Source organism: Chryseobacterium polytrichastri, from assembly GCF_900142445.1.
Lineage (GTDB): Bacteria > Bacteroidota > Bacteroidia > Flavobacteriales > Weeksellaceae > Chryseobacterium > Chryseobacterium polytrichastri.
Genome location: NZ_FRAV01000017.1, coordinates 1 through 57,671, shown reverse-complemented (window position 1 = coordinate 57,671; position 57,671 = coordinate 1). Strand labels below are relative to the sequence as shown.

Genomic DNA, 57,671 nt, shown 5'->3' with positions numbered 1-57,671 from the left:
CACAGGATCAAAATGATTTTTCATCTTCTTACTGGGACGGAATAAAACCCACCAGAAGTAATTATCTGATTGGTGTAGGAGTTTCCTGGAATTTCACCCAAACATTCAGGTTATCTAAAGAAATCAGCGCCCAAGATTATACGACGCAAGGTCTCCAACATGAATATGATCTGGCCGAACAGCAAATTAAGGCACAGTTGGATCTTTCAGAAAACAAATGGAACAATGCATTTTCAGTCTATGAGCAAGTTCCTATTCAGTTAAAGTCAGCTAATGATGCTTATATACAAAGATCTGTATTGTACAAAAACGGACTTACAGATTTGGTTGATCTTTCTCAGACGATTTATGCTTTGGTAAGAGCAGAAACCGACAGAGATATTGCCATCAGCAATGTTTGGAATGCCTTGTTACTAAAAGCTGCAGCGCTAGGTGATTTTACTGTTTTCGAAAAAGAACTGTAAGAATTAAAATAACTCATATCAATCCTATATAAATGAACTTAATAAGATTTGCATTAAGAAAACCCATTACGATTTTAGTATTGGTTGCAGGGCTTTTTTTCTTTGGAATACGCTCCGCCAGCTCCATTAAAGTCGATATTTTCCCAAAACTAGATTTACCGGTCATCTATGTTTCCCACCCGTTTAGTGGATATACTCCGCAACAGATGGAAGCATTTTTCGCCAAACAATACATCAATATTTTCCTTTTTGTGAACGGGATTAAAAGTATTGAAACCAAAAATATTCAGGGATTAACTTTGATGAAAATCAATTTCTATCCGGGTACCAATATGGCACAGGCTGCGGCTGAGCTTAATTCATTCTCTACCAGAATTCAGGCCGCTTTTCCGCCAGGATCCAATCCGCCTTTTATCATCCGTTTCGATGCATCTACTCTTCCCGTGGGACAACTTGTTTTAAGCAGTGATAAAAGAAATAATAATGAATTGCTGGATTTAGCAAACGTGTATGTCCGCTCTACCTTCACCTCTATTCCGGGGATTGTTTCTTCACCTCCTTTTGGAGGAAACATCCGTACCGTAGTTGTTAATGCCAATCCGGATTTACTCCGTCAACATAATTTAACGCCTGATCAGTTGGTGGAATCTTTACGTCTGAACAATCAGACCGCACCTTCAGGAAACGTACGTATTGGTGATAAATATTATATCACACCTACCAATACGATGATTAAAAACGTAAAAGATTTTGGCAACATTCCTTTGTATAAAGGAGGTGTACAGAATCTTTATTTAAAAGATGTCGCCACAGTAACAGATGGAGCCGACGTTACTTCGGGTTATGCTTTGGTTAATGGCCGTCGTTCTGTTTATTTAAGTATTGCTAAAAGTGCTGATGCTTCCACTTGGGACGTCGTTCAGAATCTTAAGAAACAACTTCCTCAGATACAAGCCAATCTTCCTGATGATGTAAAAGTCAGCTTTGAATTTGACCAATCTACGTATGTAATCAACTCCGTTAAAAGCTTGCTGAGTGAAGGAACCATAGGTGCTTTACTCACAGGATTAATGGTAATTCTCTTCCTCGGTGATATTCGGGGAGCTCTTATTGTGATTTTTACCATTCCGATTTGTATTATTTCATCCGTACTATTTTTAAATCTTTTTGGACAGACAATTAATATCATGACCCTGAGTGGACTCGCCTTGGCCATTGGAATTCTCGTCGATGAAAGTACAGTCACCATAGAAAACATCCATCAGCATTTTGATATGGGCAAACCAAAAGCATTGGCCATCTGGGATGCGTGTAAAGAAATAGCGTTTCCAAAACTATTAATTCTATTTTGTATTCTTGCTGTGTTTGCTCCGGCATTTACAATGGAGGGAATTCCAGGATCATTATTCTTACCGTTGGCTCTTGCGATAGGATTCAGTATGATTATTTCCTACTTCCTTTCTCAGACATTTGTTCCCGTGATGGCGAACTGGATCATGAAAATAAAACATCACAAAGCAAAAGACGGCCACATCATGACCGATGCTGAAGAATTAAAAGCAGCAGGCCTAAGTGATGAAAATGATACCTGGAGTCAGAAAGAAATACTGCTTCAACAGGAAGACAGTAACCGAGATGGAAAAGTAAGTCTTTTCGAAAAAGTACGATTCCGTTATCTGAAATTCTTAGACCGAATTATGCCTTTCCGAAAGATCGTGGTTTCCGTATATATTTTGCTTACACTCGCTTTGGTTGCTTTAGTTTTAAACAGCATTGGCCGCGATGTACTTCCGCAAGTTAACGGCTCACAGTTTCAGGTAAGAATGAGAATTCCTGATGGAACCAGAATTGAACAAACTGAACTTCAAACCTTAAAACTATTAGATGGTATCAAAAGTATTGTTGGAAAAGATAATATTTCTATCACCTCTGCCTATGTAGGAAATCATCCGAATCTATTTTCTGTAAGTCCTATTTATTTATGGATGGCAGGATCTCATGAAACTGTTTTACAGGTAGGATTAAAAGAAGGATTCCACACGAATCTGGATGATCTGAAAGATAAGATTAGAGAAAAAGCAAAAAGCATTAACCCACAAATGAAGCTCTCATTTGAACCTATCGAGTTAACTGAAAAAATCCTTAGCCAGGGATCTCCTACTCCTATCGAAGTAAGATTATCCGGAAGAAGCAAAGAAGCTAACGAAGCGTACGCAAAAAAGGTTGAAACTGAACTGAAGAAAATCCCTTATTTAAGAGATGTACAAATAGGACAATCTATTAAATATCCATCTATCGATATCACAGTAGATCGTATTCGGGCTGCACAATTGGGAATTGACATGACCGATATTTCACGTTCATTGGTAGCTTCTACTTCATCATCAAGGTACACAGAAAAAAATATCTGGACCGATGAGAAAGCAGGATACAGCTACAATGTACAGGTACAGGTTCCTGAAAATAAAATGAACAGCAAAGCTGAAATTGCAGGAATCCCTTTGTTGAAAAACTCTAACAGACCTAATCTAGGAGATGTAGCAACCTTAAAAGATAGTTTCACTTATGGTGAAACCGATAACTTAGGAGCCATGCCGATGCTGACCGTAACTGCTAATTTAAATCACACCGATTTAGGAAAAGCATCAAGAGATGTACAAAAAGTAATTGACAACTTGGGAGAACTTCCAAGAGGATTGAATGTAGGATTAATAGGAATGAGTCAAACATTAAATGATACCTTAACCAGTCTTCAAAGCAGTTTGGTGATTGCGATTATGGTAATCTTCCTGATGCTTGCTGCCAACTTCCAATCTTTTAAAGTTTCCGGTGTTGTATTGGTAACAGTTCCTGCCGTTTTATTTGGCGCGTTGGCTTTATTAATTGTAAGTGGATCTACATTGAATCTTCAATCTTATATGGGAATCATTATGTCTGTCGGAGTATCTATCTCCAATGCCGTATTATTAATTACCAATGCTGAACAACTGAGAAAACATAACGGAAATGCCTTATTATCTGCCAGAGAAGCTGCTGCATTACGACTAAGACCTATTGTAATGACTGCTTTAGCAATGGTTGTAGGAATGGTTCCTATGGCATTGGGATTGGGAGAAGCAGGAGATCAGGTGTCTCCTTTAGGAAGAGCCGTAATCGGAGGATTAATTGCCTCTACCTTTGCCGCTCTGTTCATTCTTCCACTTGCATTCGCTTGGGGACAAGGTAAAACAAGCACTCAAAGTGTTTCTCTGGATCCTGAAGATGAAGAAAGCATTCACTTTATTCCTGAACTTTTAAAATAAAACAAAGCTATTAATACCATCAATATGAATCGATTATATCATTATATCATCCCGACCCTTATCACCGTTTTCAGTTTACAAAGCTGTGAACAGAACAAAGCCGAAGTAAAAAAAGCTGCACCTCCAGCGGCTCCAGACATAGAGGCTATTAACCCCAAGCAAGGAGACTTTGCTTCTTCTACAACAATCCCTGGGGAACTACAACCTTTCCAAAAAGTAGATGTATATGCTAAAGTAAGCAGTTTCGTTAAAAAGCTTTATGTGGATGTAGGAAATGAAGTGGTCGCAGGACAACTCTTGGCTACTTTAGAAGCTCCTGAAATGAATGCCCGGCAAAGTGCTGCCGCTTCCACATTAAAATCAAAAGAAGCTATTTATATCGCCAGTAAAGCAAAATATGACCGTTTAAAAGAAACGAGTAAAACCCCGGGAACTATTTCAGCTCTTGATTTAGAACAGGCTCTTGCTTCCCAAAGATCAGATATGGCCCAATTAGAATCAGCCAAAGCATCTTATAGAGAAGTTATTGATGTTAAAAATTATCTTCAGATCAGAGCGCCATTCAGCGGAAATATTTCCACAAGAAATGTAAGTGCAGGAGCCTACGTGGGTCCATCAGGAAAAGGATCTGAGCTTCCGATGTTTAGTTTAGTACAACAGAGCAAGCTGCGTTTAATCGTTAATGTTCCCGAATCATATACCGGAAGCCTGAATAAAGACGGACAAATAAAATTCTCCGTACAATCTATTCCCGGAGAAACCTTTACTGCGAAAGTATCAAGATTTTCAGGAGCTTTGGATAATCGTTTGAGATCACAATCTGTAGAAATGGATGTTTATAATAAAGACAAAAGATTATTACCCGGGATGGTAGCCAATGTGATCCTTCCTTTAAATGATCATAATAAAGCGTTGTCTGTTCCTACATCTGCTGTGTTAAATTCTACCTTAGGGGTATTTGTAATTCGCGTAGAAAAAGATAAAGCACATTGGGTTCCCGTTACCTCTGGTATTTCTAATGGTGACACTACCACAATTATTGGAGATATAAATCCAGATGATATTATTGTAAAGGCTGCTACAGAAGAAATTCGTGATGGGCAGAGCATCAAAGTGAAGCTTTCAAAATAGAATATTATTAACAAAATATAAGAAATGAGATAATTTTTTTTCTTCACTTAAATTTTAAAAAACTCTTTAAACAAAGAAAACAGAAACACTTTGTTAATAAATCTTAATAAAAAAAACCGCAGCCCTATGAAAAAAAGGACGTTGCGGTTTGTTTTTCCTTAACATACGTATATTATATGTTAAAATATGTTAAATGCAGAACCTGATAATAATCATATCATGCCCCTTTTAATTGGAATCTCTACTTTTGTAAGGCTTTTGAAATAAATATCCCTTTAACACGGTAATAAATATGTATATGAAGAAAAGAGTTTTGTCTTATTTAGTAGCTTTAGTTTCTATCGTTTCACTACAATCTTGCGTTACAAATTATGTAGTTTCAAAACCAGCAACTTACTCTAAAGAATACAAAACAGATGCCAAACTAGCTTCAATTGATGCAAACAAAATGGAGCAGGATAAGCAAAGATTGATCAATTCATTTCTTGCAGAAAAGGCGGCATCTATAGCCAATGCAAAAAATTCTATTAAGAATGCTGGCATTGCAAAAGTTATTAAGTACAATAAAACAATAGACAATATCCTAACGGAAGCTGAAACATACCTAGGAACTCCTTACAGATACGGAGGAATGACAAGAAACGGTATAGATTGTTCAGCTTTTGTGCTTTCTGTATTTGGAGCGGCAGCAGGACTTAGCTTACCAAGAGTAGCATCCTCTCAGTCTCAGGAAGGAGAAAGAATAGAAAAAGAGAATCTTCAGAAAGGTGATTTGATTTTCTTTTCTCACGGAAGAAGAATTTCTCACGTAGGTATTGTAGAAAGTGTTTCTGAAGACGGTGAAGTAAAATTCATCCATGCAGCCACTTCTAAAGGAGTGATGATATCTTCTCTTAATGATTCTTATTGGGGACCTAAATTTAGATTTGCCAAAAGAGTAATCAATGAAAATGGAGAAGCTTATAACAACCTAGCTGCAGTAACAGCGACAACAGCAACAAGTTTTTAATTTTAAATAATTGATTTAAATAATGAAGCCATCAACATTTTGATGGCTTTTTTATTGTGTATTATTTTGATGTGCAAACTAGCTATTTCTCTCTATTTGAATATCCAGCTTATACAATAGACCATGCACTTCAGAAAGGGAGAATTTAGCCTTTTTAAGCTTGTTTGTATTAGGATCTATGGAATAATTAATAGAAGTTCTAAAATCTGTTTTTTCAAGATTTGTATTAATGAAAACAGCACCTGCTAAATCACAATTGGTAAAGAGGGCACCGGAAAGATCACATTCTTCAAAATCAACCTCAATTAGCTTTGAATTTTTAAATAAGGTCTTTTTAATTGTTGTTTTATAAAAGGTAGAATTATTCAGAGTACATTCATTAAATGTAAATGATAATCCAAACTCATTACAATCACTAAAGTGAAGCCCAAACATCTTAGACTCTTTAAAAATAACATCACGGAAAGCTGTATTGGAAAGCTTTGCCATGCTTACATTACACTCGATGAATTCACAGTCGGTAAATTTAAATTCCGAGAGATTTGCATATTCAAAATTACAGTTACGGAAATTACAGCTTTCATACTCCCCTTTTTCCAATGGAGATTTTCCCAAATCTATATTATCGAAGTTTTGGTCCAGAACGTATGCTTCTTTCATAAAGCTTTATGATTTTATTTAAGTGAATATTTAGAACAAAGAAATTTCGTGGAATATTTGTAAGTCTTTCAACATCCAAATTCCTTAAACCAAGCTGTTTTTATCAGCATAATTTAATTTAAAGAAAATAAAGGTCATAATAGAAAAGGCCAATAGTGAGCTTCCTCCATAACTAAAGTATGGCAACGGAATCCCAACAGTCGGGAAAAGCCCCATAACCATGCCTAAATTGATCGTAAAGTGCATTAATAGAATGGATGCAAAGCAATACCCAAAAACACGATTAAATGTAGATTTTTGCTTTTCTGCGAGGTAATAAATCCTTCCAATAAAAACCATATAGGCAAGAACCAAACCGGCACTTCCCACGAAGCCCCATTCTTCTCCTACAGCACAGAAAATATAATCGGTTTGTTGCTCAGGAACAAATTTTCCTTGTGTTACGGAACCTTCACGGTATCCTTTTCCTAAAATACCTCCAGAACCTATCGCTGTTTTAGAATACAATAAATTATACCCTGAAGTATCTCTAAAGGCTTTTTCTCCTTTGTAAAGAACTTCCACCCTGTCTTGCTGATGCTGAGGCAGCTTCTCGAAAACCATAGGTGAAACTATTGAAAGCAGCGCTAGCACAACTATAATTCCAATAGAAGGTAAAAGTGTATAGATGTTTTTATGTAAAAAAGCCACATTAAATAAAACCCATATTGCTCCTATCACAACAATAAACCCTGTAAAATACCATAGGCTTATTTTCAAAGGATCATTAAGGTAATTAGCAATAAGAAAAACTGCTCCAAAAAGTGCCCCAACCACAAACAGTTTTCCATCAAGACCTTCTCTATACAAAGCAATAAAAAATGCAATAAAAACCAACATGGAACCTACATCCGGAATGGCTAAAACAACCACTGCAGGAATACCAACAATCGCTAAAACAGTTACGAGGGATTTTATATTTTTTAAATTAAATTCGGGTCCCGAAACATAATTTGCCAACATAAGAGAGGTACTAATTTTAGCAAACTCTACAGGCTGCATGGTAAGACTTCCGAATTTATACCAATTTTTCTGTCCCATAATCTCCTTCCCAAAAGGAAAAAGACCAATAAGGAGCAAAACCCCGCCGATATAGAAAATACCAGACATATTTTCAAAAAACTTACTTCTACTAAAAAATATAATAAGACCAATAAACAAAGAAACACCGAAAAACATTAGTTGCTTTTCGCCTAACTTTTGGTCAACACTATAAATATTTGCAATGGCAAAAATGCAAAGCAAGAAGTATAAACCAAGACCTAACTTATCTATTCCCTCTGTCCATTTCATTACTTAGCGGTTTTGATGTTTTTAGTTTCTTCGTCTATCTTTTTTTGCAACTTTGCTTTTTGTTCCTTGATGAAATTAAGACTGTCCTGCTTTCTCTTTAATTTAACAGAATCAGGTTTTGGATCTACATATAACCCTTTACGTTTCAAATCTGCAACCCACTGTCTTTTATATTCAGGCATAAAACTGGAAGTCACCATCTTCTTATAAAGATTTTCTCTTTTTACATCTCCAGTAATATATTTCTCCGCTATTACGGTACAAGCCGGACCTGCCCAAGTGGCACCAAAACCAGCATGTTCCATTACCGCAACAACAACTATTTTAGGCTTATCGGCAGGAGCAATCAACACAAAAATTGAATTATCCTTTCCTTGAGGAACCTGTGCGGTACCTGTTTTTGCTAACTGAGTAAAATCATTTGATTTTAATCCTCTCGCTGTACCTCTTAATACCACAGCTTCCATTCCTTTTAAAACAGGTTCAAAGTGTTTTGGATCAACAAGAGTTTTATGTTTCGTTTTAAATCTTTTATCGGGGTTTGGTTTTCCATCAATCGATTTTACAATGTGTGGCGTGTAGTACCAACCTTTATTCGCAATAGCTCCAACATAGTTAGCCAGCTGTAAAGGAGTTACCAAAACGTCACCTTGTCCCATTCCGTTAAATACAGCTCCTGTAGCCAAAGCATCCCAGTTTTTAGGATCTTTCTTGGCTCCACTTGCTTTATAAATAGACTGCATTCTTTTTTCATAAAATTCCCCGGAAGGAATTCTACCTTTTGCCCCAACAGCCAAGTCATTATTTAAAAATTCTCCTACACCAAAGCTATTCAAAATCTTTTTCCATTCATCCACTCCTTTGGAAGGGTTTCCCGGATATTTATTCATGATAGCCAAGTACGCATATGAAAAATAACAGTTACTTGAAATCTGTATTGCCGGTACCAAAGGATCTGCACCACCATGCCCTTTAATTCTTAAACCTCTATAATTAAAACCTCCTCCGCATGGGAAAACAGTATTTTCATCCATCACGCCCATCTGCATTGCTGAAAGAGCTGTCAACAATTTGAATGTTGAACCTGGTGGATAGGCCGCTTGAAGCGATCTGTCAAAAGTTGGTTTGTTTTCGTAGAGCGTATCTTTTGATAATGCGTATAAATTCCTAGACTTATTAGGTCCTGTAAATAAATTCGGATCAATATCCGGTCCGGTTGCTAAGGTTAAAATCTCTCCATTATTAGGGTCAATTGCAACAATAGCTCCATGCTTATTCACAAGCATCTCTTCGGCCATTCTTTGGAGATCATAATCAATGGTAAGCGTAATATCCTTACCTGTAATTACGTCTTTATCTAATGAACCCCCTTTATAAGAGCCTATATTTCTAAGTCTGATATCTTTCTGGATATATTTAATTCCCTTTATCCCACGAAGCTCTTTTTCATATGATTTTTCAACTCCTGATTTTCCTACAAAATCTCCTGGCAGATAATAGGTAGAATCTTTCTTAATATCTCTTTCGTTTACCTCACTTGTATATCCTAAAAGGTTACCGGAAGTAGAAACTTCGTATTGTCTTTGAGGTCTGGAAACAATATTAAATGCAGGATATTTAAATATAATCTCCTGTACTCTGGCAATATCTTCTCTGCTGAGGTCCTTTATAAAAGTCATCGGAGTCAGCTTAGAGTAATACTTTTCCTGTTTAATACTATTAATTTTCTTAATAAAATCATTTTTATTGATACTCATCAGGTTGCAAAAAGCAACGGTATCAAAATCTGGTTTCATTAAAGCTTCCGTGAAAGAAATTTCATAGGCAGGTTGGTTACCCACCATGATCTTACCATTTCTATCAAAAATAACTCCTCTTTGAGGAATAACATATTCTGTTTTAATGGAAGTATTGGCCGCATTTAGTGCATAGCGGTCGGTAAACAACTGCAAATAGGCAAGTCTCGCTACAAAAATAAGAGCGATAACAGTAAGCACGGAAAAGATTTTTAAATAACGTGTGTTCAAACTTTTTGTTTGATTTTAAAGATTAATGCGTAAATAACGATAAATATAAAGGAAATTATGCTTGTTACCAACACATTAAATAAAATTTCAAAAAATCTGCTAAACTTAAAGAATTCAATATACTGTACTAAAAGTTGGTGCAAAAATATACTTGAAAACAAAAACAGTAAAAACTGCGCCCATTGAAGGGACTGAAAAGAAAAGAAATCTGTAGACGTATCTGTAGATGTCCTGAAAATCAAGGTTCTGAAATAAGCAATTAAAGTTGTTGCAAATGCATTAATTCCCCAAGAATATAAAAATGCATCAATAGAAAGGCCTATTAAAAAACTTAATGCCAAAAATTGATACTTATTTCTAAAAAAAGGATAAAACATAACGAACACAGGATATAACACCGGAGTGTACTTTCCGAAAATAGTAATCCTGTTCAATACAAAAACCTGTAATGCAACAAGAAATATCATGATTAATATGTCCGTAAATAAAGTCCTGCTAATCATTTTCCTTTTTTATTACAGCTTGCATTGTATCTTGAATCTTTTGTACCTCGGCTTTCTTAAGATTTTTAACCACGAATACTTTGTTTAAAGCACCCATTTTTTCACTCAACTCAACTGAAATATCCCAAAAACCTGTTTTATTATCTACGGAGTATCCCGCAATAGTACCAATCATAACTCCTTTAGGGAAAATTGCCGACTTACCGTCTGTTACCACCGTATCACCAATCTTCAAGGCTACATATTTAGGAACATCTGCTAAATGCATTACTCTAGAATTATCTCCGTTCCATGTTAAGGTTCCAAAATATCCTGAGCTTTTAAGCGAAGCATTAATTCTAATATTATTGACACTTAAAACCGACTGAACGAGCGCATAACTATCTGTAACATTGATAACAATCCCCGCAACTCCTTTAGGAGCCATAACTCCCATTTGCGGAAATACACCATCTCTCTTACCACGGTTAATGGTAAAATAGTTATTTCTTCTGTTAATACTATTGAAAACTATCTCTCCGTCTACAAATGTGTAAATCTGACCTCCTCCTAAAGTATCATGAACTCTTCTGAATACAGGATTCTTGGCGCCCTCTTTTCCATAGAGTTCTACCATCAAAGCCTTATTTTGAGCAACAAGATCTTCATTGATCTGTTTAAGCTTAAGATAAGTAACCCCTTCATCAATATATCCGGAAACCCTAGAGTTCAACGCGGCTGATTGGCCGGCGATCCAAGATTTCTGCATGGCATTTTTAGAGAATATCAGAACCAGAGCAACAATTTGCAAGAAAATAAAGAAGACAAAAAGAGAGTTCTTCGAAAATAATCTGAGCAAAAATCCCATTCAGATAAAGTGTCGTAAAAGTTAAAATTATTTAATTAAGAAATTGAATTTATCCATATTCTTAAGTGCAATACCTGTTCCGCGAACTACAGCTCTTAACGGATCTTCTGCTACGAAAACAGGAAGACCAGTCTTTTTGTGCAGTCTGTCTGCCAGACCTCTTAACAATGCACCACCACCAGCAAGATAAATACCTGTTTTATAGATATCAGCTGCCAATTCCGGAGGTGTTAAAGAAAGAGTTTCCATTACAGAATCTTCAATTCTGATAATAGATTTATCTAGCGCACGAGCAATTTCTTTATAGCCAACCATAATTTCTTTTGGCTTACCAGTGATAAGGTCTCTACCTTGTACCGGAATATCTTCAATATCAACATCAAGATCTTCAACAGCAGAACCTACTTCAATTTTCACTCTTTCAGCTGTTCTTTCTCCGATGTAAAGATTATGGTGCGTTCTTAGGAAATAAGCAATATCGTTTGTAAATACATCCCCTGCAATTTTCACAGATTTATCACAAACAATACCTCCTAGAGCTACTACAGCAATTTCTGTAGTACCGCCACCTATGTCGATAATCATATTACCTTCAGGTTTCTGAACATCAATACCAACTCCTATTGCAGCTGCCATTGGCTCATAAATCAACCTTACTTCTTTTGCATTTACTTTTTGTGCAGAATCTCTTACCGCTCTTTTCTCTACCTCTGTAATTCCAGAAGGAATACAGATAACGATTCTTAGAGCAGGCTGAATGAATCTACCTTTGATCCCAGGAATTTTTTTAATAAATTCCTTAATCATGTGTTCAGAAGCATGAAAATCTGCAATAACCCCGTCTTTCAAAGGACGAATAGTCTTGATATCTTCATGAGTTTTCCCCTGCATATGCTTCGCCTGTTCCCCTACAGCAATTGGTTTACCCGTAGAACGTTCAATTGCAACAATTGAAGGCTGATCTATAACAATTTTGTTATTATGGATGATAAGCGTGTTGGCAGTTCCTAGGTCTATCGCAATTTCTTGCGTAAACATATCGAATAAACTCATATTTTTCTTCTGATTTTAAGAATACAAAGATATAAATTTAAGGCTACTAAAGAAACTTCATAAGCATATAATTTGGTTAAAATTTGGTTAAAATTCTAAATTATTTGCTAAGTATTGAAATAATATTCTTAGAAGACAGAAAGCAAAGCCCTACATAGTGGCGATTTATAGTTTTTCACGATAATTATCATATACATTATCAGAAAATAATTAATAAAAAAAGCCTTAAATTTGCAACGCTTATGCTACAATATTCCAATATACATAAAACTTCAAATTTTGCTGTACTTTCTATAAGCTATGAAAAAGCTGATGGAGAAACGCGAGGGAAATTTGCATTTTTTGATGAAAATATTAAAAATTTTGTTGCTCGAATTCACGACGAAAATTTAGGAGATGCCTTTGTAGTTTCCACCTGTAACAGAACCGAAATCTACACTACTACTCCGAATTACCTTTTGGTTGCCGAAGAGTACTGTAAAACAATCGGGGTAAACATCACAGACTTCCTTCAGTTTGCCAATATCCTCACCAAAGAAGAAGCTTTAACCCATTTATTCAGAGTGGCTGCAGGATTGGAAAGTCAGATTATTGGTGATTTCGAGATCATTGGACAGATTAAAAAAGCATACAGCCGTTTTAAAAAAGAGAGGCAAAATTCTAATCCTTATCTGGAAAGAGCCATCAACTCTGCCATTCAGATTTCAAAAAGAATTAAAAACGAAACGGGAATCTCCAACGGAGCCGCTTCCGTTTCTTATGCTGCCGTTCACTATATTTTAAACAACCAAAAAAGAATTACAGAGAAAAACATTCTTCTTTTAGGCGTTGGTGAAATTGGACAAAACACAGTGGAAAATCTAGTAAAGCACGTTTTTCAACCCAAAATAAAAATTGCAAACAGAACTCAGGAGAAAGCTGAAAAGATATCTGAAAAATATAACATTCCTCATGTTGACTATTCTGATTTTGACAATGAGTTAAAAAATACAGATATCCTTATCGTTGCTACCGGAGCCAAAAAACCTATTATCAATGCTTCTCACTTCCCGAACGGAAAAGAAACATTAATCATTGACCTTTCTATCCCTCACAATGTAGATAAAGATGTTACGACCAACGAAAACGTAACCTTAATTGATGTTGATGAGCTTTCAAAGCAAATTCAGGAAACCATTCAGCAGAGAGAAAAAGAAATTCCACAAGCCGAATCTATAATTAAAGAAATGGCAAAAGAGTTTCTTGAGTGGGAAAAAAAGAGAAAACTAGCACCAAATATTCACCATTTCAAAGCCGTTCTTAAAAACATGGAACGCAACGAGATGCATAATTTTTACAGAAAAAATAAATATATTAACATTACAGATATGGAGCTTTCTGAGAAAATGATTCAGAAAATCACCAATCGTTTTGCGAAATATATCATCGATAATCCTTGGAAAGCCGAAGAAATCAGTAAATTAATGCACGAAATATTAGTTGAACAACCAAACAACGAATTCAATGAAAAGCATTAGAATCGGAACCAGAAATTCCGCACTTGCACTTTGGCAGGCAAGAGAGGTTGCAAGGCACCTACAAAACAATAATTATCTAACAGAGATCGTACCTATCGTTTCTTCAGGTGATAAAAACCTTAACCTTCCCCTTTATTCCATGGGAATTACAGGCGTCTTCACAAGAGACCTTGATGTTGCATTATTAAATGATGAGATAGACATTGCTGTTCACTCTTTAAAAGATGTACCTACCCTTTTACCGGAAAATATTGAGATTGTTTCTTATCTGGAAAGAGATTTCCCTCAGGATGTATTGATAAGAAAAGAAGAATCTAAAAACAAAGAGTTTCACGAACTGAAATTGGCAACAAGCAGTTTGAGAAGAAGAGCTTTTTGGTCAAGAAATTATCCGCATGCTGAGTTTTCAGATATTCGTGGAAATATTCAGACGCGTCTTCAAAAATTACAGGATCAGGATTTTGATGCTACTATTTTATCTTTAGCAGGAATCAAAAGAATGCAAATGGATATTGATTATGAAATGCTTCCGTTAATGATCCCCGCTCCTTCGCAAGGTGTTATTGCTGTGGCAGGACATTCTGACAAGAAAGAGATCAATGAAATCCTAAACACAATAACCAATCATAAACCTACTCAGATCTGTGTAGAAATTGAAAGAAACTTCTTAAGCACATTAGAAGGAGGTTGTACTGCGCCTATCGGAGCATTTGCTGAATTTTTTGGAGATCAAATTCGTTTTAAAGCAGCCCTTTGTTCATTAGACGGGAAAAACTGTATCGCTACAGACGAAAACTTCGAATACAATGAGGTTGAAAATTTTGGAGAAAAATTCGCAAAAATAGTTCTTGAAAACGGAGGAAAAGAATTGATGGCTGAAATTAAAGGTTCTTATTAAGAACTTTTGAGCATATTTGTACCTTTATATTTTAACGTACAAAATAATGAAAAAGGCCCTGTTTTTATTGCTCCTCACATTCTGTGTGTTTACTGCAAATGCACAGAATAAATTTGCACTTCAATTATCTGATGCCGCTTTGGGGATCATAGACAAGACAATCACCTACGACCCTACTTATTTTATCCTCACCTATCCCAATGGAGATGTTCCTTCAGACAAGGGCGTTTGTACAGATGTTGTTATCAGAGCCTACAGAAAAGTTGGTATTGATCTGCAAAAAGAAGTACACGAGGATATGGCGAAAAACTTCTCAAAATATCCAAAGACTTGGAAGTTAAAAAAGCCTGACACCAATATTGACCACAGAAGGGTTCCTAATCTTGCCGTCTTCTTTTCTAAATTCGGAAAAGTAAAATCTATTGAAACCAATCCTGCACTTTATATTCCCGGTGACATTGTTACTTGGAGCTTACCCGGCAACCTAACCCATATTGGGATTGTTGTGAATAAAAAATCAGCTGACGGAAAAAGATTTTTGATTGTACATAATATAGGAAGCGGACAAGTTTTGGAAGACGTACTCTTTAAATATACGATTACAGGACATTATCAATACCCTAAATAAGCTACTTTTTATGAAAAACCTTTTTTATGCTTTATTCGTATTGATAACATGCTTTACGAATGCCCAAACCAGCGAATTTAAAATCATTAATAAGCCCATTGATTATTCTGCTGAAAGAACACGCCTAAGTTTCGAGTACCTTAAGGATCATTATCAAATTGTTCAAAAGTCTCCAACTATTTCACCTAAAATAATTGTTTTGCATTATACCGCAGGCGGAACCGTTGAAACGAATTATAAGTATTTCAATAAAACCCATTTGGAATCTGCCCGAAATGTTTTGAAAAAACAAAGCACGCTCAATGTTTCTTCCCAGTTTATTGTAGACAGAGATGGCACCATCTATCAACTTATGGAGCCCAATATGTTTGCGAGACATACGATTGGTCTTAATTATTGCGCAATAGGTATTGAAAACATAGGAAGTAAACAACAACCGCTTACCGAAAAACAAATTGCCTCGAATGCTCAGTTAATTAGATTTTTAACTAAAAAATACAACATAGAATATTTAATAGGACATTCAGAATATGGTATCTTTAGAAATTCTAAACTTTGGAAAGAAACAGACCCTAATTATTTTACAACAAAAGAAGACCCGGGAAAAGATTTCATGACAAAAGTAAGACTGTTAGTTACCGATTTACATTTAAAAGATAGACCTTAATGAAAATTTTATTTACCAAAAACATAGATCAATCAATTTTAACCCAACAATTAGGAGAGGATATTTTGGTGGATTGTGTTGAGGTTATTAAGACCAACCCTATTCAGATTAATTCTTTTGATTTAAAAAACGAGTCTCTTATTTTCACCAGTGTGAACGGTGTAATTTCTTTTTTCAATAATCAATTTAAGCCCAACGAAGATTTCACTGCGAAAAACTACAATAAAATATATTGCGTGGGCGAAAAAACAAAAAGAGAACTGAGAAAAAATGGTTTTGGAACTTTTAAAGTATTGAAAAATGCTGAAACGCTTTCAAAATTTATTATTAGCCATTGCCAACATGAAAGGTTTCTCCATTTCTGTGGAAACTTAGCCATTGACGTTCTCGACAAAGAGCTTCCATTACAAAATATCAAATACAATAAGGTCACTGTTTATAATACCGAAGAAATCAATCCGTTGGTACCTGAAAAATATCATGCGATAGTTTTTTTTAGTCCAAGCGGAGTTCGTAGTTTTGCAAAGCAAAATTCATTAGAAAATATGACCCTGTTTTCGATTGGAGAAACCACTTCTGGTGAGTTGAAAAAACATACCCAACAGAAGATCTATACCTCCGAAGGAAATAATCTTGCATCTATCTTTGAATTAATACAAAGAGTAGTAAAAAAATAATCTTTGAAATATCTATTGCCTAAAGTGCATACTGCCGGCAATATTAGTCTAATACATTATGATTAAAAACGACCTATATTTAAAAGCACTTCGCGGAGAAACCGTAGAAAGACCGCCAGTTTGGATGATGAGACAAGCTGGAAGATATTTGCCGGAATTCATTGCGCTTCGTGATAAATATGATTTCTTCACGAGATGTCAGACTCCTGAGCTTGCCGCTGAAATCACCGTACAGCCTATCCGTAGATTTCCTTTGGATGCTGCCATTTTATTCTCTGATATTTTGGTAGTGCCTCAAGCAATGGGAATTGATTTTAAGATGAAGGAAAACGTTGGTCCTTGGTTAGACGATCCTATCAGAACAATGGAACAAGTACAAAATGTTATTGTTCCGGATGTAAATGATACGTTAGGATATGTATTTGACGCCATTGAATTAACATTGATAAAACTAGACAATGACATTCCATTAATCGGTTTTGCAGGTTCTCCATGGACTCTTCTTTGCTATTGCGTAGAAGGAAAAGGAAGTAAAGCGTTTGATATTGCAAAGTCGTTCTGTTTCCAACAGCCGGAAGCTGCTCATTTATTGCTTCAAAAGATCACAGATACTACTATTGCTTATCTAAAAAGAAAAGTAGAAAAAGGAGTTTCTGCAGTACAGATTTTTGATTCTTGGGGTGGAATGCTTTCTCCAGCAGATTATCAGGAATTCTCTTGGCAATATATTAATCAGATCGTTGAGGCTTTAAGTCCGCTTTCTCATGTTGTCGTATTTGGAAAAGGATGTTGGTTTGCTTTGGAAGATATGACGATGTCTCCGGTTTCGGCTTTAGGTGTTGACTGGACGATCAAACCTGAGTTGGCAAGAACGTTAACGAATCACACCATGACCCTTCAAGGAAACTTTGATCCTGCAAGATTACATTCTACACCTGAAACGATTAAGAAAATGGTGAATGAAATGATCAACCGTTTTGGAAAAGACAGATACATCGCGAATCTTGGTCACGGAATTTTACCTAATATTCCTGTAGAAAATGCAGAAGCTTTTATTAGAGCTGTTGTAGATTGGAAACCGAATAATTAAACTTTACATTATTGAAACCTTCAAGGTTTTAAAAACCTTGAAGGTCTAATTCCCATAAAACAAAATCCCTTTCAGCTTTCTGAAAGGGATTTTTCTGTATATGGTATATAGCAATTATTTAATTTCTGTAATAAAATCTTCTTTAGACTTTCTTACTTTAGCCAAGTTCACCAACCAATCGTTGGATTCTTCTCTGTAACCAATTGGCAACAATAAAACACTTTTTAAACCTTTCTCTTTTAAGTTTAAGATCTCATCAACAGCTTCAGGAGAAAAACCCTCCATTGGCGTTGAATCTACTTCTTCAAAGGCTGCTGCAATAATTGCTGCTCCGAAAGAAATATAAGCCTGTTTTGCTGCGTGTGTAAAGTTTTCTTCAGCTGATCTTTGAGGATATGTACTCAACAACATCTGTCTGTAGTTTTCCCAACCTTCATTTTTGAAACCTCTGATTTCATTCGTAAGATCAAACATATTATTGATTCTTTCTTCCGTGTAATTATCCCAAGCTGCAAAAACCAAAAGATGAGAACAGTCTGTAACCTGTGGCTGATTCCATGCATGTGGCTTAATCTGCTCTTTTACCTCCTGATTGGTAATAACAAAGATTTCGAACGGCTGCAAACCGCTTGAAGTAGGTGCTAATCTTGCTGCCTCTAGTATTTTGTCCACTTTTTCCTGTGGCACTTTTTCACCGTTCATTGCTTTGGTTGCAAATCTCCAGTTTAATTTATTTATTAATTCCATTCGTTAAATTTTACACGGCAAAATTAATTCATACGAGAAGAATTTCAAATATAGAATTTTAAATTTATTATATTGCTGACATCTATTATCATTAAAAACAATAACTAAAACAATATGACAGAGAATACTGATTTTGATGAATTTGCAGAATATAAAAGACAATCTGCAGAGCAAAGACAAAAAATAAACAACGAGGTTTATGATAAGATACTAGAAAGTGCAAAGTTTTTTCTAAAGAAAAGACAAACCAATCTGGTAAGTGATGAAATAATCACCGCTTTAGATAGAATGGAGGACGCTTCAAAAACCCCTAATCTTAATGACATTACAGATATTTATCTTTTTGAATCGGAATTCGGATTAAACCCCAGAGATCTCACAGAAGAATTCCTTTACATTACATTAATAATGATAAGCAACCATTATGAAGATAAACAAATGCAATATATTGAGAATATTATTCTTAGTGACAGTAAATTCAGAGGCTCAAATGCGCTTCAATTTTACCTAAAAATAGGAACTTCCCATAAAGAGAAAAGAGAGTATATTTTAAGCTTTATTGAGAATAATATTGATCAATTCCCTGACGGTCATAAAAACATGGTTGCAATGTTTATTAAAACATTTCTTCAAGGTGACAAACGGGCTAAAGTAATTTTTGATAAATTAAATATTTCCAATCCGGAATTTCATTTCAAAAACAAACCTACGACTACACATAATAAGCCCAAACCTCTTAAAACATATCCTAAATGGTGGGAGTTTTGGAAATAATTAATAAAAAAACCTCTGAATTCAGAGGTTTTTTTATTATGACAACATTCGTTGTGCTTTTTTCACTCCTTCTACGAGAAGATCAATTTCTTCAAAAGTATTGTAAATCGCAAAACTTGCTCTTACGGTTCCTGCAATATTAAAGAAATCCATGATAGGCTGTGTACAATGATGTCCTGTTCTCACAGCAATACCCATTTTATCAAGAATCATCCCTACATCAGAAGAAATCCCTGTTCCTTCTAAATTAAAGGAAACAACCCCTGTTCTGTTTGCCTTTTCTCCATAGACCTTAAGGTTTTTTATTTCCAGCAATTGTTTTTGTGCATATTCTAATAACGCATTTTCATGATTCTGAATCGTAGAATGCCCTATTTTTTCAATAAAATCTACCGCTGCTCCAAGAGCAATATTTCCTCCAACATTCGGCGTTCCGGCTTCGTACTTAAAAGGTAAACCTGCGTAAGTAGTTCCATCAAAAGAGCACGTAGCGATCATCTCTCCTCCTCCATGAAAAGGAGGCAAATCTTCCAAGATCTCTTGCTTTCCGTACAAAATACCCGTTCCCATGGGAGCATACATTTTGTGACCTGAAAATACGAAGAAATCACAATCCATTTTCTGAACATCAATTGTAAAGTGTGGAGCAGATTGAGCCCCATCAATTACAATATAAGCATCAGAATTTTTTCTTGTCTTAGCAATAATCTCTTCAATAGGATTTACAACTCCTAAAGCATTAGAAACCTGGTTTACAGAAACTACTTTTGTTTTTTCGCTTAAATATTGATCAAGATAATCTAACTGAAGAATCCCATTCTCATCAATTGGAATAACACGAAGCTTCGCCCCAGTTCTTTCACAAAGCATTTGCCAAGGAACAATATTGGAGTGGTGCTCTAGGTAAGAAATGATAATTTCATCATCTTTTTTAAGCTTCTGCGTTAAAATATAGGCGATAAGGTTTAATCCTTCTGTTGTTCCTTTCGTAAAAATTACTTCAAAATCATGTTTAGCATTGATGAATTTTTGAATCTTTCTTCTTGAAAGCTCCATTTCTTCTGTTGCTAACTGACTTAATGTATGAATTCCTCTATGCACATTGGCATTAATCTCTGTGTAATATTGATTCCAAACTTCTAAAACTGAGTTCGGTTTTTGAGACGTTGCTGCATTATCTAAGTAAACTAACGGTTTACCGTTCACCTGCTGGTTTAATATAGTAAACTGACTTCTTATTTCGTGAATGTCAAACATTTATTAAAATTTTAAATTAAAACGCTCTTATTTAGAACACTTCAAATTTACGGCTTTTTTTCCGAAAGAAAATTGCATGAACATGATTATAGATTTAATCTAAAAATAAAAAACCTGCCAAAATACATTGGCAGGTCTTATATTGTGATTAAGAAATTTCTTATTCAGCAGCAGCTTCTTCTGTTGCAGGAGCATCTCCTCCTTCAGCTACAACTTCTTCTTCATCGTCATCATCAGCCGTTGCACCACCTTTAGCAGCATTTCTAGACATTTTAACAGCTACAACAACTGCATTGTCTGGGTGTACGAAAGAATATCCTTCAGTTTTGATAGTTCCAACATAAAGTTTGTTACCAATCTTAAGAGAAGTAATATCTACAACGATCTCGTCTGGCAAGTTTGCAGGAATAGCTTTTACTTTCAATTTTCTGAAAGACTGACGTAAAACACCACCAGCTACAACACCTTTAGAACGACCAGTAATTCTTACAGGAACTTCCATAACAACTGGCTTATCGTCAGATAATCTGTAGAAGTCTGCGTGAATAATTTTGTCTGTAATTGGGTGAAACTGAATATCTTGAAGAACAGCAGGAATTACCTGTCCGTCAACTTCAATAGATACCGTGTGTGCTTCAGGAGTATATACTAAACCTTTGAACGCTTTCTCTGTAGCAGAGAAGTTCAATGGCTCACCACCTCCGTAAACAACACAAGGAACTAATTCAGCATCACGTAAAGCTTTTGTCGACTTTTTGCCCACGCTTTCTCTTTTTGTACCTTGAATTGTAATTGATTTCATTTATAAAAATTTAAAAATTTGTTTAAAGTTTAATTCGCAAACAGTTAATTATCAATTAAATAACAAACTTACTACTAATTGATTGATGCTCATGAACCATCTTCATAACGTCCGCAAATAGAGGGGCGCAAGATAGCACTTTTATTTTGTTTGTCAAATTATTTTTTACAGGAATTGAGTCAGTTACAATAACTTCCAATAATTTCGAGTTCTCAATATTATCGTAAGCTTTTCCTGAAAGCACTCCGTGAGTAGCCATTGCTCTTACAGATTTTGCTCCTTTTTCCATTAAAATGTCTGCAGCTTTACAAAGTGTCCCTGCTGTATCAATCATATCATCAATAAGAATAACATTCTTTCCTACAACATCTCCGATAAGGAACATTTCTTCTACAACATTTGCTTTTTTTCTTTCTTTGTAAGCAATTACTACATCAGCGCCAAGGTGACCTGCGTAGTTTTTCGCTCTTTTTGCACCTCCCATATCCGGAGAAGCAATCGTAAGATTATCTAAGTTTAGATTTCTTATGTAATCTACGAAAATGCTAGAAGCATACAAATGATCTACAGGAATTTCAAAGAACCCTTGAATTTGGTCTGCATGCAGATCCATCGTCATAATTCTTGTTGCTCCCGCAGCAGTTAAAAGATTAGCAACCAATTTTGCACCTATCGGAGCTCTTGGCTTGTCTTTTCTGTCTTGTCTTGCAAGCCCAAAGTACGGAAGTACAACAGTAATACTTTTTGCAGAAGCTCTTTTCGCTGCATCAATCATTAGAAGAAGTTCTAAAAGATTGTCTGCTGGAGGGAATGTAGATCCGATTAGGAAAACTCTTCCACCTCTTACAGATTCGTCTAAAACAGGCTCAAACTCTCCGTCGCTAAACTCCTGAAAGTTGATTTTCCCTAATTCTTTCCCATAATGTTGGGCAATTTTTTCTGCCAAGACCTTACTCGTTCTTGTGCAAAATAGATAACTTAACTGATCGGCCATTTTTACTTTTTAAAAGATTTTGCAAATTTATAAAAAAACCACAAGAATTACTCCTTGTGGTTCATATGTTTTTATTTTCCTTTTGATTAAGGGAATTTCACTCCCGTATATTTATTAGGATCTACCAATGGTAGCGTAGATTTATACTTCGCATTAATAGATTTAATAAATTCATTCGCAATAATTGCATACCCTCTACCCGTTAAGTGAACACCATCCAGAGAGAAAGCTCCACCGGTAACGAAAGTTGCCGTATACTTTACTCCATTCCAAGTGATTCCTGCAACAGAATCAAGGTCTTTCATTTTAGCATTTGCATCTACAAAAGCAAGATTATAAGAATCTGCCAATCCTTTGATTGCAACATTATATGCTTTAACTGCCGTTGAAATTTTACCTACTTCATCTGCAGTTAATGAAAGTTGGTCTCCGATAGGGAAACTTGCTCCGTAAATAAACTGTGAGCTTGCCGTAGGAGGCTGATTCGTTATCGCATCCAATCCTAAAACTTTACTTGCTGTAAGAAGAATAAGCTCTCCTTGTTTAGCCTGGCGTGTTTGCCCGAAAGCATTACCAATAAAAGCTGCCTGATCTGCAGGATAGCCCGCTCCCACTAAAGCTGCCGTAAGTTGAGCAGAAAGATTCGTCAGTTTATTATCTTTAATCAAAACAGGATTATTTCCTACAGCCACAAGATTAAGTCTGTCTCCCTGACCGTAAGCAGTAAGCACTGATTTCAATGGGCCATAAAGCGTTGTATTTAGCTTCTGAACAGTTGCAGCATCTAGAGGAATAGCATTATAAGGTACTCTTGTAAAGAATGGAATACTAGTAACATCCGGAATATTTCCGATGATTCCTTTTGTAGTTCCAACACTTTTAAGACCATCTAATACTCCTTTAATAGAACCTGCCAATACATTAGTATCAGAAATATCATTTGATTTATAGGTCGCAGGATTTAAATTTCCTGTTTGAACAGTAGCAGCTGTATAAGTAGTAACTCCACCTGTTGTCTGAGAATTTGTACCTCCATTTGTAGCATAAGAAAGCACATCATTATTTCCTATCCAAAGAGAGAAAAATGTTGGCGTCTGCGTCATCGCATCAGCTAAAACAGTTGTTGTTGCTGAAGATGCAAATCTTACGAAATAAGGATTGGCTGTTCCTGTTGCAAGTCCTGCAAGGCTACCATATCCAGGAGCTACCAAATGAAAAGATTTCGCACCCGGAACACCCATGTTTCTGTAAGGTCTTCCTGCAGAAATATTATCTAATGCTGCAGCAGCCGGACTTTCAACTGGTGATAAACTTCCGTTCACCACTTGAAGATTAAGCTTACCTGGAAAACCTGGTAACCCTGTAAAACCTCCGGTATCGTTCGGCATGAGTGGCTGATTAAAATCTCCTCCTCCTGCGAACTTCATTTGACCCGCAATCATACTTGGATAAGACTCATTTTGTCCGGAACTATAAAGAGCTCCATCTCTGTATCCTGAAGTTAAAGAGTTTCCTAAAGAAACATATCTGGAAAAATCTGCTTCACCACTTGTTACAGTAATATCTTTTACATCTGTATCAAAATCATTTTTGCAACTCGTTGTAAAAAGAAGAGCCGAAACAGCTAATGTAGAAATTATAATTTTTTTCATAGTCTTTCAATTAAAATGGATTATAAGAGAAACCTAAACCAACATAGAATGCTGTAGCCTTAGATTGTCCGTAAAACTGCAAATAATCATTTTTCACATCTCTTGCCTGAGGCATTGCATAGCCACCTGCTACATCAATTCCGAATTGTTTTATTTTAAATCCAACCCCACCTGTTACTACATAAGTATTATATGAAGGAGTTTCAGGAATAAAGTTCTGATCTGAATAAGGAGCCTCATCATAATAAGCACCAAGACGACCAAAGATCTTATCTGTAATTGCATATTGAGTTCCTAATCTGAATGTTTTAGAGTTTTTAAAATTCTTAGGAGTTACAAGAACATTCGGACTTCCTGGTTGATTTCCGATAGGTGCATTTGCAAAACTTAAAGTCAGCTTGTTGTATCTCTCCCATCCATGATAGTTGAAATCTGCAGAAACCAACCATTTTGGAGTAATTTTATATGTTAAACCAACAGTATATTCTTCAACCAACGGTAATGTTGCACTAAAGCTATCCTGTCCTGAACTATTTAATCCTAACAAAGGAAAGACACTTGGCGATATTTTAAAGGTAGCTACTCCGTTTTTAGCTTTCATATCAACTGGTGAACGGTAGGCAATACTTACATCAAGTTTTGGATCTGGTCTGAAATAAAACCCAAATCCGTAACCATGTCCAGATGCTTTATCATCTTTAAGATTAAGCTCACCACTAAACTGTGTAACCGCTTTATCCCAGTTTACAGATCCTCTAGCATAGATATAGCTAGCACCAAAAGCAAACCAGTCATTAAATTTATATGAAATCATTGGTTGGAAATAGAATGCTTTCAACTCAAGCTTCTCAACCATCTCTCTTCCTTCCCAATTATTTGGATACTCAATAGTACTCCCAAAAGGGGTAGAAAAACTGAAACCAATAGATAATTTATCAATCGGTTTATAAGCAATAGCAGCATAAAGTGGGGTTCCAATAGGATTATCCGTTTCCGTACTTTGCAGCGTATTCATATTCTGGAAAGTTACTTTATTACCCGCAGCAAAACCTCCTACTGATATACTCAGTCTTGAAGGAATGAATGACATACCCGCTGGGTTAAAAAATGCCACACTTGCATCTTCAGCATGTGCACTAGTATGTGCCATTGCCAATTGTTTTACCCCTTGCAAAGAAACTCTGAAGCCTCCTGCGTAAGATAGAACACCCGCCAATAAAGCAGTTGATACTAATATTTTTTTCATAGACTATTATTATATAACCCAAATATAAAATTATTTTGGCTACAACTGTTAATAAATCTTAAAATTTTAAACAATATACCAAAAGAAAATTATGTTTAAAATAACACTTTAGTAAAAAAAGCCCTTAAACACATAATTATTAGACATTTAATAACCTTTTATTGACTAATCAAGTTTTTCGTTTAATATTAAACAATGATGTTGATGAATATTTGAATTTTTTAGAATTACATAAAGATAAAAATATATAAATTTGCAGGAACAAATAAAAGTTATATGAGTTGTGGATGTAAAACATCCGGCGATTCTGCACATTCTTGCGGACCCAAGAAAACCGCGAATGGCTGTGAAAGCGTAAATACCTGTGGTAATAGTTATAAATTAAGTGTTTTCGACTGGCTATCTAACATCAATAATCCCGCATCTAATAGGTGTGATTATGTAGAAGTTAGATTTAAAAATGACAGAAAATTATTTTATAAAAATGTAAATAATGTTCCTTTACATATTGGTAGCGTAGTAACAGTAGAATCTAGTCCCGGACATGATCTAGGTGTGGTAAGTCTCACCGGAGAATTAGTGAAAATTCAGATGAAGAAGAAAAGAGCTTCTGAAGAATCAGCACTTAAAATATACAGATTAGCCAACCAAAAAGATATTGAAGTCTGGCAGGAAGCTAGAAAAAAAGAAGATAACGTAAAAATAGACGCTAGAAAAATTGCTCACAGACTGGGACTTGAAATGAAAGTTACAGATGTAGAATACCAAGGTGATGCTTCTAAGGTTACATTTTACTACACTGCTGATAACCGAATAGATTTCAGACAGTTAATCAAAGACTTCGCTTCTACTTTCAGAACAAAAATCGACATGAAACAAATCGGTTTCAGACAGGAAGCAGCAAAAGTTGGAGGAATCGGATCATGCGGAAGAGAATTATGTTGTTCAACTTGGCTAACAGATTTTAGATCAGTTAACACCAATGTTGCAAGATATCAGCAGTTGAGTATAAATCCTCAAAAACTGGCTGGGCAATGTGGTAAACTTAAATGTTGTCTTAATTATGAATTAGACAGTTATCTTGATGCTTTAAGCAACTTCCCTTCTTCTTCTACAACATTAGATACAGAGAAAGGAAGAGCATTTTGTATTAAAATTGATGTTTTCAAAAAGAAAATGTGGTTTGCATACATGGATAGTTCAATTGCTTGGTATGATTTTGATATTGATTTGGTTAAAGAATTAATCGCAAAAAATAAAAAAGGAGAAAGAACGTTGCCTCTTGAAGATCTTAAGCAGCCTGATGCTCCTTTGCATACAATTGATCTTATTCAGGAGAATAGTGTTGATAGATTTGAGAAGAAAAATAAAAGTTTTAACAAAAACAGACCTCAAAATCAGAATCAAAACAGGCCAAACCCGAATCAGAATCAGAACGGTCAAAATCAAGGTCCAAGAAAAAACAGACCTGAAAGATCAGACAAACCTCAAAATACTGAGAAATCTGACCGTCCGGAAAGATCTGAAAGACCAACAAAGACAGAAAACCCAAACCCGAACGCTAATACTAACAGGCCTAGAATTCAAAAGCCTCAACAGCAGCAACAAGCAAAAGCTCAGTTAGAAAAAGCAGAAGCAACGGTAGATCCTGCGAACAAGCCTCAACCTAACCCGAACAAGAAAAAATTCAAGAAAAAGTTTCCTCCAAAAAAAGATAACAATGCATAAAATTTTAGGAGTATTCACTCTTATCCTTTTCTTTAGCTGTAAATCTTCTTCGGAAGGTGAAGTCACCATGAATTCTGTTGATAATAAATGGAATAAGAAAAGTGAACAAAAATTTAATCTTGAAGTTACGGATCCTCAAAATCCTAAAAACATTATATTTGTTGTAAGGAATAACAATAACTACCCTTACAGCAACATAAGATTTATTGTAAATTTCACCAATCTTCAGAATAAGAAAAAAGAAACAGATACTTTGAATTACGTATTGGCTAAACCCAATGGAGAATGGCTTGGTACAGGTTTTGGAGATACGAAGGAAACGCTCTTTCAATATAAATTGAATTACAAATTTCCCGAAAAAGGCAAATATGAAATCGGCATGGTTCAAGCTATGAGAAATGATGCCCTTCCCGGGATTGAAGATATTGGAGTAAAAATAGAAACGGCTAAACCGTAATCATCAATGGAAGATAACAAAAGAAACGCAGGAAGCAAAGGAAAAACTTTCCCTCTTCCTCCCAAAAAGAATAGCAAAAAAACCAGTTGGAAAAAATGGGTTAGCATTATTTGGATTGGACTCATTGCAGTCGTTTTAGGAATTTCAGGACTTTTCTTTGCCGTTTCTCAAGGTTTTCTTGGAGAAATGCCGGATGTAAAAGAACTTGAAAACCCTGATATTTACGTAGCCTCTGAAATTATTTCATCAGATGGGGTTCTTCTAGGCAAATTTGAAAAAGAAAAAACACAGCCTATTACTTACAAAGACCTTCCCCCTTTCCTTATTTATGCATTACAAGCTAAAGAAGACGAAAGGTTCAAAGAACACTCTGGAATTGATTTAAGATCTATTTTAAGAGCTGTAAGGTATGGTGGTGATAGAGGTGGAGGTTCTACAATTACACAACAGTTGGCTAAACTTCTATTCACCAAAGAACCTTCTAAAAATCCAATAAAAAGGATTATTCAAAAACTTAAAGAATGGTCCGTTGCGGTAAGTCTTGAAAAAAGATATACCAAGGAAGAGATTATCACTTTATATTTTAATAAGTTTGACTTTACCTACAACGCCAACGGTATTGAAATGGCCTCAAAAATTTATTTTAATAAGTCAACCTCTCAACTCACTCTTCCGGAGGCAGCAATGTTTGTAGCAATGCTAGAAGCTCCTATTGCAAATAACCCGATGAGAAATCCTGAAAGAGCAAAAAGGAGAAGAGATGTTGTACTCGCTCAAATGTTGGAAACAGGATATATTGATCAAACAACTTATGATAAAGCAACATCGTCAGCCGTAAAAACTGACTATCAACCGATCAAAAATATCAGTGATGACTACTCTGCTTACTATAAGTTTTATTTGAAAAAAGAGATTGACACTTACCTTAAAGATTACGAGAAGCAGACCGGTAAGAAATTAAACCTTTACAAAGACGGTTTAAAAATATATATCACTCTTGATTCTAAGATGCAGAAATATGCAGAGCAATCAATCAGAGAGCATTTAACAGATCTTCAAAAAAGATTTGATGCCGAGCAAAGAGGTAGAAAAAACAGACCTTTTTACTACTTAACGAATACGCAGGTTAACAGTGTAATGCTTCAGGCGATGAAAAGAACCGGACGTTACAAACAGTTGAAAGCAGCTGGTATTTCAGAAGATTCAATCATGATGGAATTCCACAAGCCAATCAAAACTTCTCGTTTCACATGGGCTGGAGAAGAAGAAGTTGAAATGTCTCCTTGGGATTCTATTAGATACCACAAACAAATTGCGCAAGCAGGTTTAATGTCTATGGTTCCGGGAACAGGTGAAATTAAAGCTTGGGTTGGAGGAATTGACTGGCAACATTTCCAGTATGATCACATCAAACAAGGAAAAAGACAGGTTGGTTCAACATTTAAGCCTTTCGTATATGCAACTGCTATTATGAAATTAGGGATGACTCCTTGTTCAACCGTATCCAATGGAACTTATGATCACAACGGATGGCACGTACCAGGAAGAGGAGGAATGTTAACCTTAAAAGATGGTTTAGCGCACTCTCAAAACCCGATTGCTGCAAGACTTATTGAAATGACAGGTGTTGATGCTGTAATTCAAACAGCAAGAGACTTAGGAGTAACTGAAGAGATTCCAAGAAACAATACCATTGCTTTAGGTTCATCAGATATTACCATCTTTGAAATGCTTGGTGCTTACAGTACCTTTGCTAACTATGGAAACCACAATAAACCGGAAATGATCTGGAGAATTGAAGATGCCAATGGTAGAGTAATCAAAGAAGTAAATGTAGAACCAAAAGAAGTAATGAACCCACTCTATGCTTACACCATGATTGAACTAATGAAAGGGGTTGCACAATACGGAACTGCATCTGGCGAATTAGGAAGAAGAGGAATTTCAAAGGCAGTAGAAATTGCTGCTAAAACAGGTACAACACAAAATAACTCCGATGGTTGGTTTATGGGAATTACACCAAAACTAGCAACAGGAGCTTGGGTTGGATGGGAAGATAGAGCTACCCACTTCTTAGGAACTGGTGAAGGGCAAGGTGCAAAAATGGCATTACCAATTTGGGCAATCTACATGAAGAAAGTTTGGGCTGATAAAACGTTAGGAATTTCTCCTGATGATAAATTCTCAAAACCTTCGGATTGGAAAGATGGATGCTCCGGCTTAAAAGGTATTGGAGGTGGTTATGGTGATGATGGAGGCCTTCAGACGATGGATGAAATCAAGAACCCAAGACCGGTAGATCGTACCCCTAAAAATAACTCTGACAAGAAAGAAGAAAATGTGAATGAAAACCTACATTCCTCAGACGAAGTAGATTTCAATAAATAATTTCTCTTTTAGAAATACACAAGACCTTTCAATTATTTGGAAGGTCTTTTCTTTTATTATTAATAACTTTGATTCATGAATATCGAAAACATCAAACAACCTTTTATAAAAAATTTTCCAGGAGATTTTTCCGGTAATACCATTCAAAGAAACACTCCTAAAGTTTTATTTTCAACAGTAAGTCCTGTTGGTTTTGAAAAACCAGAATTAATTACATTCAATGAAGAACTTTCGGAAGAAATAGGACTAGGAAAGTTTGAAGAGAAAGATTTAGATTTTCTTGTGGGAAACAACCTTCCCGAAAATATTCAAACATATGCTACAGCTTATGCAGGGCATCAGTTTGGAAACTGGGCAGGGCAATTGGGTGATGGAAGAGCAATTTTAGCGGGTGAAATCACAAATGATTCAGGTAAAAAAACAGAAATCCAATGGAAAGGAGCTGGTGCAACCCCTTACTCCAGACATGCAGATGGAAGAGCAGTGTTGAGGTCTTCAGTTCGCGAATATTTAATGAGTGAAGCCATGTTACATTTAGGAGTTCCAACAACAAGAGCATTAAGCTTATCTTTTACTGGAGAAGACGTGGTAAGAGATATGATGTACAGCGGAAATCCTCAAGCCGAAAAAGGTGCAGTGGTGGTAAGAACAGCAGAAAGCTTCCTTCGATTTGGCCATTTTGAATTGATCTCTGCACAACAGGAATACGATACTTTAGAAAAGCTTGTTAATTTCACTATTGATAATTACTATCCTCAAATTACTTCTGAAGGAAATCAAAAATACAAAGACTTCTTTCAAGAGATTTGCAAAAGAACAGCAGATTTGATGGTGGAGTGGTTCAGAGTAGGTTTTGTTCATGGTGTAATGAATACGGATAACATGTCTATTTTAGGACTAACAATAGACTACGGCCCTTATTCCATGATGGATGAATATGATTTAAATTTTACCCCAAACACAACCGATTTACCCGGAAGAAGATATGCTTTTGGAAAGCAAGGACAAATCTCACAATGGAATCTTTGGCAATTAGCGAATTCACTAAATCCTTTGATTGAAGATGAGCAGTTTTTAGAAAAAACACTAAATGAATTCGGAGACTATTTTTGGAAAACTCATGATACTATGCTTTGCAAGAAATTTGGCTTTGATCAATTGCTTGATGGTGACGAAGAATTTTTCACAAACTGGCAAGGATTGATGCAAGAATTACAATTAGACTACACTTTGTTTTTTAACGAATTAGAAAAAATTGACAATAAAAACAATTTAAAAGATACATTTCAACGAATTTCATACACTTTATTGCATCCTGAAAAAATTTTAAAAATTGAGGATTTCATAAATGCATATAACACCAGATTAAATCGAAATTTGATTTCAAAAGAAGAATCAATTACTTTAATGCAGAAAATAAATCCTAAATTCATTTTAAGAAATTTTCACTTATACCAATGTATTGAAGAAATTAATTCAGGAAAAACTGATATACTTGAAAAATTGACAACAGCATTAAAAAATCCTTATCAAGAAATTTATCCCGAGTATTCAATAAAAAGACCTTCTGAGTATGATGATATTTCAGGATGCTCTATGCTTTCTTGTAGTTCGTAAATTATTAATCCACAATCAATACTCCTTTTTCAATGAGCTTTTTTCATTATCCTGGTTTTTTTTGTTATTTTTACATAAAATAAAAAATATTATGAAAAAAATTCTACTATCTTTAAGTTTACTAGTTACCGGAGCGGTTACTCAAGCTCAAACAACACTACTAGATGAAGGCTTTGAGTCTTATACGAATTTTGCGATTACAGGTTTTGGAAATTGGCAAACATTAGACCTAGATGGTTTAACCACATATACAGGGGGGGGACCTGTCATTAATGATGTAACAACATGGAGCCCTACTTGGAATAACAGAAATGGTATAATGGCATTCCAAATATTTAACCTTTCGGCAAGTAACGCAACAAATAACCTTACCGTAACTCCTGGTGTAGATGAAGAAGTAAGAAATTTTACAGCTCATGGAGGTCAAAAATCTGCTGTATCTTGGGCAGCTGTACCGTCTACTACTGGAGGAGCAACCGCTAATAACGATTGGCTTATCACTCCTGTTGTTACTTTGGGTACAAGTGCAAACATTTTGACTTTCTGGGTAAAAGCTTTATCACCAAATTTTGCAGAAAGCTATAAAGTAGGAGTTTATACAGGAAGTGGAACTCCCACTTCAGCGGCTAATTTTACTATTGTTTCAACACCATCAACATCAACAGCTCCTTATGCGGCGTGGCAACAAGTTACGATCAACCTAGATGCTTATGCTGGACAAACTATAAGAGTAGGATTCCAATACATGTCTTCAGATAAATATATGTTTATGCTTGACGATGTAAAAATCACTGCTACAGGTGTACTTGCTACAAATGAAACATCAAAAGCAAACGCAAAAGCAACAAACATCTATCCTAACCCAACAAAAGGAGAAATCAATATCAAAACTGATAAAAAAATTAAATCTTCAACAGTGTTAGACTTCTCAGGAAAATCAGTATTGAGATCAACATCTGATAAAGTAGATATTTCTTCTCTTCCAAAAGGAGCATATCTAGTACAAGTTGAATTCGCAGATGGAACAGCAACTACAGAAAAAGTAATCAAAGAATAATTACTTTCTACATAATCTTTTAAAGCTCACCAATTTTGGTGAGCTTTTTATTTTTACTTTTGTAAAAAATTTTGATGGTGTTTATTGCTACTATTAAATCTAAATTCAACAGCTTTTTCAAGCTCATTCTTCCCTACTCATATTCGGAGCTTGGAGTATTCACATTCTTCATCATTACTTACGGAATTTTAGGCTGGTATATCGCCTTAGATTATCGGATTATTTTTGATGAGAGAATTCCGTGGGACGCCTATTTTAGTTTTGACAACCGTTCTATTGTCATGACAGGAGGAAGCTTTGAAAGACATCCACTCTCCTATTATTTTTTTAATTGGATCAGAGAAATCGCTTTGTATCTTTCTGATGGAAAAACAAATGCAGTTTTCAGATTAGCATTAGCTTGGATGAGTACTTTAATGGTTAGCTTAAGCATGGTTCAAATCTTTAAATACCTTAAGAACATTATCAACCTTCCCTTGTTTATCACCTTTTTAATTATCATATTTTTCGGAACATTTTCAACCCCTATCATTCTTTCTTTTACCCCTGAAAATTTCACATACACTCTGTTTCTATTGACTTTATTCAATCATTACGCAGCAATAAAAACCAAAAAAGAAGAAAAAATCCCTACCATACCTCTTATATTAGCAGGTGTTTCTATTGGAGGACTTACGATAACAAATATTGTAAAAGTTTTTGTTCCGATAGCATTTGAAAAAGATATTTTTAGGAATTGGAAGAAATTCGGAAATGCCGCTTTAAGAGTTACCTTAACCCTCATTTGTTTTATCCTGTTATATTTAAATAGAATTAATTTCAAATATGAAAACATATTTTCAAAGACAAACAGTCAGTATGAAAAGTTCTCTAATGTAAAATCTACCCCGATTTGGGACATGATTCTCTCCTACTTTTTTGGAGGAAATATATTATTCCCAAGCTTTATTATTCGTAATAAAAACAACATGAAAGGCTTCGATTTCAAAGCCTTACTTATGGATACTTATACTTCTTGGCTCCCTTATGTATTTATTCTAATCCTTTTAATATTGGTTTTTTGGAGTTATATAAAAAATTTCAAAAACAAATTCGTCCAAATACTTATGATCTCATTCTTTATCGATATCATCATACATTGTATTATGAAATTTGGACTTCATACCGCCTATATATACGGTGGACACTTTGTTTTTGTATATCCTTTATTATTGGGATGGCTATTTTATTCTTATAAATCGTTTCCTAAAATCTTATCATTTTTAACAGTTACTGTAAGTATTTTATTTGTGTATTTATTACTCAACAACTACGTAAGAATGACAGAATTTTTCTGGTTTTTAAATCAATACTACCAATAAAAAAAGCTGAGAAAATTCTCAGCTTTAGTTTTCTTTATATTTCTACAAAATATTATTTTGCCTCTGCGCAGAAAATTCTGTATTGAACAGGAGTTGCCGATTTAAAATACTCTCTTACTTTAGATAAATCTGAAGCTGCACTTTGTTTTGTAAAATAACTTCCTGCCAAAATTTTATAATTCGGTCTCAAAGAAGCATCCGTTTCAACCTTCAAATTTGGAAATCGTTTTCTGAAATAAGATTTCACCTCATTCGCCTCTTCATTACTCTTTACCGTCGTAATTTGAAGCTTATATCCTAAAATTCGTGGGTTTTTTCTACAAATTTCAGCATTAGTAAGCTCCCTATTGGGAACATATATTTTTGCAGGCCTAGTATAAGAACCCTCATCATCAGTAACTTTAGATGAATTATTGGTTGCTACTTTGGAACATTTATCTTCTAAATTCCCCAAAGCATCACTCACTTTAGGATCCATAGAGATCACTAGCTCTGTTCCAGACAAAGTATCTTTCTTCACAATCTGCTGTGCATCAATATTATAAAACCCAAATAATGATAGTACTAAAAATATTTTGATTAAATTTTTCATTTAAACTTGTTTCCGCAAATTTATACAAATTAAAAAATTATGCCAAACGAAGTTATTTAGAATTAATACAAATTAACCACAAATGACATTTTCCCCTCTTGTTATGCCGTTAAATTCCTGTTAAAAATATTATTTTTGCGGGATTGATTGGTTCAATATTTTACTAACATAAGATAATTTAAATGATTAGTTGGAGAAAGCATTATAAACAAACGTTGATCGCAATAGGCTTATTGCTATCGACCAGTGCTTCAATTTACGGGCAAGACGGCGATCCTAAAAACGGTGAGAAACTTTTCAAAGCGAATTGTACTGCATGTCACGCACTGGACAAACAAGTAATAGGGCCTCCGTTGAAAGGGGTTGTAGAACGTGTAAAGACAGAGGGTGGTGTAGACAAAGATTGGCTTCACAAGTGGATCAAGGACAACAAAGCTCTGAGAGCATCTGGCGATAAATACGCCAATGAGATTTTTGAAAAATTTAACAAGACTGAAATGTTGCAGTTTCCGAATCTTACAGATAAGGATATTGATGACATCTTAGCTTTTACCACTAATCCTCCGGCTCCAGAACCGGAACCAGCTGCTACAACAGCTACTGGTACAGATGCAGCAGCAGCGGCTCCTGCAAACAATACTACAACAAGTGTTGTTATTATTTCACTTCTTGCTATTGCAGCATTATTGGTTTGGATCTTAATTAAACTAAGACAATTAGTTAAATTAGGTCAATCTGAAGACTTAGCTGGACTTAACGAAACTAGAGTTCGTTCTTTCAGTGAAATCTATGAGAAATACCACTACATCGGTAAAGGAGCATTAGCAATTCTAGCTATTTTGGCTACTTATGGAATTTGGAACTGGGTCATGTGGATCGGGGTTTACAAAGGATATAAGCCAGAACAGCCTATCTACTTCTCTCACAAAATCCACGCTGGAGAACAGAAAATTGACTGTCAGTTATGTCACTCTAGTGCTAAATACGGTAAGGTATCTGAAATTCCTTCTATGAACGTTTGTATGAACTGTCACAGAACAATTTCTGAATACAATGCTAAACATTACATGGAGCCTGGAAAAGACAAAGCATTCTATGACGGAGAAATCCAGAAGATTTATGCTGCGACAGGTTGGGATTCTGAAAAGCAACAGTATACAGGTAAAACTCAACCGGTAGAATGGACAAGAATTCACAACATGCCAGATTTCGTGTACTTCAACCACTCTCAACACGTAGTAGCAGGTGAGCAGGCAATCATTAATTCTTTCAACAAGAAAAATCCAGATAACAAAATTGATGTTGTTTGTAAAGCTTGTCACGGAAAAATTGATACAATGAATGTTGTTCAAATGGCTAATGACTTCACAATGGGATGGTGTATTGAATGTCACAGAACTACAGAAGTTGATATGAACAACGGTTATAATAAAGAATACTTCAAGAATCTACACGACAAGCTTAAGAAGCAATACCCTCAAACAGAAGGTAAGATTACTGTAGATGCAATTGGAGGTCTTGAGTGTGGTAAATGTCATTATTAATAACTAAAAATTAGAAGTATAAATGGCTTCAAACAAAATACAATTTAGAAGTATTCATGAACTTAAAGACCCAGCTTTAAATAATAAGCTGGCTCAGAAAGAGTTTCAGGAAGAAATTCCGGTAGAAGATTTCCTTGGAGATGCTGAACAAAACGGATCAAGTACTTCAAGAAGAGATTTCTTAAAGTTACTAGGATTCTCTACAGCGGCGGTAACGCTTGCTGCTTGTGAAGCTCCGGTAATTAAAACGATTCCTTACGTGGTAAAACCTCATGATATTATTCCTGGGGTTCCAAATTACTACGCTTCAACATATTTTGATGGATTCGATTTCGCTAGTGTTTTAGTAAAGACTCGTGAAGGTAGACCTATCAAGATTGATCCTAACCCGGCTGCTGGTGATTTAGGTAAAACTAACGCTAGAGCTCAGGCAGCTGTACTTTCTCTTTATGATAATGATAAAGTAAAGCAACCTAAGCTAGATGGTAAAGACGAAACTTTCGATAAAGTAGATGATTTCGTTCTTAAAGGATTAGAAGAGGCTAAAGCAGCAGGAAAGAAAATCGTTCTTTTATCTCAGTCTTTTGCTTCACCTACTTTCAAAAAGTTATTCGCTGATTTTAAAGCAAAATATCCTACAGCTGAATTGGTAACTTTTGATGCTTTCCCTTACTCTGCAGGATTAGATGCTGCTCAGGAAGTATTCGGACAAAGAGCATTACCTGTTTACGATCTTAAAGGTTCTGAATTAGTAGTTTCTTTCCAGGCAGATTTCTTAGGAGATTACAACGCTGGAAGTTTGGAAACTTCTTTTGCTGAGGCAAGAAAACCGGGAGCAAGCATGTTGAGACACATCCAAGTGGAATCAAACATGTCTTTAACTGGTGCTAATGCTGACTCAAGATATAGATTAAAGCCAAGTGCTGTAAACAAAACGTTAGTTGAAGTTTACAATGCAATCGTAGGAGGAGGCGCTGCTTCTGATAAGATTGCTGTTGAGATCGTTAAAGAATTACAAGCTAAAGGCAACAAAGCTGTTGTATTGGCTGACGGTTCTAAAGGAGCTCAGGTTCTTGCACACTTAATCAACCAAAAATTAGGATCAGTAGCTTTCACTGGTAAAGCGAACTTCTTAAGAGAATTTGACCAAGCAAAATATAACGAATTCTTAGGATGGGTAAATGCAGGACAAGTTGGAGTATTAATTACAAACAACGTAGATCCTATCTACTCTCATCCAAAAGGAGAAGATTTCAAAAAATCTTTATCTAAAGTTGCTTGTGTAGTTGCTGTTGCAGATAAGAAAAATGAAATGTACAAAGCAGCGAAAGCTGTAATTCCTGTAGCTAACTGGCTAGAATCTTGGGGTGATATGGAGCCTCAGACTGGAGTTTATACATTAATGCAGCCTACGATCCAAAAGATCTATAAATCAAGACAGATTGAAGAATCTCTATTGGTTTGGAAAAATGGAAAAAACAATGCTGCTAATAACTATTACGATTATTTAAAAGCAAGTTCTGCTTCAATCTTAGGAGCAACTTCTTTCAATAAAGCTTTATATAACGGTATCGTTCCTTCTAATAATGCAACAATGTTGTCTTATGCAGGTGGAAATGGTGCTCAAGCTGTTGCAGAATTAGGAAACTTCAAAGCTTCCGATCTAGAATTAGTATTATATACTACGACTGCAATGGGAGATGGTACTCAGGCAAACAACCCTTGGTTGCAGGAATTACCAGATCCAATCACTAGAATGTCTTGGGATAACTACTTGACAATTTCTCCTAAAGATGCAGAAAGATTAGGTATTGAAAACGATCTTAATGCTAGAATGCAGTTGGATGGTTCAATCGTAAACCTTACTGTAAACGGAGTAACAATAAAAGACGTTCCTGTATTCATTCAGCCAGGACAAGCAGACGGATCAGTTGGTCTTGCGCTTGGATATGGTAAGAAAAACTCAGGAGCTACTGCTGATACAGGTGTAAACGCTTATCCTTTATTTGATGGTTCTAACTTGGCTATTTCAAATGCTAAGATTGAAAAAACAGGTGAAGATCATGAGTTTGCTGGTATCCAGCTTCAAAATACACTAATGGGACGTTATGAGATCGCTAAAGAAGTTCCTTTAGCTGAATATATTAACGTAGCATTTGATGACGAACACAAAGGATGGAACAAGCCTTTGGAGTACCACACTATTAGCGGTGCACTTCCAGCAGGTAAAATTGACCTTTGGGATGCATTCGATGATACAGATGGTCCTCACTTCAACTTGTCTGTTGACTTGAACTCTTGTACTGGTTGTGGAGCATGTATTATTGCTTGTCAGGCAGAAAACAACGTTCCTGTTGTAGGTAAAGAAGAGATCAGAATGTCTAGAGATATGTATTGGTTAAGAATTGACCGTTACTACTCTGCTAAAGAAAAGATCGAAACTAAAGAAGGTATTGACAGAGGACTTAACGTTCCTAACTTATACAACATCTTAATCGAGCCAAACGAAAGTCCTGATGTGATTTTCCAGCCGGTAATGTGTCAGCACTGTAACCACGCTCCATGTGAAACTGTATGTCCGGTAGCGGCTACTTCTCACAGTAAGCAAGGTCAAAACCACATGGCTTACAACAGATGTATTGGTACTAGATATTGTGCAAACAACTGTCCGTACAAAGTAAGACGTTTCAACTGGTTTACATATAACTTGAATGATAAATTCGACTTTAATCAAAATAACGATTTAGGAAGAATGGTTCTTAACCCGGATGTTGTTGTAAGAACAAGAGGGGTTATGGAGAAATGTTCAATGTGTATCCAAAAGACTCAGGCAACTATTCTTACAGCTAAGAAAGAAGGAAGAAAAGTTACAGACCATGAATTCCAGGACTCTGTTGCGTGTGCATCAGCTTGTTCTACAGGATCTATGAAGTTTGGAGACATGAATGACAAAGAATCTGAAATTAGAAAACTATATTCTAGTAACAGAAGATATTATTTACTAGAAGAGATCGGAACCAAGCCAAACGTGTTCTATCACACTAAAGTAAGAAACAGAGTAGAAAAATAAAGTTTAAATAATAAATAGGTAAAAAATGTCAGGACATTACGAAGCTCCGATAAGGGAACCTCTAATTATTGGTCACAAAACTTATCACGATATTACGGAAGATATCGCACGACCTATCGAAGAAAGAGCAGGAAAATTATGGTGGGTATCACTATATGCAGCCTTAGTTCTTTTCATCTACGGATTCGGCTGTATCGCTTATACTATCGGAACAGGTATTGGAGCATGGGGGCTTAACAGAACTATTAACTGGGGTTGGGATATTACCAACTTCGTATGGTGGGTAGGTATCGGTCACGCCGGAACACTTATCTCCGCAGTATTATTATTATTTAGACAGCGTTGGAGAATGTCTGTAAACCGTTCAGCTGAGGCGATGACTATCTTCGCGGTTGTTCAGGCGGCAATCTTCCCTGTTATCCACATGGGTAGAGTTTGGGTAGGATACTGGGTTTTCCCTTTACCTAACCAGTTTGGTTCTCTTTGGGGGAACTTCAACTCTCCTCTACTTTGGGACGTATTTGCGATCTCTACGTATTTCTCAGTATCAACCGTATTCTGGTTCATGGGATTAATCCCTGACTTTGCGATGATCAGAGATAGAGCAAAAACTCCTTGGACAAAGAAAATTTATACATTCCTAGCATTCGGTTGGGGTGGTAAAGCAAAACACTGGCAGAGATTCGAAGAACTATCTTTGGTTCTTGCAGGTTTAGCAACTCCACTTGTATTCTCAGTACACACTACTGTATCTTTTGACTTCGCAACTTCGGTTATTAAAGGATGGCACTCTACGATCTATCCTCCTTACTTCGTTGCTGGAGCAATCTTCTCAGGATTTGCAATGGTACAAACACTATTGTTGATTGCTAGAAAAGTTTGTCACCTAGAAGACTATATTACAATGTATCATATCGAAATTATGAACATCGTAATCATATTAACAGGTGGTATGGTAACTGTAGCTTACGGAACAGAATATTTTATCGGATGGTATTCAGGATCAAGATTTGAAGACTTTACTTATCTTTCTCCAGGTGCAGCAACTGGTCCTTACTGGTGGGCTTTCTGGGCATTGATTACTTGTAACTTAATTATCCCTGCATTATTCTGGTTCAAGAGAGTAAGAACAAATATTATTGCAACATTTATTATTGCATTAATCATTAACATCGGTATGTGGTTCGAACGTTTTGATATTATTGTTATCAACCTTTCTAGAGACTACTTACCTGGATCTTGGACAATGTTTAAGCCAACGATTATTGATGTAGGTGTATACTTAGGAACAATCGGATTCTTCTCTGTATTATTCTTATTATACGCAAGAACATTCCCTGTAATTGCACAGGCAGAATTAAAATCGATTTTGAAAATCTCAGGTGAAACTTATAAAGCAAAAGAAGGAGATGAGCACCACTAAAATTGTATACGGACTTTATGCTGATGACGACGATCTAATGAACGGCGTTAAGGCATTCAACGATAAAGGAATTGCGATAAACGAAGTTTATACTCCATTCCCGGTTCACGGACTAGATAAAGCTTTAGGGTTGAAGAAAACAAGAATTTCTGATGCTGCATTTATCTACGCTCTTTACGGACTTTCTATTGGTGCAACAGTTACTTGGTACGTAATGAACCATGACTGGCCTCAAAATATTGGTGGTAAACCTGCTTTTGACTGGGCACACAACATGCCTGCATTCGTAGTACCAATGTTTGAGCTTATGGTTTTCTGTGCTGCTCACATGATGTCATTAACTTTCTTAGTAAGAAACAAAATGTATCCTGGAGCTCCTGCACAAAACCCGGATCCTAGAACTACAGATGATAAATTCCTTATGGAATTTGTAACTGAAGATGTAGAATCTGTAAAGCAGTTGCTTATTGAGACTGGAGTTGAAGAAATAACTGTTAAAGACGCTTAAAATGAAAAAGAATGTATTAAAAATTACAGCAATTTTAGGTTTAACTACAGTTTTACTTAATTCTTGCGGACCGAAAGAAAACGCACCGTTGGTTTATTTCCCGGATATGTACTTTCCTGTAGCTTATGATCCATTGATGAAAGCTCAAGATGCGTATTCAGATCATGAGAATGAAATTCCAGCGTTTGTTAAAAATAGTTTTGCAACAGGTCTTGCTCCTGTAGAAGGATCAGTGGCTCAAAATAGTGACGGTGTTTTTGAAGAAGGTTTACTTCCAAAAAACGCAGATCAATATAACGCAGGATATGATGCATCTAAAAAGCTAAATGCTTCTCCTTTAAATCCGGCAAATGCTGCTAAGGATATTGAAAGAGGAAAAATACTTTTTGATCATACTTGTGCTGCATGTCACGGAACAGGAGGTGATGGACAAGGACCAATTGTACAAAGCGGTGCTTTCTCTGGTGTACCAAACTATGCTGATAGAGAAATTACTGTAGGATCTGTTCATTATGTATTAACAAACGGTAGAAATGCAATGGGTTCTTATGCAGGACAACTAAACGCTGGAGACAGATGGAGAGTTGCAATGTATGTGATGAGCGCCTTCAAAAAAGGAGCAGCGGCACCCGCAGCGGCTACAGCTACACCAGCTGCAGCTACAACAGAAACTACTACCGCAACTAAAAAATAAGAAAAGAAATGTATAGTTTTTCACCAAAATTAAAATCAACTTCTATAATACTTCTTGTTGTAGGTTTAGTTCTATTTGGTATTGGTTTTTTCTTGAATAAAGGAATTAGCACAGAAAGAATAGAACAAATGATGGAAGCTGTTCATGCTTCTGGTCATACTGCTCCTACACATTCAAGTGAAATGATCGGTCCTCAGGATCACGCTTCTCACTTGGAACATGCGGAATTACAGATTCACAATCAGCCTTTAGCATCAATACACTTTGTAGCTGTATTTTTCTTTGGAGTGAGCTGCGCGGTATTATTTTTCTATTGTATTCAGCATGCTGCACACGCAGGATGGCCAATTATTATCACAAGAGTAATGGAAGCTATTGCTTCTTACATCCCTTACGGTGGTGCAATCTTGGTAATAATCATGATATTGAATATTTTACACCAAGGTCACCTATTCCACTGGATGGATCCAGATTTAACAGATCCAGACTCTGCACATTTTGATGTGATCTTATACGAAAAGAAAAGATTCTTAAATATTCCTTTCTATGCAATCAGAACATTGATCTACGTTATCGGAGCATCATTCTTCGCATGGAAATTGAAAGCACAGTCTAAAAAAGTAGATGAAACAAAATCTTTAGTAGAGTATCAATTCCTTTACAGATGGGCAGTAGGATATATCGCATTCTTCGGGTTTGCTTCTGCAGCTTGGGCTTGGGACTGGTTGATGTCTATTGACCCTCACTGGTATTCTACAATGTACATCTGGTATTCAATGGTTAGCTGCCTGTCAAGTGGTATTGCTGTTATCATTTTATTAAGTGTTTATCTTAAGAAAAATGGTTTCTTACCACAGTTCAATGACAATCACTTGCATGATTTAGGAGTATTCCTTTTCGCTACAAGTATGCTTTGGACGTACACATGGTTCGCACAGTTTATGCTTTATTGGTATGCAAACGTACCGGAAGAGGTTAACTACTTCTTTGGAAGATTCCAACACTATGGTGTTACTTTCTTACCAATGTTGATCATCAACTTCTTATTACCACTATTGGTATTAGTAAGTAGCAGCATTAAGAGAAACTACAAAGTAGTTACAGTAATGGCTATCGTTGTTATTTTAGGTCACTTGTTAGATTACTTCAACATGGTAATGCCGGGAACGGTAGGACCTTACTGGAACACTCCAGAAGTATTCTTATTGATCTTAGGAGCTGTTTTATTCGTAGTTGGATTGTTTATTTTTACGGTAATGTCTGCATTAGCTAAGCTTAAATTGATTCCTACAGGTAACCCATTCTTACATGAATCTGAAATTTATGAGTATCCTTTCTAAGGACTTGTAACAAAATAAAACTTTAAAAGACTGATTATTAATTAATCAGTCTTTTTTTATGGAATGAATTCACCATTTCAGGCAGCTATTTCAAAATTGTTTAGACTTTAGACTGATTATACAACTCTAAAAAATCATTATGAAAAAAAGTTATCTGTTTTACATACTATTCGTTTTTGCATTTCAATGTATCAATGCTCAATCCATCACTTTCATTTCAGGAAAAACTAATAAGCCACTTCCCAAAGTTTCTGTTTTTGGAAAAGACGGAAGCATCCTTGCTTATTCTGATATTGATGGAAAGATTGATAAAAAGACAATAGACCCAGCTCAGGAAAAATTTCAAATTATATATGATAATTTTTCGGTGGCCACACTCTCCTATTCAGATTTTTCTCAAGATGTCATAAAGATCAATGACAGAGTAAAAGATATTGAAGCCGTAGTTATTAAAAATAATAAGCCTGCAAAATATATTTTTGTGAAAGGAAATTTTAATTCTTACGTAACCGTCAACAACAAACTGAATTGTTATACCGATGGAATTGTCACTTACATTTTTGATAATAAAACCAAGAAACTTAAAAGTACCAATGTTGAACAATTCAGAGTCTACAAACTTGAAGATGCAAAGTTTGAAAAAAGGCAAACGGCAAATTGGGATTATGATTCAAACTTAGAAGTTCCGGATATGAAAGAAATAGGAAATATTCTAGAATATAAAAGTAAAAGATCTACCATCAAAGAATTGAAAGGTGAGCAGAAAGATCAACTTGAAATTACAGGGGAAGCGTTACAGAAAAAAGAATTCGCCTTGTTCGGATATCGATTCTTTGATATCAAAAGTATTTTAAATCTTTCTTATGAAAAAGGAAGCCAAAAGACATTGCGTGATTTATTAGAATTTAATGAAATCAATTTTTTAAAGCTTAAACATAAAAGCGAACCTCAATACAATCAATTAATTCTTTATACCAATTTTTACCCTACAGAATTAAACTTCAGCAATGAGAATGATATTGAAAAAGTGAAATTCAGTACAAAATACAGTAATTATCAAACAAAATTCTGGGAAAGCCCATCTTTTCCGAATATGCAGAGCGTTTTCAGCTCATTCTTTAAAGATGATTTAAAAGAACAACAAAATAAAAAATAAAAAATGCCTATTCCTAAAGGTTTTATTAAATTTGTAGCAAACAATCAAAAATGAAAAAGTTTTCTTTTCTACTAGTTTTCAGTCTATTGCTTTTTACAGCATGTAAAAAAGATCATGTAGATGCTACCAGTACAAGAACTTTACAGTCTAGTATCAATGATATGACTTCTAGTCTTCCAACCATTAAACAGATAAAATTTAATGAGGCTCTTTATATTCTTAAAACATTTGGAGTAGAAGCTGAAGGCGATGTAAATGAATTGAAAGCTCTTGGCCAGCTTATTAACGGGAAAAAAGTTCCTGAAATTTTAGCATTGGCAGATCAGGTTGCACAGAAAAACGGTATCGAATGGGCAAGTACTGCCCCACCTTCATTAGGAGAAATGAATATCTTCGGAGATGATAAAGCAAAAGAAAGTGATCCTAATGATGTTAAGGCAAATTCATTAAGCATCATCACAAGACCTTCAGCAGATGACGGAAATGGTTCAACGGCTATTCAGATCATTCCAAGGTTGGTAGATAATGCAGGAAATCCTGTTTCATTTACAGGTGCCGGTTTAGAAGCTACCTTAGAGGTATTCAGTAATGGAGTAAAACTTTCTACAGCCAAAAACCTGATGCAGGATAATAATTTCAAAGGATTTAACTTGAAATTCTCATCACTTCTTGCTTCAAAAGTAGTTGATAATAAAATTGACATCACCGTTTCTGTGAAAACAACTGCAAAAACATTTAAAATGTCTAAAATTGGATTAGACGTAAATCCATCCGCATTAAAAGTTCCTGCGCCACCAAAAGTGGATTCTACTGCGGTAACTACAGATCCTGCGGTTATTGATCCTAATAATCCATCAGCAACAGTTCCAACGGCTCCAACAGATCCTGCAGCAGCAACTACAGCTCCTGTAACTCCAAAACAGCCCGTTGCAGATCCTAAAAATACCGTAACTAAGTTTTTAAATAACGTAAGTTCACAAAACCTTAAAGCGGCATTTGAAGCATCAAATAATCCAAACTGGGGAAGCTATGAGTCTTTCTCTAACCCAACTTCAGGATTTGGATCAGTAAAAAATGTAAGTGTTAAGAACATTACATCCAACGCGGCAAACCCGAATAATGCAAGCGTAAACGCAACATATGATGTTACTGATAAAAGTGGAAAAACAACTTCTTTAAAAGTAACTTTCGGACTTAAAAATGTAAACGGAGACTGGAAAATTTCCAGCTATAAAATAAACCCATAAATGGCTTCAAAAGAACTCATCAAAAAACTAGAAGATACCATAGAGAATATTGCTGATTTTCCGATTCCCGGGATTCAGTTTAAAGATATCTCTCCTATCTTCTTAGACCCAAAACTTTACGAAGATGTTATTAAAGATCTGGTAGCTTTCAGTAAAGGAAAAGTAGATGCAGTCTGCGGAATTGAAAGCCGAGGCTATTTATTCGGAATTGCGATTGCAGTGGCATTAGAAGTTCCGTTTATTTTGATCAGAAAAGCAGGAAAACTTCCTCCACCCATTATTTCAGAAAAATATGACCTGGAATATGGAAGTGCAGTGATTGAAACCCGCGAAGGACAGATAAAAAAAGGACAAAGAGTTTTAATTCATGACGATCTATTGGCAACAGGCGGAACTACAGAAGCTGCGGCAAAATTAGTAGAAAAGCAAGGTGCAATCGTTAGTCAGTTCAGTTTCCTTATTGGTCTTACGGGATTAAATGGTGATGAAAAATTAAAAAAATTCAACTCCGATATCTATCATATTTTAGAATATTAAAAATTATAAATAAAAGATGCTTTGCAATCATACTGCATCTTTTTCAATGTAAACACCGGCAAATTTTGGGTGTTTAAATGATTTATCTAAAGCTTTACTATAGTTTTATTAATAATACCCTTAAAGTATTTTGTAAATCATTCAGAAACAATTAAATTTGCAATTCAATTTTTAAGAATTTATGGCAAAACTTGCAAAGAATGCTCAAAACGAGCAAGAAGGTAAAGAAACAGTAGAGTTTTTTAAAGACCTTGATAGAGAGGCTTTAAACACTGAAAGATTTCTTGAAAAATATTCAAAGCCTCTAGGTATTGTTTTTGGCGCACTTATTTTAGGTGTTCTAGGGTTTTTCGCTTATAAGCAATTTATTGTAGCTCCTCAAAATGCAGAAGCTATGAAAACTTTCCTTTCTGCTCAGAAAAATCTTATGGAAGGTAAAGATAAAGAAGCTTTAGGAGGTAAATCTGCTGCAAACCCAGGTTTTGTAGGTACTTATAACGACTATTCTTCTACTAACGTTGGTAAACTTGCAGGATATAACGCTGGTTTATTAAAATTCAAAGAAGGAAAGTTCCAAGAAGCTTATGATCTTTTAGATCAATTTTCATCTGACAACAAAACATTGGTAGCAATGAAGTTTGGTGCAATGGCAGATGCAAAATCAGGTCTTAACAAAAATGATGAAGCTCTATCATTATTAGACAAAGCATCTTCTGCATCTTCTGATCCTTATACTTCTTACTTTTTCACAAGAAAAGCAGGTATCTTAGCTTTAGGATTAAAGAAAAACGCAGAAGCTAAAAAATATTTTTCTGCAATTGACGAAAAATATCAGGACTATGACAACGGAATGTCTGATTCTTATATTGAAATGACTAAATATTACTAAAAAATGGCAACAGTTAATCTATCCGATTACAAGCCACTTAATATAACTAATGCCGAAGATTTTTCTATCGGCATTGTTTTTTCTGAGTGGAATGATTTTGTAACATACAATCTTCGTGATGCAGCTTTGGAAATCCTTGAAAAAGAAGGCGTAAAAGCTGAAAACATAAAGCTCTTCCCAGTTCCGGGAGCATTTGAGCTTAGCTATGCAAGCATGCAGCTTTGCAAAGAAAGGAAATACGACGCGGTAATTGCCATAGGTTGCGTAATCCGTGGAGAGACTCCTCATTTTGATTTCGTTTGCTCAGCAGTAGCTCAGGGAATTAAAGACTGTAATATCTTAACAGATACTCCAACAATTTTCTGTGTATTAACAGATGATACCAAAGACCAATCTATCGCGAGAAGTGGTGGTGATCTTGGGAATAAAGGAGTGGAAGCAGCGGTTACAGCATTAAGAATGGTAGATTTCAAAAAAAAACTATCTGAAAAAACCGGAAATATTGGTTTCGGGCACTCTTAATTTGAGATTCATTATCAATACATACAAAAGGACTATTGCTTATAGTCCTTTTTTTATTTTATACGTTTATAGGTAAAATCTAACTTTTCATGTGAATATTAACTTATAAAAGTTCTATTCCACAAGATGTTTTTACTTTTTTTATAAATTGATTCTGAACAAAAACTATCTTTGTGAAAACTTAATTCATACCTAATGTTCTTACAAAAAATAAAACCCTTTCTATATTTAGGAGCTTTTTATCTTATTATTTCTTTAATAGTAAGAATCGTATTTTTATTTCACCCAATAACTACGGCGAGCTTTGGCTTTTTTGAAGTACTAAAAGTTTTATCCATTGGGATTATTAACGATATTTTTGTTTTTGTTTTAGCCAGTATTTTCCTGGCGCTCTATTTTTTATTTTTATCAAATACGAAATACAAAAAACCTTACGGACAAATCATATTAGGAATATTCGTTCTGTTTTTCCTCTATATATTGGTTATTCCAAACAACATTTTTAAACAATATGGAGGTTCTATTGCAGAGGTGGCCCTCGCTTTTATAGGATTAAAGACACTTTTTTTTGCAGCGATGCTATTCTTCCCTGCTCAAAGGATTAAAATCAGAAATACACTTTACTTTATTGTTGTATTTCTTTATACAACCATTATTATTTTCAATGCAGTAAGTGAATATTTCTTTTATAATGAATTTGGTTTGCGCTATAATTTCATTGCTGTAGATTACCTTATTTATACCAATGAAGTGATTGGAAATATCATGGAAAGTTATCCTGTTATTCCTCTATTCTTGGCTATATCTGCGGTATCACTTACGATTACCTGGATTATTTTTAAAAGAACTAAAAACGAACTTTTAGACCTTCCCAACTTGAAACAGAAGTTTATTCTATTGGGATCTTTCATTGTATTGGCAGGAGTAAGTTTATTAGGATTAAGTTTTACAACGAAAATTACCTCTCCGAATGTTTTTGCAGAAGAAATTGAAGCCAATGGATTGCCTAAATTCTATTGGGCATTTACGCATAACGAACTTGATTATTTCCAGTTCTATCCCAAAATAGATCAAAAGGTTGCTGAAAGTAATTTTTTAAGTCAGTTTTCTGAACCTAAGCTTACCCGAAATATTATATCAGATCAACCTGAATTAAAGAAAAATGTCGTGCTGATTTCGATTGAAAGTTTATCGGCAGAGTTTATGGAACATTATGGAAATACCCAAAAACTGACTCCTTTCTTGGACAGTCTTGCCAATCATTCTATCATGTTTACCAATCTTTATGCTACCGGAAACAGAACAGTACGAGGATTGGAAGCGTTGACGCTTTGTATCCCTCCAACAGCAGGAGAAAGCATTATTAAAAGACAAAACAATAAGAATAAATTCACCACCGGAAGTGTTTTCAAATCTAAAGGCTATGATGTGAAATTTTTATATGGTGGATACAGCTATTTCGATAATATGCAGGATTTCTTTGCCGGAAACGGATACGGAATTGTTGATAGAAATAACTTCAAGCCGGAAGAAATATCTTTCGCAAATGTTTGGGGTGTTGCCGATGAAGATATGGCGAGAAAAGCAATTCAGGTAATGAATGCCGAAGCAAAATCTGGAAAGCCATTTTTCAACCATTGGATGACCGTTTCGAACCACAGACCTTTCACATATCCTGATGGAAGAGTGGATATTCCCGGAAATGCAAAATCCCGTGAAGGAGGCGTAAAATATACAGATTACTCTCTTAAACTGTTTTTTGATATGGCTAAAAAACAAGATTGGTATAAAAATACAGTCTTCGTGATTATTGCCGACCATTGTGCTTCTAGTGCAGGAGATACAGAATTGCCAATGGATAAATATAAAATTCCTGCTTTGGTATATTCTGACGGATTTATTCAACCTCAAAAATTTGATCAGGTGATGTCTCAAATAGATGTGATGCCTACTGTTTTTGGGTTGTTGAACTTTAATTATCAATCTAAATTTTTAGGCCAGGATGTTTTCAAAAAAGAATTTCAACCTAAAGCATATATAGCAACTTATCAGGATCTTGGGTTTGTAAAAGACAATCATTTAACGGTTATATCTCCTGTGAGAATGATAAGACAATATTCTTTAAAACAAAAACCAAGTCAGTTATCTCCTCAATTCAATATTTATTATGATGAAAATGTTCTAAAAGAGCACAATCAAAAACTGGTTGATGAAACAATTTCTGCCTATCAGTCTACTTCTTATTGGATAAAAAATAACAACTTGAATCGTTAATTAAAAGGTATATTTTAACTGATCATTCAGCAGATAATTTTTTAATGCTACTATTAATTTTATATTTTTAACTTTATACATAAAATTACAAACTATGAAATGGACAGACGATAGAGGTGGAAACGTTGAAGACCGTCGCGGAAGCGGTGGCACCAGCGGTGGAGCCATTGTAGGTGGCGGACTCGGAACTTTAATTATTGCCGCTATCATCTTCTTTCTGGGAGGCGATCCTTCCAGCATATTAAGTTCTGGCAGTATGTCTTCCCCACAGCCCCAGACCGAACAGAGAGAATTATCTGCCAACGATAAAAAAATTGGAGAAATGGTTGACATGATGGGAAAATGGAACATCCTAACATGGGACCAGATTTTTAAAGAAAATGGCATGACCTATACTCCTCCTAAGATTGTTCTTTTTTCACAAACTACTCAGTCAGGATGCGGAACAGCACAATCTGCAATGGGCCCTTTTTATTGTCCGGCTGACCAGAAAGTTTACATGGATATGAGCTTTTTTAATGAACTACAGGATAAATTTGGTGCAAAAGTAACTGAATTTACCATTGCCTATGTATTGGCTCATGAAGTAGGACATCACGTACAAACGCTTTTAGGAACTACCCAAAAAGTGGACAATCTTAGAAGAAGTGGAAGATATTCTGAAGCGGAAATGAACAGAGTTTCTGTCGCAACTGAATTACAGGCTGATTTCTATGCCGGAGTTTGGGCAAAAAAAACAGATTCCAGAGAACATATTTTAGAACCTGGTGATATTGAATCTGCCATTGAAGCTGCACAAGCTGTTGGAGATGATAATATTCAGAAAAGATCTCAGGGATATGTTAATCAGGAAAGCTTTACCCACGGTTCATCTGCACAGCGTAAAGAATGGTTTATGAAAGGATATAATACCGGAGATATCAAACAAGGTGATACTTTCAACCAACTTTTAAAATAAATTTATCTTTATAAAAATAGAAACCCTGAAGAAGCTCTTCAGGGTTTTGTTTTTATTTTAATTCTATCGGATTGCTATTACTTTTAGCTTCCTCTTTTATTCTGTCTTCCATTCTCTTCTTCATGTCGGCAGGATTTTGATTTCCTCCACGACCTCCTCCACCGCCTGATCTTGGCGAGGCAATTCCGCTATCAACCATTCTGGTCTGAGCAAAGCCACCTCCTTGTTGGCTCATGAATGACATAGGATCACTTCTATATTTTTCCTGCTGCTTTAAGTAATCTGACCTTTTTACTTTAATGGTATTTCCAAACTGATTCATCGTTGGGAAATCGGCAATTTTATAGTTTTTCATTAAATCAAAAGAATAATCTCCTTGAGCATCTTCCACTTTTACAATCAAGCCTGGAAGTCCTGTAAATTTATACGGTCCATCTTGGTAAGGAAGATCTGTTGTAAACCATGCCGTCCATTTTCTTCCTGCAAAATCAGTTTCTGCTTTTTGAACTTTATAATCTCCTATTTTCATCGTCTCCGATAAAATTTTCCAACTTAAAGGACGATCTTCTTCGTAAGAATAGATATCTCGCCCTATCCTATCTTTAAAGAACGTCTTTTGGTTGGTCTTATCTTTTTCAATAGAATAATTAATATTGGATCGTAATCCTTCCATTTGATCTCTGTTAAAACCTCTTCCACCACCGCTTTGGAAGTTTTTCTGCATAATAGAATCTCTTTTCAATCTGTTTTCAGAATAGAAAAGTGATTTTTCTCCCGAAATATCCAAGTATGCATTCTCAGTCTTTATGTCATTTTTATTTGCTGCGTCCGGTTTCATAGTCACTTGATACACAAATCTATTAGCTTGTGCATAGATGTTCTGAATAAACAACGCTAAAGCAATAATGCCTATTTTTTTCATTGTACTTTTTATTTTAATTCAATTGGGTTTTGATTGATACTGCTTTTAAAAGAAGTATTTTCTATGTTGCCACTTGGCATTGATGGACTATTATCCCCATCCATTCCTCCTCTGTGAGACATTCCTCCGCCACCACCTGCGTGGTTACCGCCTCTCATTCCGCCCATACCGCCGCCATGTTTTCCACCTCCGCCGCTAAAATTCTGCATGCCCTCTCCATTGCTGCCTAACCTTCTGTTTTTTGCAAATTCCAACTCCAATGCTGCTTTATCTCCGTTAAAGTTCATCCTTGTACTTTGTTTGGCATCAGAACTAATGGGTTCTTCAAACGCACTCTTCACTGTTATCTTCTTAATAAGATCAAATTTATAATCACCTTTATCATCTTCTAACTTCACAATCAGTCCGGGTAATCCGGAAAGTTTATAAGGTCCATCAGAAATAGGAATATCTTTTGTGAACCACGCTGTCCAAACTCTTCCTCCAAAATTAGCAACCGCTTTTTGGGACGGATACCCGTTCTGCTTCTCTGTAACATTGGTTATCTCCCATTTTATAGGTCGGTCTTCCTGGTAATAAATTTGTTTTCCGGCTACTCTATCATAATAATAAACTTTTTGTCCCGGAATATCTTTAGTAATGTAATATTCAAAAAAAGTAGGCTCAACATGTTTTTTTATACCGAGTTTCGAAAAATCTTTTTCTTCTTTTTTAACATCTTTCTTTTCTTCAATTTTAAATGCAGAGAATAAAGAATCTTTTATTAGTTTGTTTTCACTGATAAATAAAGAACGATTTCCTTTAATATCTAAAAAAGTTTTCTCGTTCTTCAGACTTACCAGATTAATTGAATCCGGATTCACTGAAGTTTCATAAATGTATCTTGTAGTCTGTCCATAAGACATTGTTACCAAAAGCGACACTAAAAAAACAAGAAGTTTATTTTTCATTATTATTTATTTTATAGATAAAAAATCCTATTCAAAGTTAAATCAAAAACAAGATCTCCAGATTCGTGATCGAAAATTTATACAATTTTAACATTAACAATCATATCAATAATGAACATAATAAGATCGGAATCATTAAAATAGATAGCTTCAATTTGAGATTGCGGAAATTAGTTCGTATTTTTGCATCATTAAATCATTCTAAATAAATACAATGATAAAAGTATCAGACCAAGCAAAGGCAAAAGCTATCCAACTTATGACGGAAGATGGCTTCAACCCTGCTGAAGATTATATAAGAGTAGGGGTAAAAAGTGGAGGATGTTCTGGTTTAGAGTATGTTTTGGGGTTTGACAATCAAAAAGCAGACACAGATCAGATTTTTGAAGACAATGATGTGAAAATTGTTGTTGAAAAAAAATCTATCCTTTATCTGGCAGGAACAATTCTTGAGTATTCAGGAGGATTAAACGGAAAGGGGTTTGTTTTCAACAATCCTAATGCATCCAGAACGTGTGGTTGTGGAGAGAGTTTTTCTTTATAATTAGAAGTTAGAAACCAGAGCCTAAAAGTTTGCACATCGCAAGTTTTAACATCTGAAATTTAACCTCTAAAATCTATTAAAATGAGTAAATATACTGAAGACGACTTAAGAGTCGATTTAGAAAATAAAAAATATGAATTCGGTTGGGAAACAAAAATCGATTATGAAGATTTCCCAATTGGTTTAAATGAAGACATCGTTCGTGCTATCTCTGCTAAAAAAGAAGAGCCGGAATGGATGACAGAATGGCGTTTGGAGTCTTATAGAATTTGGTTGAAAATGACTGAGCCAGATTGGGCTAACATTAAATATACAAAACCAGATTTTCAGGCGATTAAATATTATGCAGCCCCTAAATCTAAGCCAGAACTAGCTAGCTTAGATGAAGTAGATCCGGAATTATTGGCAACTTTTGCAAAATTAGGAATCAATATTGAGGAACAAAAAAGACTTTCAGGAGTTGCTGTAGATATTGTAATAGATTCAGTTTCTGTAAAAACGACCTTTCAGGACACGTTAATGGAAAAAGGAATTATTTTCTGTTCTATTTCTGAAGCTATTAAAAATCACCCGGATCTTGTTAAGAAATATCTTGGTAAAGTAGTTCCTAGAGGAGACAACTTTTATGCAGCATTGAATTCCGCAGTATTTTCTGACGGAAGTTTCTGCTATATTCCAAAAGGGGTAAGATGTCCAATGGAATTGTCTACGTATTTCCGTATCAATCAGGCAGGAACAGGTCAGTTTGAAAGAACGATTGTTATTGCTGATGAAGGAAGTTACGTATCTTATCTTGAAGGCTGTACAGCTCCATCAAGAGACGAAAACCAGCTTCACGCTGCTGTTGTAGAACTTATTGCAATGGATGGTGCTGAAATTAAATATTCAACTGTTCAAAACTGGTATCCAGGAAATGAAGAAGGAAAAGGAGGTGTTTTCAATTTTGTAACGAAAAGAGGACTTTGCGAAAGAAATGCAAAAATCTCTTGGACTCAGGTTGAAACAGGTTCTGCTGTTACTTGGAAATATCCGTCTTGTATCTTGAAAGGTGATAACTCAATTGGAGAATTCTACTCTATTGCAGTTACCAACAACCACCAATATGCAGATACAGGAACAAAGATGATTCACATTGGTAAAAACACCAGATCAACGATTATTTCTAAAGGAATCTCTGCAGGAAAATCACAAAACTCATACAGAGGATTGGTGAAAGTAATGCCTTCTGCAAAAGGAGCAAGAAACTTCTCTCAATGTGACTCTTTGCTAATGGGTAACGAATGTGGTGCACATACTTTCCCTTACATAGAAATTAAAGATCCTACAGCTCAGTTAGAACACGAGGCTACAACTTCAAAAATTGGTGAAGATCAGATTTTCTACTGTAACCAAAGAGGTATTGATACGGAAAGAGCAATTGCTTTGATCGTCAATGGTTTCAGTAAAGAAGTTTTAAATAAATTACCAATGGAATTTGCTATTGAAGCGCAAAAATTATTGGAAATTTCTTTAGAAGGTTCTGTAGGATAGATATAAACATTAAGCTTTTATTTGATAAATTCTTAATGTTTAAAAACAAATAAATAAGAAATAGTATTTCATTGATAAGCGTTAGCGCCTTTGTTTATCTTAAAAAAGCAAAGGAGATTAAAAAATCTTAGTCTAGCCTTGCGATAAACTTGAACATATGTTAAATATAAAAAACTTGCACGCCAAAATTGCAGATGGCGCAGAAATTTTAAAAGGTATCAATCTCGAAATAAAACCAGGTGAAGTTCATGCGATCATGGGACCAAACGGAGCCGGAAAATCTACTCTTTCTTCTGTAATTGCAGGAAAAGAAGATTACGAAGTTACAGACGGAGAAATTCTTTTTCAAGGTGAAGATATCATTGAAGATGCTCCGGAAGACAGAGCGCACAAAGGTATTTTCCTTTCTTTCCAATATCCTGTGGAAATTCCTGGGGTTTCTGTAACCAACTTTATCAAAGCTGCTTTAAACGAAACCAGAAAAGCAAACGGATTGGAAGACATGTCTGCAAAAGAGATGTTAGCAATGATTCGTGAGAAATCTGAGCAATTGGGAATTAAAAAAGATTTCCTTTCAAGATCATTGAATGAAGGTTTTTCAGGAGGTGAAAAGAAAAGAAATGAGATTTTCCAAATGATGATGCTTAACCCAAAATTGGCTATTCTTGATGAGACAGATTCAGGATTAGATATTGATGCGTTAAGAATTGTTGCAGATGGAGTAAATACATTCAAAAACGAAGGTAATGCAGTTCTTTTGATTACTCACTATCAAAGATTGCTTAACTATATTCAACCTGACTTTGTACACGTTTTAGCGAACGGTAAGATCATTAAAACAGGAGATAAATCTCTTGCTTTAGAGCTTGAAGAGAAAGGTTACGATTGGCTTCTTAACTAAGAAGAAAATAGTTTTTAGCTAAGATTTTATCAATTTTAACTAAAAAACAAAGCGGAAAAACCGCAGTATTAGTACAATATTCAAATATATAAAAAAGGTGTGATGGCCGAAATCGCAGTAATGGCTTTATACGATCAAATTATTGACAACCACGGTGAATTTTTGGAAAGTCTTCGTCACAGATTTCTGGATGAAGATAGAAAATCTGCTATTCAAAAGTTTGAAAGCATTGGTTTTCCTACCAAGAAAGACGAAGAATATAAATATACCAACATCAAAGAAATCACGGAAAAAAACTACAATTTTTTCCCGAAAGAAAGTCACAATATCACTAAAGAGCAATTCGACCAATTGCATTTAGGCGAAGAAAATTTTGACTGGATTGTTTTTGTAAACGGTAAACTTCATAAAGAATTATCTAAAGTTTCTATCGAAAATGTAGAGTTCCTATCATTCAATTACGCTTTGAATGACGAGAATCACAAAGAAGTTTTTGATAAATACTTTAATACAATTGCTGACGGTAATTCGGCTTTTACAGATTTAAACCTTGCATATTGCAAATATGGTTTCTTTCTGAAAGTTCCGAAAAATGTAGTGATTGAAAAACCAATCCATGTCTTCTATATTTCTCAAAATCAAGAAGAAAACACATTCTACAATACAAGAAACTTGTTGATCGTAGAGGATGGAGCAAAAGTGGAAATTATTGAAAGTCACCACAATTTTGATGATACATTTGTATTAACAAATTCGGTAACGGAGATTTTCACATACCCAAATGCAAAAGCAGATTGGCACAAACTTCAAAACGACAATCATACGTCTTATCTTGTAGACAGCACTTTCGCAAAACAGGAAAAAGACAGTTTAACAACGGTAAACACATTTACTTTTGGAGGTAAATTGGTTAGAAATAACCTGGATTTTATTCATAATGGATCAAACATTAATTCATTCATGAACGGAATCACTATCATTGGGAAAGACCAATTGGTAGACCACCACACGGCAGTTCATCATAAGACGCCCAACTGTGAAAGTTACCAGAATTATAAAGGTATTTTTAAAGATAATGCACACGGTGTATTTAACGGAAAAGTTTTCGTTGATAAAATTGCTCAAAAAACGAATGCTTATCAACAAAATAACAACGTTTTATTAAGCGAAGGTGCTACTATTGACACCAAACCTCAGTTAGAGATTTTTGCAGACGATGTGAAATGTTCTCACGGCTGTACGGTTGGACAATTGAATGAGGATGCATTATTTTACCTAAGAGCAAGAGGTATTTCTAAAAAAGAAGCGCAGGCTTTACTTTTATATGCATTTGCTAATGATGCCATGCAGAATATCGATATTGAGCCTCTTAAAGAGAAAGTTTCAAAACTTTTGGCAGAGAAACTAAACGTAGACATAGAGTTCTAAAAATAAATTGATACATAAAAAAGCACTTCAAATTGAAGTGCTTTTTTTATTTTATTTGTCGCGTCCTAAAATAGGTTTACAGAAAATATACTTATTATGGAAAAACGAGATAGGAATAGAGAAAAGCGTACACAACGAGATTATACAATGTCTTTTAAATTAGGTATCGTCAGTCGCATAGAAAAGGGCGAATTTACATACAAACAGGCACAGAAACATTATGGTATTCAAGGCAGAAGTACCGTTTTGGTTTGGCTCAGAAAATATGGTAATTTAGATTGGAGTAAACCCATTATTCATACTATGTCACAATCGAAAGAAACACCCGCCGAAAAAATCAAAAGATTAGAGAAGGAATTGGCTGATGAAAAACTGAAAACCAGAGTTCTCAATATGATGATCGATATCTCTGACAAGCAATATGGCACACAGATCCGAAAAAAGTTTACCCCCAAACAGTCAGAGAACTCCAAGAAGAAAAATTGAGTTTATCAAGAATCTGCAGATTGTTTGGGATAAGCAGACAAGCCATTTATCAACAGCGCCAAAGACTTTGTGTTCGAGAAAAAGAATTACTGAAAGTAAAACAATTCATTGAAGAATTCCGTCTGGAGCAGCCCAGAATAGGAACAAGAAAACTGTATTATTTGCTTAAAAATAAGTTTACGCTTGAAAAGATAAAAATAGGCAGAGATGCATTGTTTGATTATCTGCGAAGAGAAAATCTCCTTATTTATCCTAAAAAAAGATATACAAG

General features: G+C 35.3%; 50 protein-coding genes and 1 pseudogene (1 of these 51 running past the window's edge). 36 read left to right on the top strand and 15 right to left on the bottom strand.

What is annotated here, in order from left to right:
• From BUB80_RS11885 to BUB80_RS11870, 4 genes are all read left to right on the top strand, one after another.
• Positions 1-464, top strand: the 3' portion of a protein-coding gene (locus BUB80_RS11885; RefSeq protein WP_073293140.1) for a TolC family protein. It extends 928 nt beyond the left edge of the window; 464 of the gene's 1,392 nt are visible here — the last part of the coding sequence; its start codon lies beyond the left edge, outside the window; the stop codon is at positions 462-464.
• Between the two features lie 32 nt (positions 465-496).
• Positions 497-3,766, top strand: coding sequence for an efflux RND transporter permease subunit (locus BUB80_RS11880; protein WP_073293139.1), 3,270 nt, complete (start codon positions 497-499; stop codon positions 3,764-3,766).
• Positions 3,767-3,790: 24 nt separating this feature from the next.
• Complete coding sequence (locus tag BUB80_RS11875; RefSeq protein ID WP_073293138.1) at positions 3,791-4,897, top strand: efflux RND transporter periplasmic adaptor subunit; 1,107 nt, start codon at positions 3,791-3,793, stop codon at positions 4,895-4,897.
• Positions 4,898-5,195: 298 nt separating this feature from the next.
• Positions 5,196-5,906 carry a C40 family peptidase gene (locus tag BUB80_RS11870; RefSeq protein WP_073293182.1) on the top strand — a complete coding sequence of 237 codons (711 nt, stop codon included), beginning with the start codon at positions 5,196-5,198 and terminating at the stop codon, positions 5,904-5,906.
• Positions 5,907-5,984: 78 nt separating this feature from the next.
• Here BUB80_RS11870 and BUB80_RS11865 read toward each other — a convergent pair whose 3' ends face one another.
• The 6 genes from BUB80_RS11865 to BUB80_RS11840 form a co-directional block, all read right to left on the bottom strand.
• Complete coding sequence (locus tag BUB80_RS11865) at positions 5,985-6,566, bottom strand: pentapeptide repeat-containing protein (RefSeq protein ID WP_073293137.1); 582 nt, start codon at positions 6,564-6,566, stop codon at positions 5,985-5,987.
• Between the two features lie 84 nt (positions 6,567-6,650).
• A complete protein-coding gene (gene rodA, locus BUB80_RS11860; RefSeq protein ID WP_073293136.1) occupies positions 6,651-7,898 on the bottom strand; it encodes a rod shape-determining protein RodA in 1,248 nt (415 codons plus the stop codon).
• Entirely contained in the window at positions 7,898-9,925 is a 2,028-nt protein-coding gene (locus BUB80_RS11855) for a peptidoglycan D,D-transpeptidase FtsI family protein (protein ID WP_073293135.1), read from the bottom strand. Before BUB80_RS11855 ends, rodA begins: the two co-directional genes overlap by 1 nt.
• Positions 9,922-10,428, bottom strand: coding sequence for a rod shape-determining protein MreD (locus BUB80_RS11850; RefSeq protein ID WP_073293134.1), 507 nt, complete (start codon positions 10,426-10,428; stop codon positions 9,922-9,924). The genes BUB80_RS11855 and BUB80_RS11850 overlap by 4 nt, the downstream gene beginning before the upstream one ends.
• Complete coding sequence (gene mreC, locus BUB80_RS11845; protein WP_073293133.1) at positions 10,421-11,275, bottom strand: rod shape-determining protein MreC; 855 nt, start codon at positions 11,273-11,275, stop codon at positions 10,421-10,423. The genes BUB80_RS11850 and mreC overlap by 8 nt, the downstream gene beginning before the upstream one ends.
• Before the next feature lie 27 nt (positions 11,276-11,302).
• Positions 11,303-12,328 carry a rod shape-determining protein gene (locus tag BUB80_RS11840; RefSeq protein ID WP_054512301.1) on the bottom strand — a complete coding sequence of 342 codons (1,026 nt, stop codon included), beginning with the start codon at positions 12,326-12,328 and terminating at the stop codon, positions 11,303-11,305.
• Between the two features lie 242 nt (positions 12,329-12,570).
• Between BUB80_RS11840 and hemA the strand changes: the two genes are divergently transcribed.
• Genes hemA through hemE form a run of 6 tightly spaced genes read left to right on the top strand, consistent with a single transcriptional unit; the run spans position 12,571 to position 17,805 of the window.
• Positions 12,571-13,845 (top strand): glutamyl-tRNA reductase, encoded by a 1,275-nt coding sequence (hemA, locus tag BUB80_RS11835; protein WP_073293132.1) that lies wholly within the window; start codon positions 12,571-12,573, stop codon positions 13,843-13,845.
• Positions 13,832-14,743, top strand: a complete 912-nt coding sequence (gene hemC, locus BUB80_RS11830) for a hydroxymethylbilane synthase (RefSeq protein ID WP_073293131.1) — start codon at positions 13,832-13,834, stop codon at positions 14,741-14,743. Before hemA ends, hemC begins: the two co-directional genes overlap by 14 nt.
• A 46-nt stretch (positions 14,744-14,789) precedes the next feature.
• Positions 14,790-15,371 (top strand): DUF1287 domain-containing protein, encoded by a 582-nt coding sequence (locus BUB80_RS11825; protein ID WP_073293130.1) that lies wholly within the window; start codon positions 14,790-14,792, stop codon positions 15,369-15,371.
• A gap of 10 nt (positions 15,372-15,381) precedes the next feature.
• On the top strand, positions 15,382-16,038 hold the full coding sequence (locus tag BUB80_RS11820) for a peptidoglycan recognition protein family protein (RefSeq protein WP_073293129.1): 657 nt from the start codon (positions 15,382-15,384) through the stop codon (positions 16,036-16,038).
• A complete protein-coding gene (locus tag BUB80_RS11815; protein WP_073293128.1) occupies positions 16,038-16,715 on the top strand; it encodes a uroporphyrinogen-III synthase in 678 nt (225 codons plus the stop codon). The genes BUB80_RS11820 and BUB80_RS11815 overlap by 1 nt, the downstream gene beginning before the upstream one ends.
• Positions 16,716-16,773: 58 nt before the next feature.
• Positions 16,774-17,805: a uroporphyrinogen decarboxylase gene (gene hemE, locus BUB80_RS11810; RefSeq protein WP_054512306.1), complete on the top strand. Its 1,032-nt coding sequence runs from the start codon at positions 16,774-16,776 to the stop codon at positions 17,803-17,805.
• Between the two features lie 114 nt (positions 17,806-17,919).
• Here the strand turns inward: hemE and BUB80_RS11805 are convergent, their stop codons facing one another.
• On the bottom strand, positions 17,920-18,552 hold the full coding sequence (locus BUB80_RS11805) for an NAD(P)H-dependent oxidoreductase (protein WP_073293127.1): 633 nt from the start codon (positions 18,550-18,552) through the stop codon (positions 17,920-17,922).
• A gap of 114 nt (positions 18,553-18,666) precedes the next feature.
• On the opposite strand from BUB80_RS11805, the gene BUB80_RS11800 reads away from it, so the two are divergent.
• Positions 18,667-19,326: a hypothetical protein gene (locus BUB80_RS11800; protein WP_073293126.1), complete on the top strand. Its 660-nt coding sequence runs from the start codon at positions 18,667-18,669 to the stop codon at positions 19,324-19,326.
• Positions 19,327-19,362: 36 nt separating this feature from the next.
• Here BUB80_RS11800 and BUB80_RS11795 read toward each other — a convergent pair whose 3' ends face one another.
• From BUB80_RS11795 to BUB80_RS11775, 5 genes are all read right to left on the bottom strand, one after another.
• Positions 19,363-20,583 carry an aminotransferase class V-fold PLP-dependent enzyme gene (locus BUB80_RS11795; RefSeq protein WP_073293125.1) on the bottom strand — a complete coding sequence of 407 codons (1,221 nt, stop codon included), beginning with the start codon at positions 20,581-20,583 and terminating at the stop codon, positions 19,363-19,365.
• 160 nt (positions 20,584-20,743) lie between these two features.
• Positions 20,744-21,385, bottom strand: a complete 642-nt coding sequence (locus BUB80_RS11790) for a 50S ribosomal protein L25/general stress protein Ctc (protein WP_073293124.1) — start codon at positions 21,383-21,385, stop codon at positions 20,744-20,746.
• 55 nt (positions 21,386-21,440) lie between these two features.
• Complete coding sequence (locus tag BUB80_RS11785; RefSeq protein ID WP_073293123.1) at positions 21,441-22,379, bottom strand: ribose-phosphate pyrophosphokinase; 939 nt, start codon at positions 22,377-22,379, stop codon at positions 21,441-21,443.
• A gap of 86 nt (positions 22,380-22,465) precedes the next feature.
• Positions 22,466-24,031: an SGNH/GDSL hydrolase family protein gene (locus tag BUB80_RS11780; protein WP_073293122.1), complete on the bottom strand. Its 1,566-nt coding sequence runs from the start codon at positions 24,029-24,031 to the stop codon at positions 22,466-22,468.
• 10 nt (positions 24,032-24,041) lie between these two features.
• Complete coding sequence (locus BUB80_RS11775; RefSeq protein WP_073293121.1) at positions 24,042-25,277, bottom strand: OmpP1/FadL family transporter; 1,236 nt, start codon at positions 25,275-25,277, stop codon at positions 24,042-24,044.
• Positions 25,278-25,553: 276 nt separating this feature from the next.
• On the opposite strand from BUB80_RS11775, the gene BUB80_RS11770 reads away from it, so the two are divergent.
• The 6 genes from BUB80_RS11770 to BUB80_RS11745 all read left to right on the top strand — a co-directional run bounded on the left by BUB80_RS11770 (position 25,554) and on the right by BUB80_RS11745 (position 33,885).
• Positions 25,554-27,005: a PSP1 domain-containing protein gene (locus BUB80_RS11770; protein WP_073293120.1), complete on the top strand. Its 1,452-nt coding sequence runs from the start codon at positions 25,554-25,556 to the stop codon at positions 27,003-27,005.
• Positions 26,998-27,462: a gliding motility lipoprotein GldH gene (locus tag BUB80_RS11765; protein ID WP_073293119.1), complete on the top strand. Its 465-nt coding sequence runs from the start codon at positions 26,998-27,000 to the stop codon at positions 27,460-27,462. The genes BUB80_RS11770 and BUB80_RS11765 overlap by 8 nt, the downstream gene beginning before the upstream one ends.
• A gap of 6 nt (positions 27,463-27,468) precedes the next feature.
• Positions 27,469-29,850 carry a penicillin-binding protein 1A gene (locus tag BUB80_RS11760; RefSeq protein WP_073293118.1) on the top strand — a complete coding sequence of 794 codons (2,382 nt, stop codon included), beginning with the start codon at positions 27,469-27,471 and terminating at the stop codon, positions 29,848-29,850.
• Positions 29,851-29,925: 75 nt separating this feature from the next.
• Positions 29,926-31,467 (top strand): protein adenylyltransferase SelO, encoded by a 1,542-nt coding sequence (locus tag BUB80_RS11755; protein WP_073293117.1) that lies wholly within the window; start codon positions 29,926-29,928, stop codon positions 31,465-31,467.
• A 91-nt stretch (positions 31,468-31,558) separates the two neighbouring features.
• On the top strand, positions 31,559-32,524 hold the full coding sequence (locus BUB80_RS11750) for a T9SS-dependent choice-of-anchor J family protein (protein ID WP_073293116.1): 966 nt from the start codon (positions 31,559-31,561) through the stop codon (positions 32,522-32,524).
• 74 nt (positions 32,525-32,598) lie between these two features.
• Positions 32,599-33,885 carry a DUF6080 domain-containing protein gene (locus BUB80_RS11745; protein ID WP_139262663.1) on the top strand — a complete coding sequence of 429 codons (1,287 nt, stop codon included), beginning with the start codon at positions 32,599-32,601 and terminating at the stop codon, positions 33,883-33,885.
• Between the two features lie 52 nt (positions 33,886-33,937).
• Here BUB80_RS11745 and BUB80_RS11740 read toward each other — a convergent pair whose 3' ends face one another.
• Positions 33,938-34,477: a sporulation protein gene (locus tag BUB80_RS11740; protein WP_073293115.1), complete on the bottom strand. Its 540-nt coding sequence runs from the start codon at positions 34,475-34,477 to the stop codon at positions 33,938-33,940.
• A gap of 182 nt (positions 34,478-34,659) precedes the next feature.
• On the opposite strand from BUB80_RS11740, the gene BUB80_RS11735 reads away from it, so the two are divergent.
• The 13 genes from BUB80_RS11735 to ypfJ all read left to right on the top strand — a co-directional run bounded on the left by BUB80_RS11735 (position 34,660) and on the right by ypfJ (position 50,639).
• Entirely contained in the window at positions 34,660-36,021 is a 1,362-nt protein-coding gene (locus BUB80_RS11735; RefSeq protein WP_073293114.1) for a c-type cytochrome, read from the top strand.
• Positions 36,022-36,043: 22 nt separating this feature from the next.
• The gene (locus BUB80_RS11730; RefSeq protein WP_073293113.1) at positions 36,044-39,091 is read left to right on the top strand and encodes a TAT-variant-translocated molybdopterin oxidoreductase; all 3,048 of its coding nucleotides are present in this window, start codon (positions 36,044-36,046) and stop codon (positions 39,089-39,091) included.
• Between the two features lie 25 nt (positions 39,092-39,116).
• Entirely contained in the window at positions 39,117-40,514 is a 1,398-nt protein-coding gene (nrfD, locus tag BUB80_RS11725; protein ID WP_054512320.1) for an NrfD/PsrC family molybdoenzyme membrane anchor subunit, read from the top strand.
• Positions 40,501-41,022, top strand: a complete 522-nt coding sequence (locus BUB80_RS11720) for a DUF3341 domain-containing protein (RefSeq protein WP_054512321.1) — start codon at positions 40,501-40,503, stop codon at positions 41,020-41,022. The genes nrfD and BUB80_RS11720 overlap by 14 nt, the downstream gene beginning before the upstream one ends.
• Position 41,023: 1 nt before the next feature.
• Positions 41,024-41,716 (top strand): c-type cytochrome, encoded by a 693-nt coding sequence (locus tag BUB80_RS11715; RefSeq protein ID WP_073293112.1) that lies wholly within the window; start codon positions 41,024-41,026, stop codon positions 41,714-41,716.
• Positions 41,717-41,724: 8 nt separating this feature from the next.
• Positions 41,725-43,056 carry a quinol:cytochrome C oxidoreductase gene (locus BUB80_RS11710; protein WP_073293111.1) on the top strand — a complete coding sequence of 444 codons (1,332 nt, stop codon included), beginning with the start codon at positions 41,725-41,727 and terminating at the stop codon, positions 43,054-43,056.
• Between the two features lie 139 nt (positions 43,057-43,195).
• Positions 43,196-44,212, top strand: a complete 1,017-nt coding sequence (locus BUB80_RS11705) for a hypothetical protein (RefSeq protein WP_073293110.1) — start codon at positions 43,196-43,198, stop codon at positions 44,210-44,212.
• A gap of 50 nt (positions 44,213-44,262) precedes the next feature.
• The gene (locus BUB80_RS11700) at positions 44,263-45,459 is read left to right on the top strand and encodes an NTF2-like N-terminal transpeptidase (protein ID WP_073293109.1); all 1,197 of its coding nucleotides are present in this window, start codon (positions 44,263-44,265) and stop codon (positions 45,457-45,459) included.
• Entirely contained in the window at positions 45,460-45,996 is a 537-nt protein-coding gene (locus BUB80_RS11695; RefSeq protein WP_073293108.1) for an adenine phosphoribosyltransferase, read from the top strand.
• A gap of 181 nt (positions 45,997-46,177) precedes the next feature.
• Complete coding sequence (locus BUB80_RS11690) at positions 46,178-46,885, top strand: YfgM family protein (RefSeq protein ID WP_073293107.1); 708 nt, start codon at positions 46,178-46,180, stop codon at positions 46,883-46,885.
• 3 nt (positions 46,886-46,888) lie between these two features.
• Positions 46,889-47,407, top strand: a complete 519-nt coding sequence (gene ribH / locus BUB80_RS11685) for a 6,7-dimethyl-8-ribityllumazine synthase (protein ID WP_073293106.1) — start codon at positions 46,889-46,891, stop codon at positions 47,405-47,407.
• 195 nt (positions 47,408-47,602) lie between these two features.
• The gene (locus tag BUB80_RS11680) at positions 47,603-49,681 is read left to right on the top strand and encodes an LTA synthase family protein (RefSeq protein WP_073293105.1); all 2,079 of its coding nucleotides are present in this window, start codon (positions 47,603-47,605) and stop codon (positions 49,679-49,681) included.
• Positions 49,682-49,775: 94 nt separating this feature from the next.
• Positions 49,776-50,639, top strand: coding sequence for a KPN_02809 family neutral zinc metallopeptidase (ypfJ, locus tag BUB80_RS11675; RefSeq protein WP_073293104.1), 864 nt, complete (start codon positions 49,776-49,778; stop codon positions 50,637-50,639).
• A 52-nt stretch (positions 50,640-50,691) separates the two neighbouring features.
• On the opposite strand, the gene BUB80_RS11670 is transcribed toward ypfJ, so the two are convergent.
• Positions 50,692-51,561: a GLPGLI family protein gene (locus BUB80_RS11670; RefSeq protein WP_073293103.1), complete on the bottom strand. Its 870-nt coding sequence runs from the start codon at positions 51,559-51,561 to the stop codon at positions 50,692-50,694.
• A gap of 8 nt (positions 51,562-51,569) precedes the next feature.
• Positions 51,570-52,511: a GLPGLI family protein gene (locus BUB80_RS11665; RefSeq protein ID WP_073293102.1), complete on the bottom strand. Its 942-nt coding sequence runs from the start codon at positions 52,509-52,511 to the stop codon at positions 51,570-51,572.
• A gap of 214 nt (positions 52,512-52,725) precedes the next feature.
• On the opposite strand from BUB80_RS11665, the gene BUB80_RS11660 reads away from it, so the two are divergent.
• The 6 genes and pseudogenes from BUB80_RS11660 to BUB80_RS11635 form a co-directional block, all read left to right on the top strand.
• On the top strand, positions 52,726-53,055 hold the full coding sequence (locus BUB80_RS11660; RefSeq protein WP_054512334.1) for a HesB/IscA family protein: 330 nt from the start codon (positions 52,726-52,728) through the stop codon (positions 53,053-53,055).
• Between the two features lie 81 nt (positions 53,056-53,136).
• Positions 53,137-54,585 carry a Fe-S cluster assembly protein SufB gene (gene sufB / locus BUB80_RS11655; RefSeq protein WP_073293101.1) on the top strand — a complete coding sequence of 483 codons (1,449 nt, stop codon included), beginning with the start codon at positions 53,137-53,139 and terminating at the stop codon, positions 54,583-54,585.
• A 157-nt stretch (positions 54,586-54,742) separates the two neighbouring features.
• The gene (gene sufC, locus BUB80_RS11650; protein WP_073293100.1) at positions 54,743-55,486 is read left to right on the top strand and encodes a Fe-S cluster assembly ATPase SufC; all 744 of its coding nucleotides are present in this window, start codon (positions 54,743-54,745) and stop codon (positions 55,484-55,486) included.
• Between the two features lie 120 nt (positions 55,487-55,606).
• On the top strand, positions 55,607-56,914 hold the full coding sequence (gene sufD, locus BUB80_RS11645; RefSeq protein WP_073293180.1) for a Fe-S cluster assembly protein SufD: 1,308 nt from the start codon (positions 55,607-55,609) through the stop codon (positions 56,912-56,914).
• A 96-nt stretch (positions 56,915-57,010) separates the two neighbouring features.
• The gene (locus BUB80_RS11640) at positions 57,011-57,400 is read left to right on the top strand and encodes a helix-turn-helix domain-containing protein (RefSeq protein WP_073293099.1); all 390 of its coding nucleotides are present in this window, start codon (positions 57,011-57,013) and stop codon (positions 57,398-57,400) included.
• A pseudogene (locus BUB80_RS11635) lies at positions 57,397-57,671 on the top strand (IS3 family transposase); the annotation flags it as partial. The gene BUB80_RS11640 and the pseudogene BUB80_RS11635, both read left to right, overlap by 4 nt.

Coding starts and splice junctions, on each gene's coding strand:
- BUB80_RS11880 (WP_073293139.1), top strand. CDS start 497: ATGAACTTAATAAGATTTGCATTAAGAAAACCCATTACGATTTTAGTA.
- BUB80_RS11875 (WP_073293138.1), top strand. CDS start 3,791: ATGAATCGATTATATCATTATATCATCCCGACCCTTATCACCGTTTTC.
- BUB80_RS11870 (WP_073293182.1), top strand. CDS start 5,196: ATGAAGAAAAGAGTTTTGTCTTATTTAGTAGCTTTAGTTTCTATCGTT.
- BUB80_RS11865 (WP_073293137.1), bottom strand. CDS start 6,566: ATGAAAGAAGCATACGTTCTGGACCAAAACTTCGATAATATAGATTTG.
- rodA (WP_073293136.1), bottom strand. CDS start 7,898: ATGAAATGGACAGAGGGAATAGATAAGTTAGGTCTTGGTTTATACTTC.
- BUB80_RS11850 (WP_073293134.1), bottom strand. CDS start 10,428: ATGATTAGCAGGACTTTATTTACGGACATATTAATCATGATATTTCTT.
- mreC (WP_073293133.1), bottom strand. CDS start 11,275: ATGGGATTTTTGCTCAGATTATTTTCGAAGAACTCTCTTTTTGTCTTC.
- BUB80_RS11840 (WP_054512301.1), bottom strand. CDS start 12,328: ATGAGTTTATTCGATATGTTTACGCAAGAAATTGCGATAGACCTAGGA.
- hemA (WP_073293132.1), top strand. CDS start 12,571: ATGCTACAATATTCCAATATACATAAAACTTCAAATTTTGCTGTACTT.
- hemC (WP_073293131.1), top strand. CDS start 13,832: ATGAAAAGCATTAGAATCGGAACCAGAAATTCCGCACTTGCACTTTGG.
- BUB80_RS11825 (WP_073293130.1), top strand. CDS start 14,790: ATGAAAAAGGCCCTGTTTTTATTGCTCCTCACATTCTGTGTGTTTACT.
- BUB80_RS11820 (WP_073293129.1), top strand. CDS start 15,382: ATGAAAAACCTTTTTTATGCTTTATTCGTATTGATAACATGCTTTACG.
- BUB80_RS11815 (WP_073293128.1), top strand. CDS start 16,038: ATGAAAATTTTATTTACCAAAAACATAGATCAATCAATTTTAACCCAA.
- hemE (WP_054512306.1), top strand. CDS start 16,774: ATGATTAAAAACGACCTATATTTAAAAGCACTTCGCGGAGAAACCGTA.
- BUB80_RS11805 (WP_073293127.1), bottom strand. CDS start 18,552: ATGGAATTAATAAATAAATTAAACTGGAGATTTGCAACCAAAGCAATG.
- BUB80_RS11800 (WP_073293126.1), top strand. CDS start 18,667: ATGACAGAGAATACTGATTTTGATGAATTTGCAGAATATAAAAGACAA.
- BUB80_RS11795 (WP_073293125.1), bottom strand. CDS start 20,583: ATGTTTGACATTCACGAAATAAGAAGTCAGTTTACTATATTAAACCAG.
- BUB80_RS11790 (WP_073293124.1), bottom strand. CDS start 21,385: ATGAAATCAATTACAATTCAAGGTACAAAAAGAGAAAGCGTGGGCAAA.
- BUB80_RS11785 (WP_073293123.1), bottom strand. CDS start 22,379: ATGGCCGATCAGTTAAGTTATCTATTTTGCACAAGAACGAGTAAGGTC.
- BUB80_RS11780 (WP_073293122.1), bottom strand. CDS start 24,031: ATGAAAAAAATTATAATTTCTACATTAGCTGTTTCGGCTCTTCTTTTT.
- BUB80_RS11775 (WP_073293121.1), bottom strand. CDS start 25,277: ATGAAAAAAATATTAGTATCAACTGCTTTATTGGCGGGTGTTCTATCT.
- BUB80_RS11770 (WP_073293120.1), top strand. CDS start 25,554: ATGAGTTGTGGATGTAAAACATCCGGCGATTCTGCACATTCTTGCGGA.
- BUB80_RS11765 (WP_073293119.1), top strand. CDS start 26,998: ATGCATAAAATTTTAGGAGTATTCACTCTTATCCTTTTCTTTAGCTGT.
- BUB80_RS11760 (WP_073293118.1), top strand. CDS start 27,469: ATGGAAGATAACAAAAGAAACGCAGGAAGCAAAGGAAAAACTTTCCCT.
- BUB80_RS11755 (WP_073293117.1), top strand. CDS start 29,926: ATGAATATCGAAAACATCAAACAACCTTTTATAAAAAATTTTCCAGGA.
- BUB80_RS11750 (WP_073293116.1), top strand. CDS start 31,559: ATGAAAAAAATTCTACTATCTTTAAGTTTACTAGTTACCGGAGCGGTT.
- BUB80_RS11745 (WP_139262663.1), top strand. CDS start 32,599: ATGGTGTTTATTGCTACTATTAAATCTAAATTCAACAGCTTTTTCAAG.
- BUB80_RS11740 (WP_073293115.1), bottom strand. CDS start 34,477: ATGAAAAATTTAATCAAAATATTTTTAGTACTATCATTATTTGGGTTT.
- BUB80_RS11735 (WP_073293114.1), top strand. CDS start 34,660: ATGATTAGTTGGAGAAAGCATTATAAACAAACGTTGATCGCAATAGGC.
- BUB80_RS11730 (WP_073293113.1), top strand. CDS start 36,044: ATGGCTTCAAACAAAATACAATTTAGAAGTATTCATGAACTTAAAGAC.
- nrfD (WP_054512320.1), top strand. CDS start 39,117: ATGTCAGGACATTACGAAGCTCCGATAAGGGAACCTCTAATTATTGGT.
- BUB80_RS11720 (WP_054512321.1), top strand. CDS start 40,501: ATGAGCACCACTAAAATTGTATACGGACTTTATGCTGATGACGACGAT.
- BUB80_RS11715 (WP_073293112.1), top strand. CDS start 41,024: ATGAAAAAGAATGTATTAAAAATTACAGCAATTTTAGGTTTAACTACA.
- BUB80_RS11710 (WP_073293111.1), top strand. CDS start 41,725: ATGTATAGTTTTTCACCAAAATTAAAATCAACTTCTATAATACTTCTT.
- BUB80_RS11705 (WP_073293110.1), top strand. CDS start 43,196: ATGAAAAAAAGTTATCTGTTTTACATACTATTCGTTTTTGCATTTCAA.
- BUB80_RS11700 (WP_073293109.1), top strand. CDS start 44,263: ATGAAAAAGTTTTCTTTTCTACTAGTTTTCAGTCTATTGCTTTTTACA.
- BUB80_RS11695 (WP_073293108.1), top strand. CDS start 45,460: ATGGCTTCAAAAGAACTCATCAAAAAACTAGAAGATACCATAGAGAAT.
- BUB80_RS11690 (WP_073293107.1), top strand. CDS start 46,178: ATGGCAAAACTTGCAAAGAATGCTCAAAACGAGCAAGAAGGTAAAGAA.
- ribH (WP_073293106.1), top strand. CDS start 46,889: ATGGCAACAGTTAATCTATCCGATTACAAGCCACTTAATATAACTAAT.
- BUB80_RS11680 (WP_073293105.1), top strand. CDS start 47,603: ATGTTCTTACAAAAAATAAAACCCTTTCTATATTTAGGAGCTTTTTAT.
- ypfJ (WP_073293104.1), top strand. CDS start 49,776: ATGAAATGGACAGACGATAGAGGTGGAAACGTTGAAGACCGTCGCGGA.
- BUB80_RS11670 (WP_073293103.1), bottom strand. CDS start 51,561: ATGAAAAAAATAGGCATTATTGCTTTAGCGTTGTTTATTCAGAACATC.
- BUB80_RS11665 (WP_073293102.1), bottom strand. CDS start 52,511: ATGAAAAATAAACTTCTTGTTTTTTTAGTGTCGCTTTTGGTAACAATG.
- BUB80_RS11660 (WP_054512334.1), top strand. CDS start 52,726: ATGATAAAAGTATCAGACCAAGCAAAGGCAAAAGCTATCCAACTTATG.
- sufB (WP_073293101.1), top strand. CDS start 53,137: ATGAGTAAATATACTGAAGACGACTTAAGAGTCGATTTAGAAAATAAA.
- sufC (WP_073293100.1), top strand. CDS start 54,743: ATGTTAAATATAAAAAACTTGCACGCCAAAATTGCAGATGGCGCAGAA.
- sufD (WP_073293180.1), top strand. CDS start 55,607: ATGGCTTTATACGATCAAATTATTGACAACCACGGTGAATTTTTGGAA.
- BUB80_RS11640 (WP_073293099.1), top strand. CDS start 57,011: ATGGAAAAACGAGATAGGAATAGAGAAAAGCGTACACAACGAGATTAT.